Annotated in this window: 52 protein-coding genes, 2 tRNA genes and 1 pseudogene (2 of these 55 cut by a window edge); 28 read left to right on the top strand and 27 right to left on the bottom strand. The window is 61.4% G+C overall.

Annotation, left to right across the window (positions count from 1 at the left end):
* Positions 1-387, bottom strand: the 5' portion of a protein-coding gene (locus BLS27_RS05840) for a hypothetical protein (RefSeq protein ID WP_052352329.1). 315 nt of this gene lie to the left of the window's left edge; the window shows 387 of its 702 coding nt (coding positions 1-387); its start codon is at positions 385-387; the stop codon falls past the left edge of the window.
* Positions 388-1,141: 754 nt separating this feature from the next.
* Between BLS27_RS05840 and BLS27_RS05830 the strand changes: the two genes are divergently transcribed.
* A complete protein-coding gene (locus BLS27_RS05830) occupies positions 1,142-2,092 on the top strand; it encodes a type VI secretion system baseplate subunit TssF (RefSeq protein WP_090343643.1) in 951 nt (316 codons plus the stop codon).
* Positions 2,093-2,317: 225 nt separating this feature from the next.
* Here BLS27_RS05830 and BLS27_RS05825 read toward each other — a convergent pair whose 3' ends face one another.
* The 3 genes from BLS27_RS05825 to BLS27_RS05815 form a co-directional block, all read right to left on the bottom strand.
* Complete coding sequence (locus BLS27_RS05825) at positions 2,318-3,982, bottom strand: cation acetate symporter (protein WP_043206636.1); 1,665 nt, start codon at positions 3,980-3,982, stop codon at positions 2,318-2,320.
* Positions 3,979-4,290: a DUF485 domain-containing protein gene (locus tag BLS27_RS05820; protein ID WP_043206637.1), complete on the bottom strand. Its 312-nt coding sequence runs from the start codon at positions 4,288-4,290 to the stop codon at positions 3,979-3,981. Before BLS27_RS05820 ends, BLS27_RS05825 begins: the two co-directional genes overlap by 4 nt.
* A 212-nt stretch (positions 4,291-4,502) precedes the next feature.
* Entirely contained in the window at positions 4,503-5,363 is an 861-nt protein-coding gene (locus tag BLS27_RS05815; RefSeq protein ID WP_043206638.1) for a glycine betaine ABC transporter substrate-binding protein, read from the bottom strand.
* A gap of 217 nt (positions 5,364-5,580) precedes the next feature.
* Between BLS27_RS05815 and BLS27_RS05810 the strand changes: the two genes are divergently transcribed.
* Complete coding sequence (locus BLS27_RS05810) at positions 5,581-7,143, top strand: glycoside hydrolase family 17 protein (protein ID WP_090343641.1); 1,563 nt, start codon at positions 5,581-5,583, stop codon at positions 7,141-7,143.
* A 67-nt stretch (positions 7,144-7,210) separates the two neighbouring features.
* Here BLS27_RS05810 and BLS27_RS05805 read toward each other — a convergent pair whose 3' ends face one another.
* The gene (locus BLS27_RS05805; protein ID WP_043206640.1) at positions 7,211-7,576 is read right to left on the bottom strand and encodes a hypothetical protein; all 366 of its coding nucleotides are present in this window, start codon (positions 7,574-7,576) and stop codon (positions 7,211-7,213) included.
* Positions 7,577-7,800: 224 nt separating this feature from the next.
* Here BLS27_RS05805 and BLS27_RS05800 point away from each other — a divergent pair, with 224 nt between their 5' ends.
* Together BLS27_RS05800 and BLS27_RS05795 are read left to right on the top strand one after the other, a co-directional pair.
* Positions 7,801-9,099: an alpha/beta fold hydrolase family protein gene (locus tag BLS27_RS05800; protein WP_043206642.1), complete on the top strand. Its 1,299-nt coding sequence runs from the start codon at positions 7,801-7,803 to the stop codon at positions 9,097-9,099.
* 73 nt (positions 9,100-9,172) lie between these two features.
* Entirely contained in the window at positions 9,173-9,907 is a 735-nt protein-coding gene (locus BLS27_RS05795; RefSeq protein WP_371906668.1) for an MlaA family lipoprotein, read from the top strand.
* 70 nt (positions 9,908-9,977) lie between these two features.
* On the opposite strand, the gene BLS27_RS05790 is transcribed toward BLS27_RS05795, so the two are convergent.
* Together BLS27_RS05790 and BLS27_RS05785 are read right to left on the bottom strand one after the other, a co-directional pair.
* Positions 9,978-11,135: a patatin-like phospholipase family protein gene (locus BLS27_RS05790; protein ID WP_043206644.1), complete on the bottom strand. Its 1,158-nt coding sequence runs from the start codon at positions 11,133-11,135 to the stop codon at positions 9,978-9,980.
* 15 nt (positions 11,136-11,150) lie between these two features.
* Positions 11,151-12,086 carry a lipid A biosynthesis lauroyl acyltransferase gene (locus tag BLS27_RS05785; RefSeq protein ID WP_043206646.1) on the bottom strand — a complete coding sequence of 312 codons (936 nt, stop codon included), beginning with the start codon at positions 12,084-12,086 and terminating at the stop codon, positions 11,151-11,153.
* Positions 12,087-12,196: 110 nt separating this feature from the next.
* Here BLS27_RS05785 and minC point away from each other — a divergent pair, with 110 nt between their 5' ends.
* The 8 genes from minC (at position 12,197) to BLS27_RS23885 (ending at position 21,897) form a co-directional block, all read left to right on the top strand.
* Positions 12,197-12,958, top strand: coding sequence for a septum site-determining protein MinC (gene minC / locus BLS27_RS05780; protein WP_043206647.1), 762 nt, complete (start codon positions 12,197-12,199; stop codon positions 12,956-12,958).
* 96 nt (positions 12,959-13,054) lie between these two features.
* Complete coding sequence (gene minD, locus BLS27_RS05775) at positions 13,055-13,867, top strand: septum site-determining protein MinD (protein WP_043206649.1); 813 nt, start codon at positions 13,055-13,057, stop codon at positions 13,865-13,867.
* Between the two features lie 3 nt (positions 13,868-13,870).
* Positions 13,871-14,125: a cell division topological specificity factor MinE gene (gene minE, locus BLS27_RS05770; RefSeq protein WP_043206650.1), complete on the top strand. Its 255-nt coding sequence runs from the start codon at positions 13,871-13,873 to the stop codon at positions 14,123-14,125.
* A gap of 115 nt (positions 14,126-14,240) precedes the next feature.
* Positions 14,241-14,876 (top strand): RluA family pseudouridine synthase, encoded by a 636-nt coding sequence (locus BLS27_RS05765; RefSeq protein ID WP_043206651.1) that lies wholly within the window; start codon positions 14,241-14,243, stop codon positions 14,874-14,876.
* 123 nt (positions 14,877-14,999) lie between these two features.
* On the top strand, positions 15,000-16,289 hold the full coding sequence (locus BLS27_RS05760) for a M18 family aminopeptidase (RefSeq protein ID WP_090343637.1): 1,290 nt from the start codon (positions 15,000-15,002) through the stop codon (positions 16,287-16,289).
* A 156-nt stretch (positions 16,290-16,445) separates the two neighbouring features.
* Positions 16,446-16,610, top strand: coding sequence for a hypothetical protein (locus BLS27_RS23785; RefSeq protein WP_167358066.1), 165 nt, complete (start codon positions 16,446-16,448; stop codon positions 16,608-16,610).
* A gap of 44 nt (positions 16,611-16,654) precedes the next feature.
* Positions 16,655-18,793, top strand: coding sequence for a mechanosensitive ion channel family protein (locus tag BLS27_RS05755; protein ID WP_043206653.1), 2,139 nt, complete (start codon positions 16,655-16,657; stop codon positions 18,791-18,793).
* 161 nt (positions 18,794-18,954) lie between these two features.
* On the top strand, positions 18,955-21,897 hold the full coding sequence (locus BLS27_RS23885; protein WP_090343635.1) for an RHS repeat-associated core domain-containing protein: 2,943 nt from the start codon (positions 18,955-18,957) through the stop codon (positions 21,895-21,897).
* A 66-nt stretch (positions 21,898-21,963) separates the two neighbouring features.
* Here BLS27_RS23885 and BLS27_RS05745 read toward each other — a convergent pair whose 3' ends face one another.
* Entirely contained in the window at positions 21,964-22,677 is a 714-nt protein-coding gene (locus tag BLS27_RS05745) for a UTRA domain-containing protein (RefSeq protein WP_090343633.1), read from the bottom strand.
* Between the two features lie 323 nt (positions 22,678-23,000).
* On the opposite strand from BLS27_RS05745, the gene BLS27_RS05740 reads away from it, so the two are divergent.
* The 6 genes from BLS27_RS05740 (at position 23,001) to BLS27_RS05715 (ending at position 28,253) form a co-directional block, all read left to right on the top strand.
* Complete coding sequence (locus BLS27_RS05740; protein WP_090343631.1) at positions 23,001-24,065, top strand: ABC transporter substrate-binding protein; 1,065 nt, start codon at positions 23,001-23,003, stop codon at positions 24,063-24,065.
* 108 nt (positions 24,066-24,173) lie between these two features.
* Positions 24,174-24,980 carry an alkaline phosphatase family protein gene (locus tag BLS27_RS05735; RefSeq protein ID WP_043206656.1) on the top strand — a complete coding sequence of 269 codons (807 nt, stop codon included), beginning with the start codon at positions 24,174-24,176 and terminating at the stop codon, positions 24,978-24,980.
* Positions 24,977-25,816, top strand: coding sequence for an ABC transporter permease (locus BLS27_RS05730; protein WP_043206657.1), 840 nt, complete (start codon positions 24,977-24,979; stop codon positions 25,814-25,816). The genes BLS27_RS05735 and BLS27_RS05730 overlap by 4 nt, the downstream gene beginning before the upstream one ends.
* Positions 25,806-26,597 carry an ABC transporter permease gene (locus BLS27_RS05725; RefSeq protein ID WP_043206658.1) on the top strand — a complete coding sequence of 264 codons (792 nt, stop codon included), beginning with the start codon at positions 25,806-25,808 and terminating at the stop codon, positions 26,595-26,597. Before BLS27_RS05730 ends, BLS27_RS05725 begins: the two co-directional genes overlap by 11 nt.
* Before the next feature lies 1 nt (position 26,598).
* Positions 26,599-27,588: an ABC transporter ATP-binding protein gene (locus BLS27_RS05720; RefSeq protein WP_043206660.1), complete on the top strand. Its 990-nt coding sequence runs from the start codon at positions 26,599-26,601 to the stop codon at positions 27,586-27,588.
* A gap of 11 nt (positions 27,589-27,599) precedes the next feature.
* Positions 27,600-28,253: an HAD family hydrolase gene (locus BLS27_RS05715; RefSeq protein WP_043206661.1), complete on the top strand. Its 654-nt coding sequence runs from the start codon at positions 27,600-27,602 to the stop codon at positions 28,251-28,253.
* Positions 28,254-28,330: 77 nt separating this feature from the next.
* Here the strand turns inward: BLS27_RS05715 and BLS27_RS05710 are convergent, their stop codons facing one another.
* Positions 28,331-29,293 carry an NAD(P)H-quinone oxidoreductase gene (locus BLS27_RS05710; RefSeq protein ID WP_043206662.1) on the bottom strand — a complete coding sequence of 321 codons (963 nt, stop codon included), beginning with the start codon at positions 29,291-29,293 and terminating at the stop codon, positions 28,331-28,333.
* Positions 29,294-29,435: 142 nt separating this feature from the next.
* Here BLS27_RS05710 and BLS27_RS05705 point away from each other — a divergent pair, with 142 nt between their 5' ends.
* Both BLS27_RS05705 and BLS27_RS05700 read left to right on the top strand, forming a co-directional pair.
* Positions 29,436-31,517, top strand: coding sequence for a carboxy terminal-processing peptidase (locus tag BLS27_RS05705; protein ID WP_167358065.1), 2,082 nt, complete (start codon positions 29,436-29,438; stop codon positions 31,515-31,517).
* A gap of 111 nt (positions 31,518-31,628) precedes the next feature.
* Positions 31,629-32,783, top strand: a pseudogene (locus BLS27_RS05700) (EAL domain-containing protein); the annotation flags it as partial.
* 28 nt (positions 32,784-32,811) lie between these two features.
* On the opposite strand, the gene BLS27_RS05695 reads toward BLS27_RS05700, so the two are convergent.
* From BLS27_RS05695 to pcaQ, 5 genes are all read right to left on the bottom strand, one after another.
* Complete coding sequence (locus tag BLS27_RS05695) at positions 32,812-33,180, bottom strand: hypothetical protein (protein ID WP_043206664.1); 369 nt, start codon at positions 33,178-33,180, stop codon at positions 32,812-32,814.
* Positions 33,177-33,512 carry a helix-turn-helix domain-containing protein gene (locus BLS27_RS05690; protein ID WP_070573015.1) on the bottom strand — a complete coding sequence of 112 codons (336 nt, stop codon included), beginning with the start codon at positions 33,510-33,512 and terminating at the stop codon, positions 33,177-33,179. The genes BLS27_RS05695 and BLS27_RS05690 overlap by 4 nt, the downstream gene beginning before the upstream one ends.
* A gap of 150 nt (positions 33,513-33,662) precedes the next feature.
* Positions 33,663-34,103 (bottom strand): YkvA family protein, encoded by a 441-nt coding sequence (locus BLS27_RS05685; RefSeq protein WP_043206666.1) that lies wholly within the window; start codon positions 34,101-34,103, stop codon positions 33,663-33,665.
* A gap of 265 nt (positions 34,104-34,368) precedes the next feature.
* Complete coding sequence (gene bamJ / locus BLS27_RS05680) at positions 34,369-35,115, bottom strand: BamJ family beta-barrel-assembly machinery protein (RefSeq protein WP_043206667.1); 747 nt, start codon at positions 35,113-35,115, stop codon at positions 34,369-34,371.
* A gap of 205 nt (positions 35,116-35,320) precedes the next feature.
* The gene (pcaQ, locus tag BLS27_RS05675; protein WP_090344020.1) at positions 35,321-36,253 is read right to left on the bottom strand and encodes a pca operon transcription factor PcaQ; all 933 of its coding nucleotides are present in this window, start codon (positions 36,251-36,253) and stop codon (positions 35,321-35,323) included.
* Between the two features lie 129 nt (positions 36,254-36,382).
* Between pcaQ and map the strand changes: the two genes are divergently transcribed.
* Positions 36,383-37,174, top strand: a complete 792-nt coding sequence (gene map, locus BLS27_RS05670) for a type I methionyl aminopeptidase (RefSeq protein ID WP_090343625.1) — start codon at positions 36,383-36,385, stop codon at positions 37,172-37,174.
* 151 nt (positions 37,175-37,325) lie between these two features.
* On the opposite strand, the gene BLS27_RS05665 is transcribed toward map, so the two are convergent.
* Both BLS27_RS05665 and BLS27_RS05660 read right to left on the bottom strand, forming a co-directional pair.
* Positions 37,326-37,402: transfer RNA gene (locus tag BLS27_RS05665), tRNA-Asp, on the bottom strand.
* 16 nt (positions 37,403-37,418) lie between these two features.
* Positions 37,419-37,494: transfer RNA gene (locus BLS27_RS05660), tRNA-Val, on the bottom strand.
* 206 nt (positions 37,495-37,700) lie between these two features.
* Here BLS27_RS05660 and rdgC point away from each other — a divergent pair.
* Positions 37,701-38,621 carry a recombination-associated protein RdgC gene (rdgC, locus tag BLS27_RS05655; RefSeq protein WP_043215562.1) on the top strand — a complete coding sequence of 307 codons (921 nt, stop codon included), beginning with the start codon at positions 37,701-37,703 and terminating at the stop codon, positions 38,619-38,621.
* Between the two features lie 230 nt (positions 38,622-38,851).
* Positions 38,852-39,169, top strand: coding sequence for a quaternary ammonium compound efflux SMR transporter SugE (sugE, locus tag BLS27_RS05650; RefSeq protein WP_043215559.1), 318 nt, complete (start codon positions 38,852-38,854; stop codon positions 39,167-39,169).
* Positions 39,170-39,186: 17 nt separating this feature from the next.
* Here the strand turns inward: sugE and BLS27_RS05645 are convergent, their stop codons facing one another.
* A complete protein-coding gene (locus tag BLS27_RS05645; RefSeq protein ID WP_090343623.1) occupies positions 39,187-41,061 on the bottom strand; it encodes an MFS transporter in 1,875 nt (624 codons plus the stop codon).
* A gap of 206 nt (positions 41,062-41,267) precedes the next feature.
* Here BLS27_RS05645 and BLS27_RS05640 point away from each other — a divergent pair, with 206 nt between their 5' ends.
* Entirely contained in the window at positions 41,268-42,458 is a 1,191-nt protein-coding gene (locus tag BLS27_RS05640) for an MFS transporter (protein ID WP_090343621.1), read from the top strand.
* 167 nt (positions 42,459-42,625) lie between these two features.
* Positions 42,626-46,102: a hybrid sensor histidine kinase/response regulator gene (locus BLS27_RS05635; RefSeq protein WP_090343619.1), complete on the top strand. Its 3,477-nt coding sequence runs from the start codon at positions 42,626-42,628 to the stop codon at positions 46,100-46,102.
* On the opposite strand, the gene BLS27_RS05630 is transcribed toward BLS27_RS05635, so the two are convergent.
* Entirely contained in the window at positions 46,074-47,459 is a 1,386-nt protein-coding gene (locus BLS27_RS05630; RefSeq protein WP_167358073.1) for a DNA recombination protein RmuC, read from the bottom strand. The two genes, BLS27_RS05635 and BLS27_RS05630, sit on opposite strands and share 29 nt — an antisense overlap.
* Before the next feature lie 244 nt (positions 47,460-47,703).
* Positions 47,704-48,123, bottom strand: a complete 420-nt coding sequence (locus BLS27_RS05625) for a tetratricopeptide repeat protein (RefSeq protein WP_043215564.1) — start codon at positions 48,121-48,123, stop codon at positions 47,704-47,706.
* 952 nt (positions 48,124-49,075) lie between these two features.
* On the opposite strand from BLS27_RS05625, the gene BLS27_RS05620 reads away from it, so the two are divergent.
* From BLS27_RS05620 to BLS27_RS05610, 3 genes are all read left to right on the top strand, one after another.
* A complete protein-coding gene (locus BLS27_RS05620) occupies positions 49,076-49,300 on the top strand; it encodes a hypothetical protein (RefSeq protein WP_043215552.1) in 225 nt (74 codons plus the stop codon).
* 249 nt (positions 49,301-49,549) lie between these two features.
* Positions 49,550-50,032 carry a hypothetical protein gene (locus tag BLS27_RS05615; RefSeq protein ID WP_090343614.1) on the top strand — a complete coding sequence of 161 codons (483 nt, stop codon included), beginning with the start codon at positions 49,550-49,552 and terminating at the stop codon, positions 50,030-50,032.
* A 147-nt stretch (positions 50,033-50,179) separates the two neighbouring features.
* A complete protein-coding gene (locus BLS27_RS05610; protein WP_043215732.1) occupies positions 50,180-51,457 on the top strand; it encodes an OmpP1/FadL family transporter in 1,278 nt (425 codons plus the stop codon).
* Between the two features lie 105 nt (positions 51,458-51,562).
* On the opposite strand, the gene BLS27_RS05605 is transcribed toward BLS27_RS05610, so the two are convergent.
* The 8 genes from BLS27_RS05605 to cobT all read right to left on the bottom strand — a co-directional run.
* Positions 51,563-52,114, bottom strand: coding sequence for a glutathione peroxidase (locus BLS27_RS05605; RefSeq protein WP_043215731.1), 552 nt, complete (start codon positions 52,112-52,114; stop codon positions 51,563-51,565).
* Positions 52,115-52,162: 48 nt separating this feature from the next.
* On the bottom strand, positions 52,163-52,285 hold the full coding sequence (locus tag BLS27_RS24050) for a hypothetical protein (RefSeq protein ID WP_256664366.1): 123 nt from the start codon (positions 52,283-52,285) through the stop codon (positions 52,163-52,165).
* Entirely contained in the window at positions 52,282-53,484 is a 1,203-nt protein-coding gene (locus tag BLS27_RS05600) for an MFS transporter (RefSeq protein WP_090343611.1), read from the bottom strand. The genes BLS27_RS24050 and BLS27_RS05600 overlap by 4 nt, the downstream gene beginning before the upstream one ends.
* 64 nt (positions 53,485-53,548) lie before the next feature.
* Entirely contained in the window at positions 53,549-53,953 is a 405-nt protein-coding gene (locus BLS27_RS05595) for a MarR family winged helix-turn-helix transcriptional regulator (protein ID WP_043215729.1), read from the bottom strand.
* Positions 53,954-54,007: 54 nt separating this feature from the next.
* A complete protein-coding gene (locus tag BLS27_RS05590) occupies positions 54,008-55,186 on the bottom strand; it encodes a glycoside hydrolase family 5 protein (RefSeq protein WP_090343609.1) in 1,179 nt (392 codons plus the stop codon).
* A 144-nt stretch (positions 55,187-55,330) separates the two neighbouring features.
* On the bottom strand, positions 55,331-56,068 hold the full coding sequence (locus BLS27_RS05585; RefSeq protein WP_090343607.1) for an adenosylcobinamide-GDP ribazoletransferase: 738 nt from the start codon (positions 56,066-56,068) through the stop codon (positions 55,331-55,333).
* A 1-nt stretch (position 56,069) separates the two neighbouring features.
* Positions 56,070-56,639 carry an alpha-ribazole phosphatase family protein gene (cobC, locus tag BLS27_RS05580; RefSeq protein ID WP_090343605.1) on the bottom strand — a complete coding sequence of 190 codons (570 nt, stop codon included), beginning with the start codon at positions 56,637-56,639 and terminating at the stop codon, positions 56,070-56,072.
* Positions 56,636-57,671: the 3' portion of a nicotinate-nucleotide--dimethylbenzimidazole phosphoribosyltransferase gene (gene cobT / locus BLS27_RS05575; RefSeq protein WP_090343603.1), read on the bottom strand. The gene runs 20 nt beyond the window's last position; the window shows 1,036 of its 1,056 coding nt (coding positions 21-1,056); the start codon falls outside the window, past its right edge; its stop codon occupies positions 56,636-56,638. Before cobT ends, cobC begins: the two co-directional genes overlap by 4 nt.

The raw sequence follows: 57,671 nt of genomic DNA, 5'->3' as shown, positions 1-57,671 counted from the left end.
CGGCAGCCCGACAGGCCGAGTAAACGTCCCGAGAATATTTTGAGGATTTATGTCCAGAATCAGGCCAACCCCGCGAGTCCACGGTACCGAGGCAGGGTTGCCATACGAAGCCAATGAGGTGGAAAACACATCGCACTCCTCGATAACATCCTCCGCTGTTCGCCGACTCAGATCACTGCTCAAGAAACACTCCAGCGTCACGGGATGTGCCAAGAAAAGGTCGCGATCATCCAAGTCTTCCCACGTTGTCAATCGCTGTTCCAATTTGGGGTCGAGGGAATATTTTGGCGTGCATGCCTTGCCATGCATATTGACCTTGGTGTTGGCGGGTCGCCGCCGCAGCAAAGACGACGTAGCAGTTGCCAACTTGGACTTCAAATCAGTCATGAGTCTCTCACTTTCAGATTTTGTTCAAACAGATAATATTCGACCATTCGCCACTTCGATTGATCGGCGATTGATCACGTCTCGACAGTCTTAAACAACACTAAGCGGCAACGTCGGATTTAACTCACACAACCTTCGCAGCAACGCAACCCTTTCCCAAGGCAGGTCACGCAAAGACAACTCGCAATTCTGATGGTGGAGAATACCGACGACCTTGATGGGCTTGGTCATTGCGTAGTGCAACTTGAATCCCGGCCTGCCCACGACGAGAACTTCACTGTATATATAAATCTTCGACGCCACCCACTCAGGCGTCTCGATACGATTGTAGCCGCCTTTTATATAAACGCGTCGCCCCAACGGCTTGTCTTTATAGGCCGAACGCCCAGACAATACGGATCGGGCAAACTTATTCTTCTCACCCGTTTCATGGGTGGGAAAGTACACATCCCCCCTGAAAGTACCCAAGATATTTTCAGGCGGGACCTCCAATATCAATCCAATCGCGGCAAACGTTCCGAGTGGCGCCTGTTGCCTTCCAGCTTTACCGCTCGGACAGGCTATCAAGGAGGTCGAGAACACGTCCCACCGCTGGAATACCTCCTCAGCGGGCCTTCTCGTCAATTCACTCGAGAGGCCATGGTCAGTCCTGATCGCGTGCACCAGGCAAAGGCCCTCATGGGGCGCTTTTACACATTGAAGCCCGTTGCATGACTGATGCCTGGATGTAGGTTTCGTCTGACACGCCAAGCGGATGTTTCCTATTACGTTTGGGAGGTGTCCGACTAGACGAAGAGACTCTATGCGTAACTTGATGTCCTATTTCCGCCAGGAGCTGCAGTTGCTCGCGCAGCAGGGAAAGTATTTTTCCCGACGGTTTCCGGGTGTCGCCCAGGCATTGGGTATGTCAAAAGGCAATTTCGACGACCCGCATACCGCACGGCTGATGGAGTCGTTCGCGCTGTTGACCGCGCAACTGCACCAGCGGCTGGACGAGGATGTCCCTGAAATCGCCAACGGCGTGATGCAAAACCTTGCGCCACAACTGCTCAGATCCTTTCCCTCGTCGTGCATCGTGCAGTTTCAGCCGGATGTCCAGCAAGGGGGCATGACCCAGGTGCGGAACATCCCGGCAGGGTTCGAGCTGCAGAGCAATCCCATCGACGGGCAGACCTGTCGGTTCCTGACCCATTACCCCTTGCGGATCTGGCCGGCCCGAGTCGATGACGCGTGCCTTGCGCAGTCACACCTGGATGATACGTGGCAGTTGCGTTTGTCAGTGCAACCCTGGCCAGGGAGTGTCATCCGCGAAAACCATCTGCGCGTTTGGCTGGAGGGCAGCGAAGAACTGGTGCATACCCTGCTGGCCCAGTTGTGCGCGCATGTCCAGCACATCACGGTGCGTCACGCTGGCAAGCGCTTCGATTTGCCAGTGCAGCGCCTTCGACACGTGGGATTCGAGCAAGACGAGCTGTTGTTGCACAAGCAGGCGCGGACCGCGCCGACCCATAGCCTGATGCTGGACTTCGCGCAGTTCGCGCAACGCTTTCATTTCCTGGATCTGCCATTGCCGGAAGAGACAAGTCTTGCCGGGCCGGAGCCCTTTGAATGGGAAATCACGTTCCGGCGCAATTGGATGGCGCCTGCATTGGCTGCTATCGCACCTTTGGTGAGCCCGTCATCGACGCGCTGGGTACCCTGGTGAGTTGTCGGATCGCATCCGCCGGAATCGACCGCTTCATTCACGGGTATGTCAGCAGCGTCAATCAGTGCGAGTACGGGGTCGAAGCGGGAAGTGTGGGCAATCTGGCTTACCTTTTTAACGAGACTGGTCCCAATGAAACTGCGAAACGTCCTATGGGATTGCGAAATTTCTCATAGCCAATAAAAACGCCCCGACTGGCGGGGCGTCATTGGCAGAAGCAAGACCTTAGTGGGAAACCGCGCCACTGGCCCCCAGACCGGTCTGCGAACGGACGAACTGCGGGAAGAACAGCGCGCGCTCGTCTTCGGCAGCCTTGGACTTGTCGGTCACCGAGAAGAACCAAATACCGGCAAAGGCGATGAGCATGGAGAACAGCGCCGGGTACTCGTACGGGTAGATGGCTTTTTCATGGCCGAGGATTTGCACCCAGATGGTTGGGCCAAGGATCATCAAGCCGACCGCGCTGACCAGGCCCATCCAACCACCGATCATGGCGCCGCGGGTGGTCAGCTTCTTCCAGTACATCGAGAGCAGCAACACAGGGAAGTTGCAGCTGGCGGCGATGGAGAAGGCCAGGCCCACCATGAAGGCGATGTTCTGGTTCTCGAACAGGATGCCCAGGCCGATCGCCAGTACGCCCAGGGCGATGGTGGTGATCTTCGACACACGGATCTCGTCCTTGTCGTTGGCCTTGCCCTTGCGCCATACGCTGGCGTACAGGTCATGGGACACCGCCGAGGCGCCGGCCAAGGTCAGACCCGCCACTACCGCCAGGATGGTGGCGAAGGCCACTGCGGAGATGAAGCCCAGGAACACGCTGCCGCCCACGGCATTGGCCAGGTGCACCGCCGCCATGTTGTTGCCGCCGATCAGGGCGCCAGCAGCGTCCTTGAAGTCCGGGTTGGTGCTCACCAGCAGGATCGCGCCGAAGCCGATGATGAAGGTCAGGATGTAGAAGTAACCGATGAAACCGGTGGCGTAGAGCACGCTCTTGCGCGCTTCCTTGGCGTCGCTGACGGTGAAGAAGCGCATCAGGATGTGCGGCAGGCCGGCAGTGCCGAACATCAGCGCCAGACCCAGGGAGAACGCCGAAATCGGGTCCTTGACCAGGCCGCCCGGGCTCATGATCGCCTCGCCCTTGGCGTGGACCTTGATCGCCTCGGAGAACAGGGTATTGAAGTCAAAGCCTACGTGCTTCATCACCATCAGCGCCATGAAGCTTGCGCCGGAGAGCAGCAGCACGGCCTTGATGATCTGTACCCAGGTAGTGGCCAGCATGCCGCCGAACAGCACATACAGGCACATCAGGATACCCACCAGAATCACCGCGACGTGGTAGTCCAGGCCGAACAGTAGCTGGATCAGCTTACCGGCACCGACCATCTGGGCGATCAGGTAGAACGCCACGACCACCAGAGAACCGGAAGCCGACAGCGTGCGGATTTCCTTCTGCCCGAGGCGATAGGAAGCCACGTCGGCGAAGGTGTACTTGCCCAGGTTGCGTAGGCGTTCGGCAATCAGGAACAGGATGATCGGCCAGCCGACCAAAAAGCCGATCGAGTAGATCAGGCCGTCATAGCCGGAGGTGAACACCAGCGCGGAAATCCCCAGGAAGGAGGCTGCCGACATGTAGTCACCGGCAATCGCCAGGCCGTTCTGGAAGCCCGTGATGCGACCGCCCGCGGCATAGTAGTCCGAGGCCGACTTGTTGCGCTTGGAGGCCCAGTAGGTAATACCCAGGGTAAAGGCGACGAAGGCGACGAACATCGCGATCGCCGAGACGTTGAGCGGCTGCTTGTGCACCTCGCCGGTCAGGGCATCGGCGGCCCACACGGCGGGTGCGAAAGCGCCGCATGCCAGGACGGCCAGGGCTTTGGCTTGGCGGATCATTGTTGCGCCTCCTTGAGGATCTCTTTGTTCAGCTCATCGAATTCGCCATTGGCGCGACGCACGTAGATAGCGGTCAGGACAAATGCCGCAACGATCAGGCCGACGCCCAAGGGAATGCCCCAGGTGATCGACGAGTCAGGGCTGAGTTTGGAGCCCAGGATCTGCGGGCCATAGGCGATGAGGAGGATGAAGCCGCAGTAGAGACCGAGCATGATCGCCGAAAGAATCCAGGCGAAACGCTCGCGCTTGGTGACCAGTTCCTTGAAGCGCGGACTGTTCTGTATCGATTGGTAGATGCTGTCGTTCATTGTTTTTGTCCTAGCAGCAACGCAAATAAGGGAGAACCCGCCCTTACTTTATTCTGCCGATGGACACCAACCAGACGACCTTAGTCTTAGATGCAACGGTGTTTTACAGATTGCGTAACAAATTCGCGGGTAAACCCGCTCATACAGGCCTGTGCAATACCTGTAGGAGCGGGTTTACCCGCGAAAACAGCAGAGTCGACTACAGAGTCTGATTACTTGCCGGTCCACTCCTTCACGCGCTCTGGGTGCTTGGCAACCCAATCCTTGGCCGCGGCATCGGGCTTGGCACCTTCCTGGATGGCCAGCATGACCTCGCCGATCTCATCCTTGGACTGCCAGTGGAAGTTCTTCAGGAACTCGGCCACTTCTGGCGCCTTGGTCGCCAGTTCCTTGCTGCCGATGCTGTTGACGGTTTCGGCGGCACCGTACACACCTTTCGGATCTTCAAGGAACTTGAGTTTCCATTTGGCGAACATCCAGTGCGGCACCCAGCCGGTCACGGCAATGGATTGCTGCTTGGCGTAGGCGCGGCCCAGTTCGGCAGTCATCGCCGCGCCGGAGCTGGCCTGCAGTTTGTAACCGTCCAGGGCGTAGTCCTTGATGGCCTGGTCGGTCTTGAGCATCACGCCGGAACCGGCGTCGATGCCAACGATCTTGTGCTTGAAGCTTTCATCGGTCTTGAGGTCGGCAATGCTGGCAGCCTTGACGTACTCCGGCACGATCAGGCCGATCTTGGCATCCTTGAAATTAGGGCCGTAGTCGACCACCTTGTCCTTGTTCTTGCCCCAGTATTCCCCATGGGTGACCGGCAGCCAGGCCGACAGCATGGCGTCGAGCTTACCGGTGGCCACACCCTGCCACATGATGCCGGTGGCGACGGGCTTGAGGTCCACGTCATAACCGAGTTTCTGCTTGATCACTTCGGCGGCCACATAGGTGGTTGCCACACTGTCGGACCAACCATCCACGTAACCTATGCTTACTTCTTTGGCCATTGCCTGTGCAGCGCTCACGGCCAAAACCAGGGCTGTCCCCACACCCAGGAAACGTCGCATTTTTGTAAACGTAGCCATCAAAGCATCCCCTCGTCAGGTCTCGGAAGTTGCATCATCATCCTCACACCATAGCCGACCTGCTCTGAGCACGACCTTTACCGACCGATAAACGACAGCAAATCGCCATCAATCACTGAGCCATCATGCGCCCTGCGTGATCCTTGCATGGTGAATGCTTGATCTAGAGCGTTTGCGGCTATCATCTAGCCCTTTGCACCTGACGACGGACCGCCCGATGCCCAGCAGCACACGCCTTCTGCCCCTCTACCTGATCGCCTGCTTGTTCGCCCTGATCGGGCTCGGGTCGCTCTGGTACGGGCTTGGCAAGCCTGTGCACCTGCCCGATGCGGCCAGCCCTACGCACAAATTGCAGTGCGCCTCCTATACGCCGTTCGACAAGGACCAGTCGCCGTTCGACCAACCCTTCCGCTTGCGTCCGGCCCGCATGGACGCGGACCTTGCGCTGCTGGCCGAGCGATTTGAGTGCATCCGCACCTACTCGATGACCGGTCTCGAGGCGATTCCGGGCCTGGCGCGCAAACATGGGCTGAAGGTGATGCTTGGCGCCTGGGTCAATGCCAACCCGGTGGACACCGATAAGGAAGTCGACGCGCTGATTGCCTCGGCCAACGCCAATCCGGATGTGGTCAGCGCCGTGATCGTTGGTAACGAGGCATTACTGCGCAAGGAAGTGACCGGCGACCACCTGGCTGGCTTGATCGCTCGGGTCAAAAGCCAGGTGAAGGTACCGGTGACCTATGCCGACGTCTGGGAATTCTGGCTGCAGCATCCGCAGATAGCACCGGAGGTGGATTTTCTCACCATCCACCTGCTGCCCTACTGGGAGGACGACCCCCGCGGCATCGACGATGCCTTGGCCCATGTGGCCGATGTGCGCCGACAGTTCGGCGCACGCTTTGCCCCCAAGGACATTCTCATCGGCGAGACCGGCTGGCCCAGCGAAGGGCGCCAGCGTGAAACCGCCACACCAAGCCGAGCCAACGAAGCACGCTTCATCCGTGGTTTCGTTGCATTGGCCGAAGCCAACGGTTGGCGCTACAACCTGATCGAAGCCTTTGACCAGCCCTGGAAGCGCGCCAGCGAGGGAGCAGTTGGCGGTTACTGGGGGCTGTACGACGCCGACCGTCAGGATAAGGGCGTGCTCGAAGGACCGGTGAGCAACCTGCCGTACTGGCCGCAGTGGTGGCTGGCAGGTGTGCTGCTGTTTGCGGCCACCTTGCTGCTGGCTGGACGACCTGGCAATCGGCACGCGGCCACGCTGCTGCCGCTGCTGGCCGCGCTGGGCGCGGCAAGCCTGGGGTTGTGGGGCGAGCTGGTGCGCACGAACGCACGCTTCACCGGCGAGTGGGTGTGGGCAGGATGGCTGGCCGGGCTCAACCTGGTAGTGCTGGCCCATGGCGCGCTGGCACTGGCCGCTCGCGGCGGCTGGCGCGAGCGTCTGTTCGCCTGGCTGGAACGTCACGCCCGATGGTGGCTGCTGGCGGCGGGTTTCGCGGCGGCGGTGAGCATGCTGGCGATGGTGTTCGACCCGCGTTATCGCAGCTTCCCAACGGCGGCACTGGTGCTGCCGGCAGTGGTCTACCTGGCGCGCCCCGTGGCGGCGCCCAGGGCTGAGATCGCGTTGCTGGCGCTCATTGTAGGGGCCGGGATCGCACCGCAGTTGTTCATAGAAGGAGTGAACAATGTCCAGGCGTGGGGCTGGGCGGTTGTCAGCGCGGCGATGGTCGCAGCGTTGTGGCGCAGTCTGCGCAAAAACCAAGAGGTGCCTTCACGGTAAACCCGCTCCCGCAACGCCCGCGGTGATTCGTACGGGAGCGGGTTTACCCACGAACAAAATCCCGGGTCTAGTTCGCAGGCTGCCGAACCAACCGCAACCCCGCCAGCACCACCGCGAATACTGCAATGCTCGCGGTATACAACACCAAAGCAGGAATCCCGAACAACAGCCCCAGCACCGCCAGCCCCCACCCGCCCCGCCCCGGCACCCACTGCGCCAGCAGCGAAATACCCAGCGCGCCCCAGGCCAGCACCTGATGATGGATGCCCAATCCCAGCAACGAGCGGGCCTGGCATTGCCAGTACCCCTGCGCCGCGCTGCACAGCCCGACCCAGCGGGCATCCTCCATCAGCCCGTAACGCACTCCATAGCTGGCCGCCAGCCACGCCGACAGCAACAGCAGGAACAGGGCGATGGGCAACGAGCGGGCCATGGGAACTCCAAGGGGTTGAAAACAAACGCCAGCATAAACGCCCGTGCCTACCTTGCAAGGCAAAATCCGCGCATGACGGCTATGTTCCAAGGATGACCGTTTGCCGCGCCGTAGACTGTCGCGGCAACATCTGGCACGACAAAGAACACTGCGGCAGGCAACTTTGCCCTGCCTATCATGGTCCTAGGTAGCGATTTGCCTTACGTACTTTCTTGGGGGATCCCATGCTTCGACCCTTGTGCCTCGTCGCCTCGCTCTGCGGCCTGCTCCTGGCCACAGCCGCCTCGGCGCGGGATATCGACGCCGCGAGCTATGGCTATCCGCTGACCAATCCGTTCGAGGCCACCATCGCCACCACGCCGCCAGAGCAGCGCCCGACGCTGCCCAACGACGAGGACATCAGCCAATCCGACTACAGCCTCAACCTGCGACCGGAGCGAGCCTTCACGCTGCCGGACAACTTCTGGCCCGTGCGCAAGCTCAAGTACCGTCTGGCCCGCCAGGATCACGAAGCACCGCTGATCTTCCTCATCGCCGGCACCGGCGCGCCCTATTCCAGCAGCATCAACGAATACCTCAAAAAGCTCTTCTACCAGGCGGGCTTCCATGTGGTGCAACTGTCCTCGCCCACCAGTTGGGACTTCATGAGCGCTGCCTCGCGCTTTGCCACGCCGGGCGTGAGCAAGGACGATGCCGAGGATCTGTATCGCGTCATGCAGGCCGTGCGTGCCCAACACCCGCGCCTGCCGGTGAGCGAGTTCTACCTCACCGGGTACAGCCTCGGAGCCCTCGACGCAGCCTTCGTCAGCCACCTGGACGAGACCCGGCGCAGCTTCAACTTCAAGCGGGTGCTGCTGCTCAACCCCCCGGTCAACCTCTACACCTCGGTCAGCAACCTGGACAAGCTGGTGCAAACCCGGGTCAAAGGCATCGATCGCAGCACCACGTTCTATGAGCTGATGCTCGAAAAGCTCACCCTGTACTTCCAGCAGAAGGGCTACATCGACCTCAACGAGGCGCTACTCTACGACTTCCAGAAGTCGCGCCAACACTTGTCCAACGAGCAGATGGCCATGCTGATCGGCACCTCGTTCCGCTTCTCGGCGGCCGACATCGCCTTCACCTCCGACTTGGTCAACCGCCGTGGTCTGATCACTCCGCCGAAATTCCCGATCACCGAAGGCAGCAGCCTCACGCCGTTCTTCAAGCGTGCGCTGCAGTGCGATTTCGAGTGCTACATCACCGAGCAGGTGATCCCGATGTGGCGAGCCCGCACCGATGGCGGCAGCGTGCTGCAACTGATCGACCAGGTGAGCCTCTACGCACTGGCCGACTACCTGCGGGAGAGCCCCAAGATCGCCGTGATGCACAACGCCGACGACGTCATCCTCGGCCCTGGCGATATCGGCTTCCTGCGCAAGGTGTTCGGTGATCGCCTGACGCTCTACCCTCATGGCGGCCATTGCGGCAACCTCAACTACCGCGTCAACAGCGATGCGATGCTGGAGTTCTTCCGTGGTTAACAAATTGCTGCTCGTCACCGCCCTGCTCGTCGCCGGCAACGCCCTGGCAGCCGAGACAGCGCCCCGCACCAGCGTGGTGGAAGCCGACAAGGCCGACTCCCCGACCGTCGAGCCCGACGGCTTCCTCGACCCGCTGCGCGAACTGAAATTCAACCCAGGGCTCGACCAGCGCGAGTTCGAACGCTCCACCCTGACCGCGCTGAATGTCTATGACCCGCTGGAGTCGATGAACCGGCGCGTGTATCACTTCAACTACCGCTTCGACCAGTGGGTGATGCTGCCGGTGGTCGACGGCTATCGCTACGTCACTCCACGCTTCGTACGCACCGGGGTAAGCAACTTCTTCAACAACCTGGGCGATGTGCCCAACCTGTTCAACAGTCTGTTGCAACTCAAGGCCAAGCGCTCGGCCGAGATCACCGCACGTCTGATGTTCAACACCCTCATAGGCGTAGGTGGATTGTGGGATCCGGCGACCAAGATGGGCCTGCCGCGCCAGAGCGAAGACTTCGGCCAGACCCTTGGGTTCTATGGGGTGCCTGACGGGCCTTACATCATGCTGCCGATCCTGGGGCCGTCGAACCTGCGCGACACTGCCGGGCTGGCGGTGGACTATGTGGGTGAACGGGAGGCGAACTTCCTCAATGTTGCCGATGCCAGCAGCGATCACCCGGAAATCACTGTGCTGCGGGCAGTGGACAAGCGCTACACCACCAACTTCCGCTACGGGCAGCTGAACTCACCTTTCGAGTACGAGAAGGTGCGCTACGTATACACCCAGGCACGCAAGCTGCAGATCGCCGAGTAGATCCTTCACCCCTTCGCGGGCAAACCCGCGCCCACACGTAGGAAACTGGTGGGCGCGGCCCTCGTCGGCATCAAGGCGGATTCAACCCCAGGAATTGACACAGTTCCCGCCGCTTGGCCAAAGCATCCTTACGCCCAAGCTCGATCAGTTCACTGCAATAGCTGGCCTCGAACAACAAGTAGCTCAACACCCCCGCGCCACTGGTACGGGTCGCCCCCGGCCCACGCAGGAACAGACGCAGCGCCGCCGGCAGTTCGCGGCGATGGCGCGCTGCGATTTCGTCCAGCGGCTGACTGGGCGCTACCACCAACACATCGATCGGTGCCAGACCCAGGCGCCGGGCATTGAGGTGTGCCGGCAGCAGGTGGCTGAGGTGGTTCAGGCGTTGGAGCAGCTCGATATCATCCTCGAGGCTGTCGATGAACGTGCTGTTGAGCATGTGCGCGCCGATTTGCGCAAGGCTGGGCTGCTGGCCACTGAATACCCGCTGGTTTGGCATCGGTGCCGAAGGCCGCTGCGGGTTGCCACTGACCCCTACCACCAGCACCCGGCTGGCGCCAAGATGCAGCGCTGGGCTGATCGGCGCCGACTGGCGCACCGCGCCATCGCCGAAGTACTCCTCGTCGAGCTTGACCGGGGCGAACAGCAACGGAATCGCCGAGCTCGCCAACAGGTGCTCGATGGTCAGGGAAGTCGGGACGCCAATGCGCCGATGGCGCAACCAGGGCTCGATGGTGCCGCGCCCCTGATAGAACGTCACCGCCTGGCCGGACTCATAGCCGAAGGCAGTGATGGCCACTGCCCTGAGTTGCTCGGCAGCCAGGGAATGGCCGATTCCATCAAGATCCAGATGTGATTGCAGCAGGCCCCGCAAGGGGCTGCTGTCGAGCAGCGCCACCGGGACCTGACCGCCGACCCCCAACAAATTGTGGCTGACGAAGCGGCTGGCCTGGCGGATGACACCGGGCCAGTCGCTGCGCAGCACAAGGTGGCTGCGAAAGTTCTGCCAGAAGGTCGTCAGCCGCTGTACCGCCTCGGTGAAGCGCGTAGCCCCGCTGGCCAGGGTGACGGCGTTGATGGCGCCAGCCGAGGTCCCGACGATCACGGGGAACGGGTTGGCCGCGCCCGGCGGCAGCAACTCGGCGATACCAGCCAGCACCCCCACCTGGTAGGCAGCACGGGCGCCGCCGCCGGAGAGAATCAGGCCTGTGGTGGGGAGTGGCGCCATCGTTGTCACTCGCGATCAGCGCTTTTTCTTGTCATAAAGCCGCGGCTCTCCCGGCGGACGCGACTTGAAACGCCGGTGGGCCCACAGGTACTGCTCCGGACATTCCCGCAGCACACCTTCGACCCATTGGTTGATACGCAGGCAATCGGCCTCTTCGGTCTCGCCGGGGAAGTCCTCCAGTGGTGGGTGAACGACCAAACGATAGCCGCTGCCATCCTCCAGGCGCTTCTGGGTGAAAGGGATCACCCGGGCCTTGCCCAGGCGGGCGAACTTGGTGGTCGCCGTGACGGTTGCGGCCTGAATGCCGAACAACGGCACGAAGATGCTCTGCTTGGCGCCGTAGTCCTGGTCCGGCGCGTACCAGATGGCGCGGCCGCCGCGCAGCAGCTTGAGCATGCCGCGCACATCGTCGCGCTCCACCGCCAGCGAATCGAGGTTGTGGCGCTCGCGACCACGGCGCTGGATGTAGTCGAACAGCGGGTTACCGTGCTCTCGGTACATGCCATCGATGGTATGGGCCTGGCCCAGCAGGGCGGCGCCGATCTCCAAAGTGGTGAAATGCACAGCCATCAGGATGGCACCCTGCCCCTCCCGCTGGGCGGCCTGCAGGTGCTCAAGGCCCTCGATATGGGCCAGGCGTGCCAAACGCGGCTTGGGCCACCACCAGCTCATGGCCATCTCGAAGAAGGCGATGCCGGTCGAAGCGAAGTTTTCCTTGAGCAGATGTTGCCGTTCGTCGCGCGACAGCTCCGGAAAACACAGCTCCAGGTTGCGCGCGGCAATACGCCGGCGCTCACCGGCGACCCGGTACATCAGCGCGCCCAAGGCACGGCCCAAGGCCAACAGGGCACGGTATGGCAACTGGGCGACCAGCCACAGCAAGCCAAGGCCCAACCAAAGGCCCCAAAATCGTGGGTGAAGAAAATACGGACGAAAACGCGGGCGTTCCATTGAAGCTTCCGGCAAGACAAAGGTGGCCATTCTACATCGGTTCGGCTGCGGTTGCGGCCAACGGGTCTTATCGTTATAAGTCAGGGCACTTTTTTCGCAACAAGCCGTCTATGCAGACCATGAGCCTCAACCCGACCTCCGATACCGCACCCGTCTTCCAGCTCAAAGGCAGCATGCTTGCCATCACTGTGCTGGAACTGGCGCGCAACGACCTCGAAGCCCTCGACCGGCAACTGGCGGCGAAAGTGGCCCAGGCCCCCAATTTCTTCAGCAATACCCCCTTGGTACTGGCCCTGGACAAGCTGCCGGCCGACTGTGGGACGATCGACCTGCCCGGCTTGATGCGCGTCTGTCGCCACCATGGCCTGCGTACCCTGGCCGTGCGCGCCAGCCGGATCGAGGACATCGCCGCGGCGATCGCCATCGATCTGCCCGTGTTGCCGCCCTCCGGTGCGCGTGAGCGGCCATTGGAGCCGGAGCCCGAGGTGAAGAAACCCGAACCCGCACCAGCTCCGCCACCACCACCGGCCGAACCGGAAGTGCGCCCCACCCGCATCATCACGACGCCGGTACGCGGCGGCCAGCAGATCTACGCCCAAGGCGGCGACCTGATCGTCACTGCCTCGGTCAGCCCCGGCGCGGAACTTCTCGCCGATGGCAACATCCATGTGTACGGCGCCATGCGCGGTCGCGCGCTTGCTGGCATCAAGGGCAACACCCGGGCCCGTATCTTCTGCCAGCAGATGACGGCGGAGATGGTCTCCATCGCCGGTCAGTACAAGGTGTGCGAAGACCTGCGTCGCGACCCGCTGTGGGGGGCTGGCGTGCAGATCAGCCTGTCCGGCGATGTGTTGAACATCACCCGTCTTTAACGGATACTTGCCGGCATTTTTAGCGCAACTTTTTTCCCGTTGCCGTTTTTTGTATTTGCAGGGACACGCGTCCCGTTTATTTAGGGGTGAAACACCTTGGCCAAGATTCTCGTGGTTACTTCCGGCAAGGGGGGTGTGGGCAAGACCACCACCAGCGCCGCTATCGGTACCGGCCTCGCACTGCGTGGCTACAAGACTGTCATCGTCGACTTCGACGTGGGCCTGCGTAACCTCGACCTGATCATGGGCTGCGAGCGCCGCGTAGTGTATGACTTCGTCAACGTGGTCAACGGCGAAGCCAACCTGCAGCAAGCCCTGATCAAGGACAAGCGCCTGGAAAACCTGTTCGTGCTGGCTGCCAGCCAGACCCGCGACAAGGACGCCCTGACCCAGGAAGGCGTCGAGAAGGTCCTGATGGAGCTCAAGGAGTCCTTCGACTTCGTTATCTGCGACTCCCCAGCCGGCATCGAGAAGGGCGCTCACTTGGCGATGTACTTCGCCGACGAAGCCATCGTGGTGACCAACCCGGAAGTTTCCTCGGTTCGTGACTCCGACCGCATGCTGGGCATCCTGTCGAGCAAGTCGCGCCGCTCCGAGAACGGCGAAGAGCCGATCAAGGAACACCTTCTGATCACCCGTTACCATCCTGAGCGCGTCGAAAAGGGCGAAATGCTCAGCATCGCCGACGTCGAAGAGATCCTGGCGATCAAGCTCAAGGGTGTGATCCCTGAATCCCAAGCCGTGCTCAAGGCCTCCAACCAAGGTATTCCAGTGATCCTGGATGACCAGAGCGATGCCGGTCAGGCATACAGCGACACTGTCGACCGCCTGCTGGGCAAAGAGAAGCCACTGCGGTTCATCGATGTGCAGAAGCAAGGATTCTTCGCGCGCCTGTTTGGAGGCAAGTAAACCATGAACCTTTTTGACTTCTTTCGTGGCAGACAGAAACAAAGCAGCGCGTCGGTAGCGAAAGAGCGTCTACAGATCATCGTGGCGCACGAACGCGGCCAGCGTAGCGAGCCGGACTACCTCCCAGCCCTGCAGAAAGAACTGCTGGAAGTGATCCGCAAGTACGTGAACATCGGCAGCGACGACGTGCATATCGAGCTTGAGAACCAGGGTAGCTGCTCGATCCTGGAGCTGAACATCACCCTGCCCGATCGCTGATCCAGCTATTTCGGGTCGCCCCTGTGGGAGCGGCTTGTCCGATGATCGTGCCAGCCCAGGCTGACGCAACCATTGGACAAGCCGCTCCCACAGTGCTTTCCAAAGAGACTTTGCAATGCCGCTGTCGAACGTCCAGATCCTCCATGAAGACGCTGCCATCCTGGTGGTCAACAAGCCGACACTGTTGCTGTCGGTGCCAGGTCGCGCCGAGGACAACAAGGACTGCCTGATCACCCGCCTGCAGCACAACGGCTATCCTGATGCGCTGATCGTTCATCGACTGGACTGGGAAACTTCCGGGATCATCCTGCTGGCCCGCGATGCCGACAGCCACCGCGAGCTTTCGCGACAGTTCCATGACCGCGAGACCGAAAAGGCCTACACCGCGTTGTGCTGGGGTCAACCGGCGCTGGACAGCGGCAGCATCGATCTTCCCCTGCGCTACGACCCACCGACCAAACCCCGTCATGTGGTGGACCACGAACAGGGCAAGCATGCCCTGACCTTCTGGCGCATCCTCGAGCGTTGCGGCGATCACTGCCGGGTGGAGCTGACCCCAATCACCGGGCGCTCGCACCAATTGCGCGTGCACATGCTCTCGATCGGCCACCCACTGCTGGGCGACCGCCTGTACGCCAACCCCCAAGCCCTGGCCGCCCACGATCGACTGTGCCTGCATGCGAGCATGCTGAGCTTCACCCACCCGGTGACGGGCGAGCGGTTGAAGTTCGAGTGCCCGGCACCTTTTTGAGCTACAAGCTTCAAGCGACAAGTTGCAAGAAATAGCCAAAGCGGATGGCGTGGAACTTGCCCAAGCTGCCGCTCTTGCTTGAAGCTTGCAGCTTAAAGCTTGAAGCTCGAACCGGAGTGAGTTATGCGCGATTCCCTGAATGCTGGCCTGATCGATTTCCTCAAGGCCTCCCCAACGCCTTTTCATGCGACCGCGAGCCTCGCCCAACGCCTGGAGGCCTCCGGCTATCAGCGCCTGGACGAGCGCGACAGCTGGGCGACGGTGCCGGGTGGCCGCTATTACGTGACCCGCAACGACTCCTCGATCATCGCTATCAAGCTGGGCAAGCAATCGCCATTGCTCGGCGGTATCCGCATGGTCGGCGCCCATACCGACAGCCCGTGCCTGCGCGTCAAGCCGCAGCCTGAACTGCAGCGCCACGGTTTTCTGCAACTGGGCGTCGAGGTCTACGGCGGCGCGCTGCTCGCGCCTTGGTTCGACCGCGACCTGTCGTTGGCCGGCCGGGTCACCTTCCGTCGCGACGGCAAGGTCGAGAGCCAACTGGTGGACTTCAAGCTGCCGATCGCGGTGATCCCGAACCTGGCTATCCACCTCAACCGCACCGCCAACGAAGGCTGGGCGATCAACCCTCAGCTCGAACTGCCCCCCATCCTGGCCCAGGTGGCCGGTGACGAGCGCGTGGACTTCCGGGCCCTGCTCACCGAGCAATTGGCCCGCGAGCACGACCTCAATGCCGACGTGGTGCTGGATTACGAGCTGAGCTTCTACGACACACAGGATGCTGCGCTGATCGGCCTCAATGGCGACTTCATCGCTGCTGCCCGCCTGGACAACCTGCTTTCCTGCTATGCCGGTCTGCAGGCCCTGTTGGCGGCGGACAGCGACGAAACCTGCGTGCTGGTATGCAACGACCACGAGGAAGTCGGTTCCTGCTCAGCCTGCGGCGCCGACGGTCCAATGCTCGAACAGACCCTGCAGCGCCTGCTACCCGATGGCGACGACTATGTGCGAACCATCCAGCGCTCGCTGATGGTCTCGGCCGACAACGCCCACGGCGTGCACCCCAACTATGCCGACAAGCACGACGGCAACCATGGGCCGAAGCTCAACGCGGGCCCCGTCATCAAGGTCAACAACAACCAGCGCTACGCCACCAACAGCGAAACCGCAGGCTTCTTCCGCCACCTGTGCATGGCCGAGGAAGTGCCGGTGCAGAGCTTCGTGGTACGCAGCGACATGGGGTGTGGCTCGACCATCGGCCCGATCGCCGCCAGCCATCTGGGCGTGCGCACGGTGGACATCGGCCTGCCGACCTTCGCCATGCACTCGATCCGCGAGCTATGCGGCAGCCATGACCTGGCGCACCTGGTGAAGGTGCTCACCGCGTTCTACCGTAGCCGCGAACTGCCCTGAGTGGCCCAAGGGCCGCTTTGCGGCCCTTTTCCCGGCATCGCCAGCACCCACCGATGCCCTGTCGGCATGCTCGATGCCTGTCCTTGATCAATCTCGCCTGCGTCCCGAGCCGCTATGCTTAAAGCATGGCCCTATCTTTCAGAAGGATTCCTGTCCATGACGTTCCTGTCGCTGTTCCTGCCGGTCTTCCTGTTCCTGCTGCTGCTAACCATTGGTTTCAGCCTGCGCGAACGCAATATCGGCGTGCTGATGATGTGGATCGGAACCCTGGGTATCTTCGGCCTCACTTGCTGGAAGATCCTGGAGCAACTGCCCTCATAAACCTCTACACTCGGTCAATCGTTTGACCTGAGGTAGATTTCCCGGTGCCTGCACTCCTGCGTTGCCTGTTCCTGCTGTTGTTCCTGTTCATCACCCCGGTCCAGGCCGCGGGCCTGCCAAGTCTGCTCGGATCGAGCGCGCCAGCGCAGCCGGAGGCGACCGAGCCTTTGGGCAAGTCGCTCGATGAGGTGATCAAGAACCTGGAAAACGACCAGCAACGCGCCAAGCTGCTGGCCGACCTGAAAAAACTGCGCGATGCCACCAAACAGTCGCAACCGACCGTCGAACAGGGCGTGCTCGGGCTGATCGGCGGCGCGTTGCACGACCTGGAAAAGCAATTCAGCGGCGACGCCAGCCCATTCCGGCGCTGGTCCCTGGAAATCGACCAGGCCCAGCAGGAGCTGGCGGCCCTGATCGTTCCCGTGCATCAATGGCCGGCGATCCTGTTCGGCTTCGCGGCGATCATCGCGGTCTGGAGCCTGCTGGCGTATGCCTTCAACTGGATCGGCCATCGCGTGCGCCTGCGCTTCGGCCTGACCGAAGAACTGCCCCAACACCCGCGCACCTGGGACTTGGTCCGCTTTGCCTTGCGCAAGCTGGGGCCTTGGATGGTTGCACTGGTGTTCACGGTCTACCTGAGCTTCGCCCTGCCCTCTTCCCTGGGCAAATCACTGGCCATGGTCCTGGCCTACGCCTTGGTGGTCGGCACCCTGTTCTCGGCGATCTGCGTGATCGCCTTCTCACTGCTCGACGGCCCACACCGTCATCGCGCCCTGTACATCCTGCGCCATCAGGCGTTCCGCCCGCTGTGGCTGATCGGCAGCTTCGCTGCTTTCGGCGAGGCGATGAGCGACCCGCGCATGACGACCGCCCTGGGCAGCCACTTGGCCCATGCCCTGGCGACACTGGCCAATGTGGTGGCGGCGATGTGCACCGGCCTGTTCATCCTGCGCTTTCGCCGCCCCATCGCTCACTTGATTCGCAACCAGCCGTTGTCCCGACGCCTGACCCGGCGAACCCTGAGCGACACCATCGAGATCCTCGGCAGCTTCTGGTTCGTACCGGCGCTGCTCTTGGTAGCTGTCTCGTTGTTCGCCACGTTCGTCTCGGCCGGTGACACCAGCACGGCCCTGCGCCAGTCGCTGATGTGCACCGTGCTGGTGGTGGTGTGCATGGTGCTCAACGGCCTGGTGCGTCGTCACGCGGCCAACCCCAAGCGCGCCAACCGACGCCAGGAGGTATACGCCGAGCGCCTGCGCAACTTTGGCTACGCTCTGGTGCACCTGTTCATCTGGTTGGTGTTCATCGAACTGGGCCTGCGGGTCTGGGGGCTGTCGATGATCAATTTCGCCGAGGGCGATGGCCATGAAGTGAGCATGCGCCTGGTGGGTCTGGCAGGAACCATGATCGCAGCCTGGCTGGTGTGGATCCTGGCCGACACGGCGGTACACCACGCTCTGGTGCGCTCACGCCGGGGCCTGGCCAACGCTCGCGCACAAACCATGATGCCGCTGATCCGCAACGTGATGTTCGTGGCGATCTTCATCATCGCAGTGATCGTCGCCCTGGCGAACATGGGCATGAATGTCACTCCGCTGCTCGCCGGTGCCGGTGTCATCGGCCTGGCGATCGGTTTCGGCGCCCAGTCGCTGGTAGCCGATCTGATCACCGGCCTGTTCATCATCATCGAGGACTCCTTGGCCATCGATGACTATGTGGATGTCGGTGGTCACCTGGGCACGGTCGAAGGCCTGACCATACGCACCGTGCGGCTGCGAGACATTGACGGCATCGTGCATACGATTCCGTTCAGCGAGATCAAGAGCATCAAGAACTACTCGCGCGAATTCGGCTATGCGATCTTCAGGGTGGCCATTCCCCACAGCATGGCGATCGACCAAGCGATCACCTTGATTCGCGAGGTCGGGCAGAAGCTGCGCAACGACCCGCTGATGCGGCGCAACATCTGGTCCCCTCTGGAGCTGCAGGGGGTAGAGAGCTTCGAATCAGGGTCGGCCATCTTGCGGGCGCGGTTCAAGACGGCGCCTATCAAGCAATGGGAGGTGTCGCGGGCATTCAATCTGGCCTTGAAGCGCCAGCTCGATGAAGCCGGGCTGGATCTGGCGACGCCACGGTTGTCGGTGCAGGTGGTGACGGCGGGTGGAGGCACGACCGCCGATTGATTCTCATCTGAGTACGACGGGGATGCCGCCATGCCTGGCGGCTTTTCCGATACGTCAAACAGCGCTTTCCGACTAGCAGTCAGCCATACAGCCAAATCAAGCTGATTCTTCACTCCCCTCTGGGGGTGGCGAAAAATCAACATGATCAAGGTAACTGCAAGTTGGGACACATAGACTTTTCACTTCATAACGGAACGCCTACGGTCACCGTCCGAGACAACCGAGGATTAGGCATCCGCGATATCGCTTATCATCGCCATCCCGATACACCCGAACAACTCGACGAACGCATCACCCGCCACCGGTTCAACGCCCTTGCGCAGCTTGAGCAAAGCATCGATCCTCGCCTCCATGAACGCCAAGCCGTGGACGCGACGACCCAACCCAATTACAAATTTCATAATTCGCTGACGGGCGATGTCCTGCGTAGCGACAGTGCCGACGCGGGCGTCACGCTCTCGCTCAACGATGTTCACGGCCGCCAGTGCCTGAGCATTGGCGCCACAGGCGTGCTCCATCGCTGGCACTATGAAACCCCACCGCTTGCAGGGCGATTGCTACACGTGAGTGAGCATATCGCCGAAGCAAATCCGCGCATCACAGAACGCTTGGTCTGGGGCGACAACACCCAGACTGCGAAGGATCAGAATCTTGCAGGCCGATGCGTGCGCCACTATGACACGGCAGGTTGTTGGCAGATGGACAGCGCCGGCTTGGCCGCAAGCGTACTTTCCGCCACCCAAAAGTTGCTGGCGGAAGGCACCGAAGCCGATTGGCAGGGAGAAGACGCGGCAGTCTGGGACAAGCTACTAGCACCGGATGCGTTCACGACCTCATATCGTATCGACGCGACGGGAGCTTCCATCGAGCAACGCGATGCGCTCGGCCATACCCAATGCCAGGCCTATGACATAGCGGGCATGCTGCGTAGCACTCGGCTGATCATGAAAGGTGGAACGACGCGGGTTATCTTGAAGGCTGTGGAATACTCCGCGTTCGGACAAAAGCTGCGGGAAGAACAGGGCAACGGCGTCATTACCACCTACACCTACGAACAGCGGACTCAGCGCCTCCTAGGCAGCAAGATCGAACGACGTGCCGGGCGCAGCGAGGCGAAAGTCCTGCAAGACATACGGTACGAATATGACCCAGTCGGTAATATCCTGAGTGTGCACAATGATGCGGAGGCGACGCGGTTCTGGCGTAATCAGAAGATCGTACCGGTCAATCGCTATGCATATGACAGCCTCTATCAACTGATCTCAGCCAGCGGCCGTGAAATGGCCGATATGCCCCGCCAAGGCCCTAAGCCTCCCTCCCCCACCATTCCACTCCCGACCAACGACGGGGCCTACACCAACTACACACGTCGTTACCAATACGATCGCGCTGGCAACCTGACGCGTATCTCACACAGCGCACCCGCCTCCAACAACAGCTATACCCTGGACATGACAGTGTCCAACCGCAGCAATCGGGCGGTATTGCATACTCTCGCCGACGATCCTGCCAAGGTCGATGCCCTCTTCGATGCAGCGGGCAATCAGTTACAACTGCAACCTGGCCAATCCCTTCATTGGACACCGCGCGGGCAGCTCGGCAAGTTCGTGTCACAGGCAGGTGATGACAGCGCTGTTGACCAGGAAAGCTATCGCTACGGTGCAGACGGCCAACGGATCGCCAAATACAACTCCCAACAGGCAGGCGCCCAAACGGGATACGTACTTTATTTGCCAGGGTTGGAGGTGCGCGCCCGTTTCAGGGACGATGCGATAAAAGAACTGCTTCACGTGATCACCATCGGCGAAGCCGGTAATGCTCAAGTGCGATTACTGCACTGGGAAACCGGCACACCGCCAAGTGTCAGCAATGACTCGCTGCGCTACGGCTATTCCAATCTCATAGACAGCGTCGGGCTCGAACTCGATAGCGACGGTCAAATCATCAGCTATGAAGAGTACTACCCCTACGGCGGCTCTGCGGTATGGGCCGCTCGCAGCCAGACAGAAGCCGATTACAAGACCGTGCGTTATTCAGGGAAAGAACGCGATGGCACGGGGCTCTATTATTACGGTCACCGGTATTACCAACCCTGGGTCGGGCGCTGGCTCAGTGCAGACCCTGCCGGTACGGTCGATGGACTTAATCTTTATCGAATGGTACGAAACAACCCCATTGCCTTAAAAGACAACAACGGATTGAATGCGGAAGGGTATTACCATGAGTTCCAAGCGCTGAAGAGCGCACCCAGTATGATCCGTAACACCAGGCTTCAAATTCAAGATTATATGCGAAGCCAAACCGAAAGCCGGATTATTTACGTGTTGATGTCGATCGTTTTGGAAGCGCTCGCTACGACCATTGGCATGGCCGGCGGCCTCCTGGGCGGTGCGGCGGGAGGGGCTATAGGAGGCGCTGTAGGAGGGGTTATCGCCAACGTTCCAGGAGCCGCTGTAGGCGCAACCTGGGGGGCTAGCGTAGGAGGGCTCGTCGGGAAAACCGTTGTAAAGAAAGCGGCAGAGAAAATACTCCCGCAGGCTGAGTTGACGCCAGACCTCGACATGACAAAAAAAATAAACGAAACGGCCGAAGGCGGCCTTGGGCATAAAATCAAACATTTCCTAGAAAAAGAAATAACCATGGAAAAGCTCCGTGAAAAAATAACCGATGATCAAATGACCAACGATGCAAACAAAGTGGCGACAGGCGTGGGTTTACCACAATACCCTCTTACCCTTCCCGTATCAAAAGCGATAAAAGTCGCCACAGAAGTGGAAAAATCAATAACCGTTACCACAAAACATGCAGTAGCCGGGGCAATACCTGCTCAAGTAGAGAATGCAAAAGGTGCCCTTCATGCCATTTACTCAAAGATAGACGCGCAATTCGGTAAGCTCAGCAGCATGCGCAGCCGTAAAAGCCTGTTGAGGCCTTTCATACCCGATGGCCCACGAGAGCTTTCCATTACATTGAATAATGACCCGTTCAACCCTGATGCATGGGTGGGAAGATCGGAGGTCGAGAAGCCTTACCAGGCAGCCTTGGCCGAACTGGATAAACTTAACGAACTGTACGTTAAGTACGAAAAAAAATTTCGTACTTAAGCGATCTCAACAACCGGCCCCGCCGGTCTGCTGCATGCAAGACCGGCGGTACCCCAATGCCTGAACTCACCCCGCCTCAGCCCGAATCCGTATCGCATCATGACGCCAATATTCAAGGTCACAGTCGATCAGATGCCCATGCTGGTCGCTGTTGACCCGGGTGACATGCAACCCCGGACTACCCGCCGAGACCTTGAGGGATGCGGCAGCCGGAGCCGGCAACGCGGTCGGCAGGATCTCGAAGCATACCCGGCCATAAGCGATCCCATAGGCTCTGGCATAGATCTCGGTCAGCGACTGACCAAGATCCAACTCCAGGATCCCAGGAAAATACCTAGGGTTCAGGTAATGCTCGGCATACAGCACCGCGCGCCCGTCGATACGCCGCAAGCGGCAGATCTGCACCACGCTGGACAACGCCGGCAAGCGCAACCGCGCACAGATCGCCGCCGAGGCCGGTTGCAACCGAGCAGACAGCAGCTCGGTACTGGGCACCCTCCCCTGCTCTCGGACCATGGCATGGAAGTGGCTGCGCTCGATCAGGTCATAAGTCAGCCGCTCCGGCGCCACGAACCAACCCCGCCGCTCCTCGCGATAAATCAGCCCCTGTGCCTCAAGCTGCACCAAGGCCTCGCGCAGGGTGATACGTGTGGTGTCGAACACCTCACTGAGCTTGCGTTCGGCCGGCAGCTTGCCGCCCGGCGCCAGCAGACCGTGTTCGATCTGCTCTTGCAGGGCATGGCAGATGGCTGTTACCGCGCGCGGTGGCGTCGAGTGCATCAAGGTTACCTGTATGGACTAGTCCAGCCCCAATGTTGGGCAATTGGAGAATAGTGCAAGCCTAGGGAGGGCTGATGAACATCCTGTGACAAAGACTACCAGTGCTGGCCTAGGAAACGAGCAAGGCCTTGCGAATAAAGGCCTGCGATCTGGTCTACGCTGTAGTGCCAGGGCCTGCATCGCAGGGTTGCGGGCCTGCTCGTACATCAAACTGTCACGCAACCGGCCTACCTTGGCTCGAGGATTGCTGACCTAGACCAAAGGTTCGCAAACGAACGGTTTTCCTACAACAACACTGCAAGGCCCCACCAAAGGAGCTTCGGATGAAAAAGTTCTTCATGGCGTCACTGCTGGGCTCGGCCATCGCCCTGTGCACCTCGGCCATGGCCGCCGATACCGATCTCAAGGCCCTGGAAGAGGCCGCTCGCAAGGAAGGCACCGTCAATAGCGTGGGCATGCCCGATGCCTGGGCCAACTGGAAAGGCACCTGGGCGGACCTTGCCAGCAAATACGGGCTCAAGCACAGCGACACGGACATGAGCTCGGCCCAGGAGATCGCCAAGTTCGATGCCGAGAAGGACAATGCCAGTGCCGACATCGGTGACGTGGGCGCCGCCTTCGGCCCCATCGCCGCCACCAAAGGTGTGACCCAACCGTACAAACCCAGTACGTGGGATCAAGTTCCAGAATGGGCCAAAGACAAGGATGGCCACTGGGCCTTGGCCTATACCGGTACCATCGCGTTCATCATCAACAAGGACCTGGTCAAGGAAAGCGAACGCCCGAAAACCTGGCACGACCTGGAAAAAGGCAAGTACAAGGTCGCCATCGGCGACGTAGGCACCGCCGCCCAGGCCGCCAATGGCGTGCTCGCCGCAGCCATCGCCTACAAGGGCGACGAGAGCAACCTGCAACCCGGCCTGCAACTGTTCACCAAACTCGCCCAGCAAAAGCGCCTGTCACTGGCCAACCCGACCATCCAGACTCTGGAAAAAGGTGAAGTGGAAGTCGGCGTGGTATGGGACTTCAACGGTCTGAGCTACCGGGAGCAGATCGATCCCAAGCGTTTCGAGGTGCTGATCCCGTCCGATGGCTCAGTGATCTCCGGCTACACCACTATCATCAACAAGTACGCCAAGCACCCCAACGCGGCCAAGTTGACGCGTGAGTACATTTTCAGTGATGCCGGCCAGACCAACCTGGCCATCGGGCACGCCCGTCCGATTCGCGCCGAGCACCTGAAGCTGCCGGCCGAGGTGCAGGCCAAGCTGCTGCCGAACGAGCAGTACAGCGCCGCCCAACCGATCAAGAATGCCGAGGCCTGGGAGGCCACTTCCAAGAAGCTGCCGCAGATGTGGCAAGAGCAAGTGATCATCGAGATGGAATAAAAAGCTTCAAGTGCCAAGCTGCAAGCTTCAAGTCAAAGCAGGTGATCGACATGCCTGCTTCTTCTTGTCGCTTGTAGCTTGCAGCTTGCAGCTCCACTGGGAGCCACCATGCAACACAACGTCATCCTGGTCCTGCTCGACGGCCTCAACCATCAGGTGGCCCACCACGCCATGGGTCATCTGCATGCCTATGTCGAGGCCGACCGTGCCGCCCTGTACCGCGTAGAGTGCGAGCTGCCATCGCTGTCACGCCCGCTGTACGAATGCATTCTCACCGGTGTCCCGCCCATCGACAGCGGCATCGTGCACAACAACATCAATCGTCTGTCCACCCAGCGCAGTGTCTTCCACTATGCCCGAGAAGCGGGCCTAGGGACCGCGGCGGCGGCATATCACTGGTTTAGCGAGCTGTACAACCGCTCGCCCTTCGACCCGTTGCGCGACCGTCACACCCACGCGCCGAAGCTGCCGATCCAACACGGCCTGTTCTACTACGCCGACCACTACCCTGACTCGCATTTGCTGGCCGATGCCGAATACCTGCGTCGGCGCCATGCGCCGAACTTCCTGCTGGTCCATCCGATGAACATCGATGACGCCGGGCACCGCCATGGCCTGGACAGCAGCCAGTACCGCAATGCCGCTCGCAGCGCCGACATCCTGCTGGCCGACTACCTACCGCTGTGGCTGCAGGAGGGCTATCAGGTGCTGGTGACCGCCGACCATGGCATGAACAACGACCGCTCGCACAATGGTTTGCTGGCCGAGGAGCGCGAAGTGCCGTTGTTCGTGTTCGGCGAGGCATTCAGCCTGGACCCTGCGGCCACGCCCCTGCAGACCGAATTGTGCGGCACGATCTGCGAGCTGCTCGGCGCGCCACATGACAAGCCAGTCTGCCGGGAGCTGCTCAAGTGAATGCCAGCCAACGTGGCCGCTACCTGGCCCTGCTCTGCCTGCTCCCGTTTGCCGTGTTCTTCATTGTTTTCCAGATCGCGCCCTTGGCCTGGGTGGCCATCAACAGCCTGCAGAGTGAAAGCGGCTGGGGACTTGCCAATTTCAGCAAGGTCTTCGCCTCGAAGTTCTACTTGCAGGCGCTGCAACGCAGTCTGGAAATCAGCTTCTGGTCGAGCCTGTTCGGCATCGTCATCGCGACCCTCGGCGCCTACTCCCTGCGCCAGGTGGATTCACGCTTGCGTGATTTCGTCAGTGCCTTCGCCAACATGACCAGTAACTTCGCTGGCGTACCGCTGGCCTTCGCCTTCATCATCCTGCTCGGCTTCAACGGCGCCCTGACCCTGCTGCTCAAGCAGGTGGGCCTGCTCGAGGATTTCAGTATCTATTCCAAGAGCGGCCTGATCCTGGTGTACACCTACTTCCAGATTCCCCTCGGCGTGCTGCTGCTCTACCCGGCTTTCGACGCCCTGCGGGAAGACTGGCGCGAGTCGGCAGCCCTGCTGGGTGCCAGTCATTGGCAGTTCTGGCGGCACATCGGCCTGCCGGTGCTGGCTCCGGCGTTGCTGGGCACGTTCGTGATTCTGCTGGCCAACGCTCTGGGCGCCTACGCCACCGTCTACGCCCTGACCACCGGCAACTTCAACGTACTGCCGATCCGCATCGCCGCCCTGGTGGCCGGTGACATCACCCTGGATCCGAACCTGGCCAGCGCCCTGGCCATGGTGCTGGTGGGGCTGATGACACTGGTCACCGTGGTCCATCAATGGCTGCTCAAGAGGAGCTACCATGCGCGCTGAACCTCGAACCAGCCTCTATCACCGGGTCGTGGTGTACCTGTTGTTCATCATCCTGCTGTTGCCGCTGGCCGGCACCCTGCTCTACTCCTTGGCCACCAGTTGGTCGGCGAGCCTGCTGCCCAGCGGCCTGACCTTCAAGTGGTACCTGGCGTTGTGGAGCGAGCCGCGCTTTCTCGCGGCCTTCGGCCAGTCGCTGCTGGTGTGCGTAGGTGCGCTGGTGCTATCGGTGGTGCTGATCCTGCCTTTGCTGTTCGTGGTGCATTACCACTTTCCGCGGCTGGACGCGCTGATGAATATCCTCATCCTCCTGCCGTTCGCCGTGCCACCGGTGGTGTCTTCGGTGGGCCTGCTGCAGCTGTATGGCAGCGGCCCGATGGCCATGGTCGGTACGCCTTGGATCCTGATCGGCTGCTATTTCACCATCGCCCTGCCCTTCATGTACCGGGCGATCACCAACAACTTGCAGGCGATCAACCTGCGCGACCTGATGGACGCCGCCCAACTGCTCGGTGCCAGCACCTGGCAGGCAGCGTTCCTGGTGGTGCTGCCGAACTTGCGCAAGGGCCTGATGGTGGCACTGCTGCTGTCGTTCTCCTTCCTGTTCGGCGAGTTCGTCTTCGCCAACCTGCTGGTGGGTACACGCTACGAGACCTTGCAGGTGTACCTGAACAACATGCGCAACAGCAGCGGCCATTTCAACAGTGCACTGGTAATCTCCTACTTCGCCTTCGTGCTGGTGCTGACCTGGGTCGCCAATCGCCTGAACAAGGACAAATCCTGACATGAGCTTCGTCAGCGTACAGAAACTGCACAAAAGCTATGCCGGCAGCCCGGTGTTCCACGACATCGACTGTCAGATCGAACGCGGCGAGTTCGTCACACTGCTGGGTCCATCCGGCTGCGGCAAGTCGACCCTGCTGCGTTGCATCGCCGGCCTCACCCCCGTGGACAGTGGCCGGATCCTGCTCGATGGCCAAGACCTGGTGCCCGTCAGCCCGCAGAAGCGCGGCATCGGCATGGTCTTCCAGAGCTACGCGCTGTTCCCCAACATGACCGTGGAGCAGAATGTCGCCTTCGGCCTGCGCATGCAGAAGACCAAGGCCGACGAGAGCAAGGCCCGGGTTCTCGAGGCTTTGGAGCTGGTGGAGCTGGGCAGTTTTGCCGGGCGCTATCCGCACCAGCTCTCCGGTGGTCAATGCCAGCGCGTGGCCCTGGCCCGATCGCTGGTGACCCGCCCTCGTCTGCTGTTGCTCGACGAACCACTGTCGGCCCTGGACGCGCGTATCCGCAAGCACCTGCGCGAGCAGATCCGCGCGATCCAGCGCGAGCTGGGGCTGACCACCATTTTCGTCACCCACGACCAGGAAGAAGCGCTGACGATGTCCGATCGAATCTTCCTGATGAACCAAGGACGCATTGTCCAGAGCGGCGATGCCGAAACCCTCTATACAGCACCCGTGGACCTGTTCGCCGCAGGTTTCATCGGCAACTACAACCTGCTCGACCCGGACGCCGCCAGCCGCCTGTTGCAACGCCCGGTGGCCGCCCGCCTGGCGATCCGCCCGGAAGCCATCAGCCTGCACCTGGACGGCGAGCTCGAAGGCCAGGTTCGCAGCCACAGCCTGCTGGGCAACGTCATCCGCTACCGGGTGCAGGTGCGTGGCGTGGAACTGGTGGTGGACGTACTCAACCGCTCATCGGCCGACCTGCATGCCGATGGCCAGCGGGTGTCCCTGTCGATCGACCCCACGGCGCTACGAGAAGTGGCCTAAGGAGAACAACAATGGCATTGGCAATATTCGATCTGGACGAAACCCTGATCCACGGTGACTGCGCCTCGCTGTGGAGCAAGCAGATGGCTCAGTTGGGCTGGGTCGACGGCAAGGAATTCCTGCGACGCGACCAGGAATTGATGGAAGCCTATGGCAAAGGCCACCTGCAGATGGAGGAGTACATGGCCTTCAGCCTGGAGCCGATAGCAGGACGTACCCTCGAGGAGGTCGAACACCTGATCGAGCCCTGGGTCGAAGACGTGATCGAACCGATCATCTTTGGCGACGCCTGCCGCTGCATCGCCGAACACCGCAAGCGTGGCGACCGCATCTTGATCATCTCCGCCTCGGGAACTCACCTGGTGGGACCGATCGCGGCGCGTCTGGGCGTGGACGAATACCTGGCCATCGAGCTGGAAGCGGTGAATGGCGTGTACACCGGCAAGACCCACGGCGTGCTGACCTACCGTGAAGGCAAGATCACCCGCCTGCTGGAGTGGCTGGACCAAGAGCAGGAGAACCTCGAAGGCGCCAGCTTCTATTCGGACTCGCGCAATGACCTGCCGCTGCTGCTGAAAGTCGACTACCCGCATGTGGTCAACCCGGACCCGGTGTTGCGTGAGCATGCGCAGATCAATGGGTGGCCGATCCTCAGCTGGAGCTGATTTTCAGCCTGTTCGCGGGTAAAAACGCTCCCACAACACCAGTGGGAGCGGCTTACCTGCGAACAGGCCAGCCCGGCTTACACCAAGGCAGGATCGATCACCAGCACCAGCTTGCCCGACACCTGGTTGCTCGCCAGCTCCGCAAATGCCGCCTCGGCAAAGGCCACCGGGTAGGTGTCCACCAGTTGCGGTGAAAGCCGACCTTCGCTGAACAGCGGCCACACCTGCTGGCCCAGGTCTCGCAGCAGTTCAGCCTTGAAGGTATCGTCACGGTTGCGCAGCGTGGAGCCTGTGACTTGCACCCGTTTGGCCAGCAGTTGCGCCAGGTCCAGCTCGGCCTTGCGCCCGCCCATCAGGCCGATGATCACCCAACGCCCGTCCCGGGCCAGTAGCTTGAGGTTGAGTGGCCCGTAGCTGGCCCCCACCGGATCGAGGATCGCATCGAACGGGCCGAAACCTTCCAGTGTTTCCAGATTCTCGTTGCGCACCACGCCACCGGCCGCCCCCAGCGCCTGGCAGTAGGCCAGACGATCCTGCGAGCCGACACTGACCCACACGGGGTTGCCGAACGCCTTGCACAGCTGGATCGCCGCCGAGCCCACTCCGCTGGCCCCGGCATGCACCAAGACCTTTTCACCGGCCCGCAGGCCCGCCAGCTGGAACAGGTTCAGCCATGCCGTGGCATACACCTCGGGGATCGCCGCCGCCTCGTGCAGGCTCAGGCCTTCGGGGACCGGCAGGACATGGCGGGCATCGACCACCACTTCTTCGGCCATGCCGCCACCTGCGAGCAATGCGCAAACCCGGTCGCCAACACGCCAGTCGGCGCCCGGGCCGACCTCCGCGATCACTCCCGCGCATTCCAGGCCAAGGTACGGGCTGGCACCGGGGGGCGGCGGGTACAAGCCTGCGCGCTGGAGCAGGTCGGCACGGTTGAGTCCCGCTGCAGCCACACGGATCCGGACCTGACCCGCATCACAGGCCGGGCGCTCGGCTTCTACCCAGGCCACATGTCCGTCAACGCCTTGCAATGCCTTCACAGTGCCTCCATAGTTGAGTCATGACTGAGCCCGGGATCGCCATGTCCCGGGCTTTTTGCAGTATGCGTCCGGCTCTCCTGGAGCCGGCGAACGGAAAAGACGGCCTACTATGCGTGATCAATTGCCTTTACGTCGAATCAGCATGAAGCATTTCCTGCCCAGCACAGCCCTCGCCCTCATGATCGGCCTCGGCAGTCTCACGCTCGGCGGCAATGCATCGGCCGCCAACAAGTGGGACAGCCTGCAACCTGACCGCGACGAGATCGTCGCCAGTCTCAACGTAGTGGAACTGCTCAAGCGCCACCACTACAGCAAGCCGCCACTGGACGACGCCCGTTCGATCATCATCTACGACAGCTACATCAAGCTGCTCGATCCTTCGCGCAGCTACTTCACCGCCGCCGACATCGCCCAGTTCGACAAGTGGAAGACCCAGTTCGACGACTTCCTCAAAAGCGGCAACCTGGAGCCTGGCTTCACCATCTACAAGCGCTACCTGGACCGCGTGAAATCGCGCCTGGACTTCGCGCTCGCGGAGCTGGACAAGGGCGTCGACAAAATGGACTTCACCACCCGCGAAACCTTGCTGGTCGACCGCAAGGATGCCCCGTGGATGAAGAACGAGGCCGAGCTCGACGACCTGTGGCGCAAGCGCGTCAAAGATGAAGTCTTGCGTCAGAAGATCGCAGGCAAAGATCCCAAGCAGATCCAGGAAACCCTGACCAAGCGCTACAAGAACCAACTTTCGCGCCTGGACCAGACCCGTGCCGAGGATATCTTCCAGGCCTACATCAATACCTTCGCCCAGTCGTACGATCCGCACACCAACTACCTGTCGCCAGATAACGCCGAAAACTTCGATATCAACATGAGCCTGTCGCTCGAAGGCATCGGCGCCGTGCTGCAAAGCGACAACGACCAGGTCAAGATCGTGCGCCTGGTACCAGCAGGCCCGGCAGCCAAGACCAAGCAGGTGGCACCTGCCGACAAGATCATCGGCGTGGCCCAAGGCAACAAGGAAATGGTCGACGTGGTCGGCTGGCGCCTTGACGAAGTGGTCAAGCTGATCCGCGGCCCGAAAGGCTCGGTGGTGCGCCTGGAGATCATCCCGGCCAGCAACGCGCCCAACGACCAGACCAGCAAGATCGTGTCGATCACCCGCGAGGCGGTGAAGCTCGAGGAGCAGGCCGCCAAGAAGTCGGTGCTCAAACTCAAGCAGGATGGGCGCGAGTACAAGCTGGGCATCATCGAGATTCCGGCCTTCTATCTGGACTTCAAGGCCTATCGCGCAGGCGATCCGGACTACAAGAGCACGACCCGCGACGTGAAGAAGCTGCTCACTGAGCTGCAGAAAGAAAAAGTCGACGGTGTGGTCATCGACCTTCGCAACAACGGTGGCGGCTCCCTGCAGGAAGCCACCGAGCTGACCAGCCTGTTCATCGAGAAAGGCCCGACGGTGCTGGTGCGCAACAGCGACGGCCGTGTCGACGTGCTCGAGGACGAAAATCCCGGCGCCTTCTACAAAGGCCCGCTGGCCCTGCTGGTCAACCGTCTCTCGGCGTCGGCCTCGGAAATCTTCGCCGGTGCCATGCAGGACTACCATCGCGCCTTGATCATCGGCGGCCAGACCTTCGGCAAAGGCACCGTACAGACCATCCAGCCGCTCAATCATGGCGAGCTGAAACTGACCTTGGCCAAGTTCTACCGGGTTTCCGGGCAGAGCACTCAACACCAAGGAGTGCTGCCGGACATCGACTACCCGTCGATCATCGACACCAAGGAAATCGGCGAAAGCGCCCTGCCCGAAGCCATGCCGTGGGATACCATCCGCCCTGTCGTGCGCCCGGCCGTGGACCCGTTCAAGCCGTTCCTGGCCGAGCTCAAGGCACGTCACGATGCGCGTAGCGCCAAGGATCCAGAGTTCGCCTATATCCGCGATCGCCTGGCCCTGACCCAGAAGCTGATGAACGAAAAGACCGTCAGCCTCAACGAGCAGGAGCGCCGCGCCCGCCACGACGAGATCGAAGCCAAGCAACTGGCACTGGAGAACATCCGTCGCAAAGCCAAGGGCGAAGAGCCACTCAAAGAGCTCAAGAAGGAAGACGAGGACGCCTTGCCCACCGAGGACGAGGACACCAAGCCGGAGGACGATGCCTACCTGTCCGAGACAGGGCGCATCCTGCTCGACTACCTGAGCCTCAATTCGCAGGTGGCCAAGCACTGAGAGCGTGATGGCAGAATAATGCGACCTGTCATCAAATAGTCATTCGGCTGTCGTGAAATAGAAGGGCCGGACGCGCAAGCGCCCGGCCCTTTTTCTTTCAGGAAGCAGTCCATGACCGTCGCCGAACAGCTCAGCGCATTGAGCGCCATCCTGGCTCAACGCAGCATCCACAGCCTGTTCCAGCCGATCATCTGTCTTTCCGAACGCCGCGTCCTTGGTTACGAGGCACTCAGTCGCGGCCCCTCCAACAGCCCGTTGCACGCGCCCCTGAACCTGTTCGCCATCGCCCATCAGGCCGGTCGCCTCACTGAACTGGAAGAAGCCTGCCGCGACAGTGCCTGCCGGCAGTTCTGCGACCAGGCACTGGAGGGCAAGCTGTTTCTCAACGTCTCACCCGAGTCGCTGCTCGAACCCAACTACCCCTCCGGTCGCACCCTCAAGCTATTGGAGCAAGTCGGGTTGCCGCCGAGCCGAGTGGTCATCGAGCTGACCGAACACACCCCGACCGACGATTTCCAGTTGTTGTCCAACGCTTTGCACCACTACCGCGACATGGGCTTCTCCATCGCCTTGGACGATTTGGGCGCAGGCTATTCCAGCCTGCGGCTGTGGTCGGAGCTGCGACCGGACTATGTGAAGATCGATCGGCATTTCATCGACGGTATCCACCTGGACTCGCTCAAGCGCGAATTCGTTGGTTCCATCCTGCAGATCGCCCGCGCCTCAAAGGCCCAAGTGATCGCCGAAGGCATCGAGCTGGCCGAAGAACTGACGGTACTTGGGGAAATGGGCGTGGATCTGGTTCAGGGCTATCTGCTCGGCCGCCCACAGGAGTATCCGCTACGCGAAGACTTCCAGCCGCTGTTGCAGAAGGACAGCGAGGCGCCTGCCGCCAGGGCCAGGCCTAACGATTTGCGCGCGTTGCTGATCGAGCAGCGGGCAGTGAAGGTTGATAGCGAGATTGAAGAGGTGCTCGATGCCTTCAAGGCCTGCGCCGGGGTCAATTCCCTGGCTGTGCTGGATGATCATGGCAGACCCTGCGGCCTTATCCATCGCCAGGACTTGTTGATCACTCCGGGCAAGGCGGTTGCGCAACTGATGAGCGTAGAGTTTCTGGCCATGGAGCGTCTGCACTCACTACGCCAGGCCAGCCGCCTGATCACCAGCCGGGTTCGCCAACGCCTCGATGAGGACTTCGTCATCACCCACAACGGCCGTTATCAGGGCATAGGACGCGTACTGGACCTGCTGAGGTTGATCACCGAGCAGACCGCAGCCTGAATGTGCTGCTGCGTCAGGCGTGTTCCGGATAGCTGTACTCGAACACCCGTACCACTTCGGAGGCATGCCAAGACGCCGCTTCCAGACCATCGACTGGCCCGGAGAAACGCCCCAGGCGCTCGACACACTCGAAAAAGCCGGTACGCGGTAGGCGGCTAGCACCTTGGCTGATCACCAACGAGCTGCGCAATGGCTGATCGGCACGGGCATCGAGGACAGCGAGGTACTCCAGGGCAGCGGTCAAGGTCTGCATGGCCGGGCTGGGAAGCTGCAGGCGTTCGATCAAGGCACGGTACGTGAGCAGGTGACGTTGACGCCGGGCCACATCCAGTTCGCCCAGCAGGCTCTCCCAATGCTGTCGGCTGATCCTGACCTGGCTCATGATGGCTCGCTCCAGCCCGCGATACCCAGATGCCAGGCCAGGCTGCGCAGGATCGCAGCGTCTGGTTGGCGCTCGCCGGACTCGATCATGCCCAGATAGGCCGGGCTGATACCGACATTGCGTGCCAGTTGTTCCGGCGCCAGCCCCTTGGCCTCACGCAATCGCGTCAAATCGCTCAACGATGCCAGGCTCGGCGCCTGGGCATCCACAGTGGCTTTTGGTTCAACGCTGGCAGGCGCCTGCCCGGCCGCCTTGAGCAACGCCTGATATTGCTCCCAGGGAACTACGGCGTACTCGGGTTGACCGTCCCGGCTGATGACCTGAATACCCATTACAACCCCCTTTACGTAGGATTACAGCATGTAATCCGTAGGCATAATCCTTATGCCAATTATATGTCCAAGCGCGGGCGTCTGTGCAGGTCGGGCAGATCAGCGTTTTGCATGACGAAATAGGTTCAGGCAAGGAATCCGGTGCCATCCTCAGGGGGCGCGACGCTCCAGGCGCAGGCTTTCAGGGGAATCCGGCAGCCGTTCCACCACCCTCAGCCGCTCGGGCGCCTGGCTGTCGCGCCAGGCCTTGAAGCGGTTCAACTCATCGGCCACGGTCTTGAGCACCCAGCCGAGCACGGCGATGTCATCAAGAAAACCAACGCCCACCAGCCAATCGGGAATGGCGTCCAGCGGGCTTACGAAATACAGCAGGCCAGCCACCACCGTGACCAGCGCCTTGGGGCTGATGGCCCGGTACTCACCACGCCACCACGCCAGGCACAGGGCCTGCAGCAGACGCACATCCTCACGCAATTGGCCCAGCTTCGGCCCCTTGCGCGCGACGGCGAACAACAAGGCTGGCAGACGGCCACGGCTGAGCAGACGCTCCGCCAAGGGCAGGAAGCGGGCAAAATTCCAGGGTGCGCTCATGAGGCCTCCATATCGGCAGGGAAGGTTATCCACATTTATTGTGGATAACCTTGTGAACAGGGTGCAGTTTCCGACGCGAGGCGCCCACTGGACAAGGGTCTCGCTCAGATCGGGCGTTTTTTACACAGTCGTTTCATAACCGCAAACGTTTTGCTACGAGGCTGCCCTACTCCTGCTACGACCGTACAGCCGCGCCGAGGTTCGCCTTCGTCAAACCCCAGAAACGACAACGCCCCGTCGAGACGGGGCGTTGTGAACAGCGCGATTACTTGGCAGGTGCTTCAGCTTCCGGAGCCTCGGCCTCGCCTTCTGCCTTGGACGGATCCTTGATACCGATCAGTTCCAGGTCGAACACCAGGACCGAGTTGGCCGGGATCAGCGGGCTCGGGCTCTGGGCGCCGTAAGCCAGGTCAGCCGGGATGTACAACTTGTACTTCTCGCCGACGTGCATCAGTTGCAGGCCTTCTACCCAGCCTGGGATCACACCGCTGACAGGCAGGTCGATCGGGCTGCCGCGCTCGACGGAGCTGTCGAAGACCTTGCCATCGATCAGCTTGCCTTCATAGTGGACAGTCACCACGTCGGTAGGCTTGGGCTGCGGGCCGTCGGCTTTCTTGACCACTTCATACTGCAGGCCCGACGCAGTGGTGACCACGCCTGGCTTCTTGGCGTTTTCTTCGAGGAATTTCTTGCCGGCGCTAGCCGCTTCCTCGCTGGCCTTGGCCAGGCGTTCTTCGGCGCGCTTCTGCAGCGCGGTGAACGCCTCGACCAACTCTTCGTCCTTGATGCGTTGCTCTTTCTTGGCAACCGCATCCTCGATACCGAGAGCTACTGCTTTGGAATCAAGGTCTTCCATGCCTTCCTGAGCCAGACTCTTGCCCATGTTCAGGCCGATACCGTAGGAGGCTTTCTGTGCCGGAGTCTTCAGCTCGACGCTGCTGGTCTGAGCGTCGCAGCCCGCCAGGACCAGGCCAACCAGGGCAACCGCAGCCGCCAAACGATGCTGTTTCATGCTAGTTCCTTGTTCATGCGCCATAAGGGCAATCAGGTAAAGCCGCGAGCTTAGCAGGCGGCCGTGACCAATGGCTACCGGCATGAGAGCAGGGAATGTCCGATAAGTTCACGGATATTTCCGATCAATTGAAGGTGTCATTGTCCCTACGTACGTCAGATTCGAGCTGCCCGTGCACCTCCGGCATGGCCAAAGGCCTGCACGCTCACGGATACAGGCCATCCCGGTACTGCCCTGCGACTTCACGCATCACCTCGCATACCCATTGTCCAGGCACACCCTGGGGCAACGCGGCATTACGACAGATACCCACCGAACCACCAGGCTCGCGTACACCGAGATCGAGCTCGACCAGCTCGCCACGCCCCAGGTCGATCAAGACCGCGTCACGCGGCGCCACCCAGACCGCATCGCTGCCGAGCAGGTAACGACGGCTCAAGGCCAAGGACAAGGTCTCCAGGCGCTGGGCTGGCATCTGGATCGCGCACTGCACGAACAAGCTGTCGGCGTGCTGGCGGATGGTCGTGCCCTGGGGCGGCAGGACCAGCGGGTAGTCGCCAACCCGCGCGCGTTCGACGGGGTGGCGCGCCAGCAAAGGATGGCCGGGCCGTACCACCAAACTCATCGACTCGCTGTATAAATGTTCGAAGGACAACCCCTGAATCTGGGGGCTGTCGGTCATACGCCCTACGACCAGCTCCAGCTCACCCAGACGCAACTGCCCAAGCAGCTGAGCACTGGCACCAGTCACCACTTCGATCACCAATGCCGAATGCCGCTGGTGTAGCCGGCAAAGCACCTCCGGCATGAGCAGGCTCTCGACCGTCGATAACACACCGATGCGCACCTGCGACGGCGCCCGCGCCTCGCCGCGCACACTTCCCACGCCTTCGCGTAGAGCGTGGACGCTGGGCCCGGCGTAACGCATGAACAAGGTGCCAGCTGCGGTCAGTTCGACGCCTTGCCGGGTGCGCTCGAACAGGCGGGTTTCGAGCAGCTCTTCGAGCTCGCGCAACGTCTTGGATATCGCCGGCTGGCTGATCGCCAATACATCGGCAGCCCTGGCCAGGCTACCCTGGCGGGCAATCTCCAGAAAACACAACAGATGGCGGTACTTGATGCGGGTATCGAGGTTCATGCCCGGCAGCTTGCAGCTTCGGGCCTCGCGCTTCAAGCACCTGTTCGCCCTCCCTAGCAAGCGGTGGCGCATGTATCGTCCGTAGGGCTATTCTGGCGACTCTTTGCCATTGTGATCCTAGCCTTGCCCATGTCCCAAGTGATCTTCAAGACCCCGGCCCAACTCGACCTCATGCGCCGGGCAGGTCAACTGCTGGCCCAGGTGTTCGCTGACCTGGACAGCTTCATTCGCCCTGGCGTGACCACCCTGCAGATCAACGACCGCGCCGAGGCCTTCATCGTCCAGACGCTCAAAGCGCGGCCGGCGAGCAAGGGGCAGTACGGCTTTCCCTATGCGCTGAACACCTCCGTGGACCATGTGGTGTGCCATGGCATGCCAAAGGCCGATGAAGTGCTTAGGGTGGGGTCGATCATCAACGTCGACATCACACTGGAACAGGGCGGCTATATTGCCGACTCATCGAAAATGTACTGTCTCGGCCAGATCAGCGATGACGCCCGGCGCCTGGTGGATACCACCTATGCGGCGCTCTGGAAAGGCATCGCCCAGGTACGCCCCGGCGCAACCCTCGGCGATATCGGCCATGCCATCCAGGTTCATGCCGAGGCGGCAGGCTACAGCGTGGTCCGGGAGTACTGCGGCCATGGTATCGGCCAGCAAATGCACGAAGGCCCTGAAGTGCTGCACTTCGGCCAGCCGGGCATGGGCATGAAACTCAAGCCTGGCATGGTCTTTACCATCGAACCGATGATCAACCAGGGTGGGCGTGGTACGCGTACATTGCGCGATGGCTGGACCGTGATTACCCGCGATCATTCGCTGTCGGCCCAGTGGGAACATACCGTGGCCGTGACAGAGACTGGCGTGGAAGTGCTGACGCTGCGCGAGGAAGAAAAGGCCTGGGCAACCGCGATGGCTTGACCGGGAAGGGGCGTAAGGGGCGCCCCCAATCACGATGCCGAGCGCCAACGCTCGCGAAGCCTGGATGAGAAGAGCAGAAACAAAAAAAGCGACCCTAAGGTCGCTTTTTTTGTGGCTTCCGGGTGTTCAGTGGGCCCTGGAAGCTGGAATATGGCGCAGCGGACGGGACTCGAACCCGCGACCCCCGGCGTGACAGGCCGGTATTCTAACCGACTGAACTACCGCTGCGCTAAACATCGAGAAGTGGTGGGTGATGACGGGATCGAACCGCCGACCCTCTGCTTGTAAGGCAGATGCTCTCCCGGCTGAGCTAATCACCCAACGTCTCGGTGTGGCGCGCATTCTACGGAGGACCTGCCACCCTGGCAAGCACTTTTTTAAAAAAATTTTTCAGATCTTTCAAAGACCTAGCACAACCAGGCTTTTCCTTATGAATAAGTGTCTGGTGGCCCTCTGACAGGGTTGGCCTGTGACCGCCCCTCGGAGAATAATGCCCGCCTTATGCATTAAGGAGAGATTCCCCCTCATGTGGTTCAAGAACCTGCTGACCTACCGCCTGACCCAGGACATCCCGTTCGAACCCGAGGCGCTGGAAGCCGCCTTGGCCAGCAAGCCGGCCCGCCCTTGTGCCAGCCAGGAGCTGACCACCTACGGTTTCGTCGCCCCATTCGGCAAGGGCGAGGATGCTCCTCTGGTGCACGTCAGCGGTGACTTCCTGCTGATCGCCGCGCGCAAGGAAGAGCGCATCCTGCCAAGCAGCGTGGTCAACGATGCGGTCAAGGAAAAGATCGAGGAGATCGAGACCGAACAGATGCGCAAGGTCTACAAGAAGGAGCGCGACCAGATCAAGGACGACATCATCCAATCGTTCCTGCCCCGTGCCTTCATCCGCCGTTCGATGATCTTCGCCGCCATCGCCCCGCGCCTAGGCCTGATCCTGGTCAATTCGGCCAGCGCCAAGCGCGCTGAAGACCTGCTGTCGACCCTGCGTGAAGTCATGGGTTCGCTGCCGGTGCGTCCGGTCACCGTGAAGATCGCCCCGAGCGCGACAATGACCGACTGGGTCAAGTCTCAAGCACCTGCACCAGACTTCTTCGTCCTGGACGAGTGCGAGCTGCGCGATACCCACGAGGACGGCGGCATCGTTCGTTGCAAGCGTCAGGATCTGGCCAGCGAAGAGATCCAGCTCCATCTGGGCACCGGCAAGGTAGTCACCCAGTTGGCCTTGGCCTGGCAGGACAAGCTGTCGTTCGTGCTCGACGACAAGACCGTGATCAAGCGCCTGAAATTCGAGGAGTTGCTGCAAGAGCAAGCCGAGCAGGATGGAGGGGAAGAAGCTCAGCAACAGTTCGATGCCAGCTTCACCCTGATGATGATGACCTTCACCGAGTTCTTGCCAGCGCTGTTCGAAGCCCTGGGTGGCGAGGAGATCCCGCAGGGGGTCTAAGAGCGGTCACAAGCTGCAAGAAGAAAGTCAAAAGCGACAGCGCGGTGCGGCCAGCACCGTGCTGCTTCACTTAAGGCTTGGAGCTTGAAGCTGCGACACCGTGAGTCCGTCGGACTTGCCCTGTTTTCTGGAAATGGGCAGTATAGTGCGCACTGTGAGGACGACCTCACGACGCTCTGCGTGATCATTCAGGGGGACGGCCCCATCCTTAACAACGATGGAGACCCACCATGTCCTGGATCATCCTGTTCTTCGCTGGCCTGTTCGAAGTCGGCTGGGCCGTAGGCCTGAAGTACACCGACGGTTTCACCCGTCCACTCCCCACCGCACTGACTGTTGCCGCCATGGCCGTGAGCTTGGGCCTGCTGGGTCTGGCCATGAAGGAGCTGCCGCTGGGCACGGCGTATGCCGTATGGACCGGCGTCGGCGCCGTCGGCACCGTCATCGCTGGCATCATCCTGTTCGGCGAATCCATGGCGATCATGCGCCTAATCAGTGTTGCACTGATCATCGCTGGCCTGATCGGCCTGAAGGTCAGCACTAGCTGACCTTGCGCCCTCATCACTCAACGCACATCGCCACGCAGGGCACTGACCTTCTCGCGTAGTGCATTGGGCTGCGCCGCCTCCACAGGGATGGCGGCGCCAGCCACCAACGTCACCCTCGACCAAAGACGCTTGAAAAAGCCCTTGTTCGGATCGCGGCTGAAGAAGCTGCCCCAGAGCCCTTGCAAGGCCAGCGGAATCACCGGCACGGGTGTTTCCTGCAGGATGCGGCTCACCCCTCCCTTGAATACATCTATCTCGCCATCGGCGCTCAGCTTTCCTTCAGGGAAGATGCAGACCAGTTCGCCATCGGCCAGGTACTCGGCAATTCGCGCAAAGGCGCGCTCATAGGTGGCCTCGTCTTCGCTGCGTCCGGCGATGGGGATGGCCCCGGCGGTGCGGAACACGAAATTGAGCACCGGGAGATTATAGATCTTGTAGTACATGACAAAGCGTATCGGCCTGCGAATGGCGCCGCCGATGAGCAGTGCATCGACGAAAGACACATGGTTGCACACCAGCAACGCCGGGCCTTCATCGGGGATGCACTGCAGGTCCCGATGTTCGACGCGGTACATGGAGTGGCTGAGCAGCCAGATCAGGAAACGCATGGTGAATTCGGGCACGATGCGGAAGATATAGGCGTTGACCGCGACGTTGAGCAACGACACCACCAGAAACAGCTGAGGGATACTCAGTTTTGCCACGCTCAACAGCACGATGGTGATGATCGCCGAGACCACCATGAACAGCGCATTTAGGATGTTGTTGGCAGCGATCACCCGGGCCCGCTGGTCTTCGGGCGTACGCGCCTGGATCAAGGCGTACAGCGGCACGATATAGAAGCCACCGAACACCCCCAGGCCCACGATCGAAAGCAGGATCCACCAAGCCTGGCCCATGCCAAGCAGCGCCAGCCAGTCATGGGGCACCTCCCCTGCCGGCACATCGCCCGAGTGCCACCACCACAGCAGGCCGAACAGGGTCAGGCCGAAGGAGCCGAACGGCACCAGGCCGATCTCCACCTTGCGCCCGCTCAACCGCTCACAGAGCAGCGACCCCAAGGCGATACCCACCGAGAACAACGTCAGCACCAGCGTCACCACGGTCTCATCGCCGTGCAACCAATCCTTCGCATAGGCCGGGATCTGGGTCAGGTAAATGGCGCCGACGAACCAGAACCAGGAGTTGCCGACGATCGAGCGCGACACCGCTGGCGTTTGCCCCAGCCCCAGGCGCAAGGTGGCCCAGGATTGCTTGAAGATGTTCCAGTCCAGCTTCATCTGCGGGGCAGCGGCGGCCGCCCGAGGGATCCAGCGGCTGGCCAGGTAGCCGAGCACCGCGGTGCCGACCACTCCCCCTGCGACCACCGCAGCATAACTGCCAGAGGACATCATCACCCCAGCCCCGATGGTTCCGGCCAGGATCGCCAGGAAGGTGCCCATTTCCACCAGGCCATTTCCGCCGACCAGTTCCTCTTCACGCAAAGCCTGGGGCAGGATCGAGTACTTCACCGGGCCGAACAGCGCCGAATGGGTGCCCATCGCGAACAACGCCAGCAACATCAGGTGCAGGTGTCCGGTGACAAATCCGGTCGCGCCAATGGCCATGATGACGATCTCTGCCAACTTGATCGCGCGGATCAACGCATCCTTGGCGAACTTCTCGCCGAACTGCCCGGCCAGTGCCGAGAACAGAAAGAACGGCAGGATGAACAGCAGCGCGCAGAGATTGACCCAAATCGAGCGATCGCCCTCCAGGCTGAGCTTGTACAAGATCGCCAGGATCAGCGACTGTTTGAACAGATTGTCGTTGAAGGCACCCAACGACTGGGTAATGAAGAACGGCAGAAAACGCCGCTTGCCGAGCAGGGTGAATTGCGAGGGGTGACTCATCGTCCGTGTACCTGATTGGGCTTTTTCATTGGAGGCACGCACAGCGCGAGAAGCCACAAATCTGCATGGGAATGGGGCTCGCTGGCAACCGGAAGAATGCGTGCGGCTATTTGCGACCGCCACGCCCTCCTCCACCGGACACACGACAAACCGTGTGCCTGTCCTTATGCTTGGCCACTGGCACTACTCGACAACAAGGATGTCCGATGCTCGCCGCCCTCCATCGCTACCCCACCCCTGTGCGCCTACTGCTTGCGATCACGTTCGCACTGACCTTGGCCCGGGCGATCACCCTGCCTTACCTGGTGGTTTACCTGGCGGACAACTTCCAGTTGCCGGTCAGCCACATCGGGCTGCTGATCGGCGGCGCGCTGATCCTGGCGTCATTGCTGAGCCTGTATGGCGGACATCTGGTCGACACCCTGAGCAACTATGCCCTGCTGATCGGCGCCATGCTGACGTTCGCCCTGGCCTTCGTCGGCGCCATCGCCAGCCGCTGGGCCGCATTGTTCTTCCTGTGCCTGGTGCTGATCAACCTGGCCCTGGCGGTGGTCGACATCGCCGCCAAGGCAGGCTTTTGCACATTACTGCCAGTGTCCGAGCGGGCCGAGGTATTCGCCATAAAGTACACCTTGAGCAACATCGCCTATGCAGCAGGCCCTCTGCTCGGGGTGGCCCTGCTCGAGCTGAATGATCACCTGCCTTTTGTAATGTCCGCAGCGATCGGCTTGGGCATGGCCCTTTTGTACCAGCGCCTGGGCGAGCGACAACTGAAGATAAGCGAGCCACGCCAGCCCGGCGCCGGCTTTGCCCAGGTCGGTCTGCAACTGGCGCGGGACCGTCGGCTGGTGTGTTTCACCCTAGGCGGCGTGCTCAGTGCCGTGGTGTTCGGGCAGTTCACCGCCTACCTCTCCCAATACCTGGTGGTCACCGCCAGCGCCAGCGAGGCAGCGAGGTTGGTGGGGTACCTTGTGACCACCAACGCCACCACGGTGATCGCACTGCAGTACCTGGTGGGCCGCCGCATCGACCGCCAGCGCCTGATGCCTTGGCTGATGGCCGGCATGACACTGTTCGTTCTCGGTCTGCTGGGCTTTTCCCTGGCAGGCTCGGTCATGGCCTGGTGCCTGGCGATGCTGGTGTTCACCTTGGGCGAGATCATCGTGATTCCGGCCGAATACATGTTCATCGACCTGATCGCGCCGGAGCACCTGCGCGGGGTCTATTATGGCGCGCAGAACCTCTCCAACCTCGGCGCGGCCCTGGGACCTGTGCTCGTCGGATTCGCCCTGGGGCTGATGGTGCCGGTGGCGATCTTCTACCTGCTGGTGTTGTCGGTGATACTGGCGGCAGGGTTCTATTACCTGGGGACAAGGGGTGCGATGGAGCGGCCATGACGCCTTAATACGCCCCCTGCTGCGCCAAGCCGGCGCCGACAGGGTCGTGACAAAGCCCAGGCCTGCGGCGTCCTGCCACTGCGACCATCGTCTGCGCTGACGAACCCCAGACTGCGTGCCAGACTGATTGATCGGGACCGCGTTTCCTTTTTTGCTCCGGAGTTTGCATGTCGTTGTCCAGTGGGCTGATCGCCGTGGTCGCCCTGGCCTATATGGCCATCATGTTCGCCATCGCCTTCTATGGCGACCGTCGCAGCACGCCATTGCCGCCACGCCTGCGCGCCTGGGTGTACAGCCTGTCGCTGGCGGTGTACTGCACAAGCTGGACCTTCTTCGGCGCGGTCGGCCAGGCTGCCGAACAGCTCTGGGCGTTCCTGCCCATCTATCTGGGGCCTGTGCTGCTGCTGGTCTTCGCGCCCTGGGTGGTGCAGAAGATGGTGCTGATCAGCAAGCAAGAGAACATTACCTCGATTGCCGACTTCATCGCTGCACGTTACGGCAAGTCGCAGTCGCTGGCGGTGGTGGTGGCGCTGATCTGCCTGGTCGGCGTGCTGCCTTACATCGCCTTGCAGCTCAAGGGCATCGTGCTCGGTGTCAATCTGCTGATCGGTGCCAACGCTGACGCCACTGGCCCCCGAGTGCAGGACACCGCACTGGTGATTTCGCTAGTGCTGGCATTGTTCGCCATCGTCTTCGGCACGCGCAGCCTTGACGTCACCGAACACCACCGGGGGATGGTCCTGGCGATTGCCTTCGAATCTCTGGTCAAGCTGCTGGCCTTCCTCGCCGTTGGCGCGTTCGTCGTGTTCAATCTGTACGACGGCTTCGATGATCTGTTCACTCAGGCGCGACAGTCGGTGCATCTGGAAACCTACTGGCAGGAAACCGTCAACTGGCCTTCGATGGTGGTGCAGACTGCCGTGGCGATGATGGCCATCATCTGCCTACCCCGCCAGTTCCATGTCACTGTGGTGGAAAACATCGAGCCCCAGGACATGCGCATGGCCCGCTGGGTGTTCCCCCTGTACCTGGCCCTGGCCGCGCTGTTCGTGGTACCGATCGCCCTGGCCGGGCAGATGTTGCTGCCAGGCACGGTGATCTCCGACTCCTTCGTCATCAGCCTGCCCTTGGCCGAGGCCCACCCGAGCCTGGCATTGCTGGCGTTCATCGGCGGTGCATCGGCCGCCACCGGCATGGTCATCGTCGAGGCGGTGGCCTTGTCGACCATGGTATCCAACGACATGCTGTTGCCGTGGCTGCTGCGTCGCAAGAACGCCGAACGGCCGTTCGAGGCGTTCCGCCACTGGATGCTCTCGGTGCGCCGAGTGACCATCGTCGCCATTCTCCTGCTGGCCTATGTCAGCTACCGTCTGCTGGGTTCCACCGCGAGCCTGGCGACCATCGGCCAGATCGCCTTCGCCGCCGTAACCCAATTGACGCCAGCCATGCTGGGGGCGCTGTATTGGAAGCAGGCCAACCGCCGCGGCGTATTCGCAGGCCTCGCGGCCGGGATATTCCTATGGTTCTACACCCTGGTGCTGCCGATCGCCGCCCACAGCCTGGGATGGTCGCTGCAACTGTTCCCCGGCCTTGCCTGGCTGCACGGCAACCCGCTGAACCTGCCGATCACCCCACTGACCCAGGGTGTGGTGCTGTCCCTGGCGGGTAATTTCATCCTGTTCGCCTGGGTCTCGATCCTGTCGCGCACACGCGTCTCGGAGCACTGGCAGGCAGGCCGCTTCATCGGTCAACAGAGCAGCGCCAGGCCCAGCAACCGGTCGCTGCTGGCGGTACAGATCGACGATCTGCTCAAGCTGGCTGCGCGCTTTGTGGGCGAAGAGCGGGCGCGACAGAGCTTCATTCGTTTCGCCTATCGCCAGGGCAAGGGCTTCAACCCCAACCAGAACGCCGACGGCGACTGGATCGAGCACACCGAGCGGCTGTTGGCGGGTGTGCTTGGCACCTCTTCGACCCGCGCAGTGGTCAAGGCGGCCATCGAAGGCCGAGAGATGCAGCTTGAAGACGTGGTGCGCATCGCCGACGAAGCCAGCGAGGTGCTGCAGTTCAACCGCGCCCTGCTGCAAGGCGCCATCGAGAACATCAACCAGGGCATCAGCGTGGTAGACCAGAACCTGCACTTGGTGGCCTGGAACCGCCGCTACCTGGAGTTGTTCAACTACCCCGACGGGCTGATCAGCGTGGGTCGGCCGATCGCCGACATCATCCGCTACAACGCCGAACGCGGCCTGTGCGGCCCTGGCGAGGCGCAGGTGCATGTCGCACGCCGTCTGCACTGGATGCGCCAGGGCCGAGCACACACCTCCGAGCGGTTGTTCCCCAATGGCCGGGTCATCGAGTTGATCGGCAACCCCATGCCAGGCGGGGGCTTTGTCATGAGCTTCACCGACATCACGCCCTTCCGCGAAGCCGAACAGGCGCTCAAGGATGCCAACGAAAGCCTGGAGCAACGGGTAGCCGAACGGACCCAAGAACTCTCCCAGCTCAACCAGGCGTTAACGGAAGCCAAGAGCCGTGCCGAAGCGGTCAGTCAGTCCAAGACCCGCTTCCTGGCCGCGGTCAGCCATGACCTGATGCAGCCGCTCAATGCTGCGCGGCTGTTCTCCGCCGCCCTGTCGCAACAGACTGAAGGCATGAACGAAGAGGCCCGGCAACTGGTGCAGCACATGGACAGCTCTCTGCGCTCGGCGGAGGAACTGATCAGCGACCTGCTGGACATCTCACGGCTGGAAAACGGCAAGATCACGCCCGATCCCAAGCCGTTCGCCCTCAACGAACTGTTCGATACCCTGGGTACCGAATTCAAGGTGCTGGCGGCGGAGAAGGGGTTGGAGTTCCGCCTGCGGGGCAGCCGGCTGCGGGTCGAGAGCGACATGAAACTACTGCGACGGGTCTTGCAGAACTTCCTGACCAACGCCCTACGATACGGCAAGAGTCCGCTGCTGCTCGGCGTGCGCCGCCAGGGCGAGCGCCTGTGGCTGGAGGTCTGGGATCGAGGCCCGGGTATCGCCGACGACAAGTTGCAGGTGATCTTTCAAGAATTCAAGCGCCTGGACAGCCACCAGACCCGCGCTGAAAAAGGCCTGGGCCTGGGCCTGGCGATCGCCGATGGCCTGTGCCGGGTGCTGGGGCATCCACTGCAAGTGCGCTCCTGGCCAGGCAAGGGCAGTGTCTTCAGGGTCAGCGTGCCGATCGCCCGGGCCCCGGCGCCCGAGACCCGCGCGCCCGTGGAACAGGTCAGCCAGCCCCTGGCCGGCTTGCAGGTGCTGTGCGTGGACAACGAAGACAGCATTCTCCTGGGCATGAACAGCCTGCTCAGCCGCTGGGGCTGCCAGGTCTGGACAGCGCGCAACCGCGAGGAATGCGAAGCGTTGCTGGCCCAAGGCATGCGCCCGCACCTGGCGCTGGTGGATTTCCACTTGGACGATGGCGAGACCGGTACCGAGCTGATGGCCTGGCTACGCACCCGCCTGGGCGAGCCGGTGCCTGGCGTGGTGATCAGCGCGGACGGGCGCAACGAAACCATCGCCATGGTGCACGCCGCCGGCCTCGATTACCTGGCCAAACCAGTCAAGCCGGCGGCCTTGCGCGCCTTGCTCAATCGCCATCTGAGCCTTGTTCAGTAAGCGCTTCGCCAGCCGGCACGCCCTCGGCAAGCGCCCGCTCGAGCAATTCGCCCGGCAGACTTTTGCTGGCCCGGGCGCCAAGCAGCTTGAGTTGCTCGCTGCGGCTGACCAGGTTGCCGCGACCTTCGCACAGTTTGTTGCGCGCAGCGGCATAGGCCTTGTCCACCTGCTGCAGGCGACTGCCCAGCTCGTCCAGGTCCTGGATGAACAAGACGAACTTGTCGTATAGCCACCCGGCTCGCTCGGCGATTTCCCGCGCATTCTGGCTCTGGCGCTCCTGCTTCCACAGGCTGTCTATGACCCGCAAAGTCGCCAGCAAGGTGGTCGGGCTGACAATCACGATCTGCCGATCGAAGGCTTCCTGGAACAGGTTGGGCTCGGCCTGCAAGGCTGCCGAGAACGCCGCTTCTATGGGCACGAACAGCAGGACGAAATCCAGGCTGTGCAAACCGTCCAAACGATTGTAATCCTTGCTCGATAGCCCTTTGACATGACTGCGCAGGGATTGAACGTGCTGCTTGAGGGCAGCCTGGGCGCGTTCGGCATCGGTGTCAGCCACAAACTGTTGGTAGGCCGTGAGGCTGACCTTGGCATCGACCACGACCTGTTTGTTGCCTGGCAGCATGATCAGCACATCGGGCTGGTAACGCTCCCCGTCGGCACTCTTGAGGCTGACCTGGGTTTGGTACTCCCGCCCCTTCTCCAGCCCCGCATGCTCCAGCACCCGCTCGAGAATCAGCTCCCCCCAGTTGCCCTGGGTCTTCTGGCCCTTCAAGGCCTGAGTCAGGTTCGTGGCTTCATCCGACAGGCGCAAGTTGAGCTGCTGTAGGCGCTCGAGCTCCTTGCCCAGGGAAAAGCGCTCGCGCGCCTCTTGCTGGTAGCTTTCCTCAACGCGCTTCTCAAACGCCTGGATGCGTTCCTTGAGTGGGTCGAGCAACTGGCCCAGGTGCTGCTGGCTGGTCTGGGTGAAACGTTGTTCACGCTCATCGAAGATCTTGGTAGCCATCTCGGCGAACTGGGCACGCAAGGTATCGCGCGCCTCCTGCAGGTCTTCGAGACGCTGTTGGTGACTTTCCTGCTGTTCCCGAAGCTCTGCCTCCAGGCGTGCGGCCTGGGCCTCCAGGCGACGCTGCTCGGCTTCCCGATTGGCCCGCTCGAGCTGCCAGGCGTGGGCGGCATCACGGGCGTTGTCGCGATCGATCTGCAATAACTCGAGTTCTCGGGCCTGGGCCGCCAAAGTGGTCTGCTTGACCACGTTCGCCTCGCTCAGGTCGCTGATCTCATCACGGCAAGCCTCCAGTTGCGCTTGCAGACCTTCGTGGGCAAGTTGGGCGCTGGATAGGCGCTCTTGCACCAACGCCAGCTCCGATTGCCTGGCCGACAGTTGTCGCTGCAACTGCAATGCCCAACCCAGGCAAGGGACGGCTGCGGCGACGAGGCCCAGCAGGATACTGGCAAGATCCACTGCCATAGCGACTCCAATCGATGTTCGACAATGCCGTGAGCTTACCAGTTGATGCTTTGGGTGGCTTTACCGCTCCTGCCACAAGGGTAAAGCCTGCTCCATCGCGGGCGTAGCAGGACTCTCCTGCGATAGGCACTCAAACCGGAAGCAGCTGTCGGAGCAACCGCCGCGCCTCTTGCGACCCCTGCCCTGCCGCCAACTCCAACCAATAACGGGCCTGCTCCGGCTCGCTGGCCTGACACAGGCGACCATATTCGAGTTGCGCACGACGATCGCCCGCGCGCGCAGCCTGGCGCAACAGGTCATGACCGATGCGCCGGTCGCGGGCATTGCCGCACTCCCGGCAAAGCATCTGCCCCAGGCGGCTCTGGGCCACTACCACACCCTGGCGCGCGGGTTGCTTTAACAGGCGGCCGGCCAGGTGCTTGACGTGCGTCTTGTCCCCCAGGCGTGGACTGTCGAGCAGCCACAGGGCGACTTTCAAGGAAAAGCGCTTGGAATAAGGCTCTGACGAAGAGACAGGGGGACTGGCGAGGTGTTTACCGCGAAACTTCATGACCAACAGCGAAGGCAACTCGAGAGGCGCGCCACTGTACTCTTTTTTTATTCGGATGACCCGGTGCTTTTGGGGCGAAGTAAAAAAAATTTCTACGATCTTTTCTTGACGTTTTTTGAAGCCATGGTATCGCTTCTGGGCTGCCTCATGATTGTCGGACAATTCGAAAAACAGCTGGCACGCCCGTCCTAGAGCAAGCGCTCGGGACAATCCACAGAAGCTGTGGATAACTCGGTGGACAACCCCCCCGACGTGGCCGCAAAGCCCCATGAAATGGGGCTTTTGGTCAAACTGTCGATTTTTTCACCAGCAAAAATTAGTGTTTTTTTTCATTGACTTAAGCGCACAGTCAAGTCATTGGCGAGGCTCCCGTAGGCTGTTGCCAAGTTGTTACAAGTCGTTGTCAGTGTGTGCACAAGTGAGCGATTTACAGCCATTTGGATGCCACCGGTGTAGGCATCGTCCCCACGGCCGGTCTGCGCCCCACTTCACAGTCAGTCAATTAAACGCCATACTGCTCGGCTCGCCTGGTAAAACACGAAATCGCTTGCCAGGTACAGATGTTTAGGGTAGGGTGCTCACCGTTAGTACCCAGCTGAAAGTCAATTCTGGCCAACAGTGTCCTTGCAGTGCCTCGCTCGACCCAACGAGTAGCCATTGCTGAAACCAGGACCGGCCCTTTCGATGATTCCCAGACAGCCCCGCTGCTCCATCACGAATCACGTAACAGATTGATCGGGATTTTTCACCCAGAGGCCTCGAACCTTGGCCCTGGCGTGCCTTGCCCGCCTTCTGATGTACCTACCAGTCAGCCCAGCGCCCACATTTGCTTGCGCCTCCTCTGGCTGCCCTGTTCCAGTCAGGTTCTTCGTCCCTTAATAAAGGCGTCACTGGAACGTTTCTAAGATGCACGGATCGAACCCCGTGTTAAATGCAGGAACATCCAAACAATATGAATACTCATCATCAGATCCAATCCGCCATCGGCACCCTGTCCCAGGCCTTCGCACCCTTGAAGTGCCTCATCGTCGCACCTCGCAAGGGCAGCTTCAGTTTCACTCTGGTCGACGAGCATGGCGTCGCATGCCATACCGAACGCCTGTACCCTGAGCAGTACAACCGCAGCGCGCCGCTGCAGGCCATCATCGAGCGCACTCGCCAGTCGTTGGCCGCGTGAACGACATATACCCATGTATTCACACGCTCGGTAACCCCTTCGCTTGCCAGCCTGATCGTTCTTGGCGTAATTGCTACAAGGCATATACGCCGGGGCGTCCGGCAGCAATCGATTTAAAAACAGCCCTTTACACCACGATTATCACACTACACTTCAACTCGAGCGGTGCGAGCCGCTTCCGGCGGGCCTGATCAATTCACCAGCTGCCAAGCTCCAGCGCCCGTCGGCCCTTAACTGATCGAGGGCATCATGGGCATCGCAGCGAAAGAGTTGTGTCAGTATGTGATCCGACCGACCCTGATCTACCTGAATCGTCATTGCGAAAGCGCCGAAGCCTTGCTGCTGGGCGTGGCCGCTAGCCAGTCGGCACTCGGCTCGGCATTGCACGACAGGCGTGGTCACGGCCTCTACCGAATCGGCGAAACTCGCCATCAGGCCCTCTGGGACGACTACCTGGCACGCGATCCGGATCTGGCGAGCCTGGTCCGCGGCCTGGCCAGCCAGCATGCATTCCTTCGCGGTCCTCACCTAGAACTTGCAGTCAACCTGCGTTATTCCACCGCGATCGCCTGGATGCTCATCGAAGAGCAGGCCCCTCGATTGCCAGCTGCCGATGACCTGTTGGGACTGGCGCGCGTCTGGCGCCAAATCTTCCACCCCCAAGGGCGCCTGCGCGATTTCACCCACGCTTGGCATCTTTGTGTGAACCCCATTCTTTCGGAAGCATCTTAAGAGGTGCCTTACAAATTAACCGGAAAAAAGGGAATTTTGGTCGGATTGTCCTACAAAACTACACGAACTGCTGCGATTGAGCCTATAGCGCAGCACGTAAATTGTTGGTAGCTTTTCGCCCCGGAGAACCCAAGGAGTTTCACAATAATGAAAAAAGCAATGCTCAAAACCTCCCTCGGTGTAGCTGTCGCCCTCGCATCCAGCCAACTGTTCGCAGCAGGTTTCGCCCTCAACGAACAAAGCGTCAGCGGTATGGGGACAGGTTTCGCAGGGCGTTCGTCTTCTGCCGAAGATGCCAGCACTGTCTATGGCAACCCTGCCGGCATGTCGCGCCTGAAGCGTGAACAAGTTACCGTCGGCGGTGCTGCCGTCATCGCCAAGACCGATATCTCGGGTCGCGGAAGTAACTACGGGGGTGAGACTGACGGTGACATGGTGCCAACCGTCGGCGTACCAATGGGTTACTACGTCAAGCCGATCGATGACCACTGGAGCGTAGGCTTCGGTGTGTATGTACCCTTCGGCCTGATCACCGACTACGGTGGAGATGATGCCGCACGTTACTGGGGCAAGAAGAGCAAAGTCGAGGTCGTAACATTCCAGCCGACCGTCAGCTATGCATTCAACGACAAGGTGTCGATTGGCTTTGGCCCGACCATCAACCGCATCAAGGGTGAACTGGGTTCGAACCTCAGCAGCCAGGCCTTTGCTGGCCCGGGCTCTCGCGATGGCGAAGTCAAGATCAAGGGCGACGATACCGCCGTGGGCTACAACATCGGTGTACTGGTACAGGCCACTGATCGCACCCGCCTGGGCCTGACCTACCATTCGATGGTCGACTACAAGCTCGAAGGCAACACCCGCGTTTCATACCCTCTGCCCATCGGCCTGAGCGGCAAGTTCGACGCCAGTCTGAAGATCAAGACCCCTGAGTCGGTAGATTTCTCGATTACTCACGAACTGGATGACAACTGGACGCTGTATGCCGGTAGCACCTGGACTCGTTGGAGCCGTCTGGAAAACATTACCGTCGAGAACGAGGCTCCCGCAGGCTATCCGCTCAAGACCATCACCGAAGAGCAGAACTGGCACGACACCTGGGCCCACGCCATTGGCGCAGCCTACAAGGTGAACAAGGAGTGGACCCTGCGCGCAGGCTTCTCCGTCGACCAGTCGCCAACCAACAACCACGACCGTTCGCCACGTATCCCGACTGGCGATCGCAAGGCGGTCAGCTTCGGTGCTGGCTGGAGCCCGAACGACGACATGACCATCGACGTGGCTTACTCCTACCTGTGGGAAGAAGACACCAAGGTCAACAATCGTCCGGACTCCCTGCAGGAAGGCGCTTTGAAGGGCAGCTACCAGGCCAAGTACGAAAACAGCGCTCACGGCATCGGTGCATCCCTCACCTACCGCTTCTGAGTTGCACCCGCTACATGAAGAGACCGCCCTCGTGGCGGTTTTTTCATGCCTGTACCAACCAAGGCTCGGCCAACGTGGGATCAACGACCCCACGCGCACTGAACATCATGGCTGGGAAGCGATGGCTTTTTCGATCGCTGCCTGGAAGGCGGGGTCGTCAGGCTTGGTCAGGCTGGAGAAATTGGCGATCACCTTGCCCTGGCGATCGATCACGTATTTGTAGAAATTCCATTTCGGCGCACTGCTCTGACGCGCCAACTCAACGAACAAGGGCACCGCATCCTTGCCACGCACAGCCTGGGCCTTGGTCATGGTGAAGGTCACGCCATAGTTGGCGTAGCACACCTTGGCGGTCTTCTCACTGTCGGCATCTTCCTGCTTGAAGTCGTTCGAAGGCACGCCGAGCATTTCCAGGCCCTTTTCGTGATAAGCCTTGTAGGTCGATTCCAAGCCCTCGAACTGCGGGGCAAAACCGCAATAGCTGGCGGTATTGACCACCACCAGCGGTTTGCCGGCAAAGCGCTCGCACAAATCGATCTGCTCCTTGCCACGCAGTTCGGGCAGGCTACCTTGCAGCAAGGCGGGGCAATCGGCCGCCCAACTGGACGAAGCGGCGGCAAGAACCAGTAACGAAAGGGTAAACCTGCGTAAAGACATCGTACGGCACTCCTGCAAGATGAAAATCCGTTACCTGCAGGGTAGCGCCTAACAAACACCCATGCCCAACTGCATCAATGCCAGACCACCCTCATGCCAGCCCCACCACGCCAGCGCCAGCAGCACGAGCGCGCCCGCTGCCAGCAACCCACGCGTCAGGGAGCGGTTCATGCCGGCTGGGCCTGCAGGCGTGCCACAGGACGCTCGCGCACGGGCCAGTTCAAGGCAGCAGCCAACACGCTCAACAGAATCGAGATCTGCCAGACCAGCTCGTAGCTGCCGGTACGGTCGTACACCACGCCGCCCAGCCAACCACCGAGGAAGGCGCCCAACTGATGGAACAGGAAGACGATGCCACCGAGCATGGACAGGTTACGTACACCGAACACTGTGGCCACGGTGCCATTGGTCAGCGGGACCGTGGACAACCACAAAAGCCCCATGGCGATGCCAAACAGATAAGCACTGACCTGAGTCACCGGCGCCCACAGGAACAACACGATCACCACCGCCCGCAACAGGTACAAGCCCGTGAGCAAACGCGGTTTGGACATGCGCCCGCCCAACCAACCGGCGGTGTAGGTACCGACGATATTGAACAGCCCGACCAACGCCAGCACGGTGGTGCCGGTGGTCGCCGGCAGATGCTGGTCCACCAGGTAGGCCGGCAGATGTACGCCGATGAACACCACTTGGAAACCGCAGACGAAAAAGCCCAGCGCCAGCAACCAGAACCCTGAATGCGAACACGCCTCGCGCAGCGCCTGGCCGAGTGTCTGCTCGGTACCGTGATTCGGAAGTGGTCGATCACGCAACAGGCCCACGAACGGCACGATCAAGGCCACCAGCAAGCCCAGTACCAGCAAGGCCGCCGACCAACCCAACCACTGGATCAGGCCGAGCGTCCCCGGCAGCATGGCAAATTGGCCGAATGAGCCGGCGGCACTGGCGATACCCATGGCCAAGCTGCGTTTTTCCGCCGGGACTGCGCGTCCCACAACACCGAGAATGACCGAGAAGGATGTGCCAGACAGCCCAATGCCGATCAGCAGACCGGCGCTGAGCGAGAGCGACCAAGCCGAGTCGGCCATGCCCATCAATACCAGCCCAACGGTGTAGAGAATCCCGCCGATGATCACGACCCGCGCGGCGCCCAAGCGGTCAGCCAAGGCTCCGGCAAACGGCTGGGCCAGACCCCAGATAAGGTTCTGCAGGGCGATGGCAAAGGCGAACACTTCCCTCCCCCAGCCGAACTCGGCACTCATGGGCGCCAGGAACAGGCCAAAGCCATGCCGCACCCCCAGGGACAACGCCAGAATCAGCGCCGCCCCCAACAATACCCACCCGCTGGTTCGCCATACCGAGGTCATCGTCGTTCTCTCCAGCACATCGCAAGGTTCATGCGGGTATATACCCACTTTTAGTTGTAAAACATCAGGCCAGGCGTTCCAGCAGCCCAATCAGCACGTCCCGCTGCCCTTCGCCCAATCGCTCGATCAATTTCCGCTGAGCCTGTTCCCATGCGGGATGCGCAGCGCGCAATAACGCTTCGCCCGCCGCACTCAGGAGCACCAGGCGATTGCGCTGGTCGTCGCCATCGGACAGTTTCACCAGCCCTTCGGCCTCCAGCACGCGCAAGTTGCGCCCTAGGGTGCTGCGATCCAGGCCCATGGCTTCGGCCAAGGTGGTGATGCTTGGCCGATCGAGCCGCTGCAGGTGACGTAGCAGGGAAAACTGCGCGACATTGACGCCGAAGCCGGCAAGGGCTTCGTCGTAGTGTCGGCTCACCCCACGGGCGGCTCGGCGAAGATGGGTACAGATGCATTCACTGGTCAGCATGAATGCGTGTATATACCCGCAACCGAAATGTTGCAATAAATTTCAAATCTGATGTTATGGCGCCAACCGCCGGCGAATCGGCTCGAACTCAGCCGTAGCCTGGCGCGCCAGCGGATCAGGCTCACCCTTTTCGATCGCCTGCCAGTAGCGCCAGGGCACCTTGGCCGCGCCCAGTTCGTAGTCCATGCCGTCCCAGTTGTCTTCCCGGAAGCTGTAGAAGGCCCAGTGCAGTTGCTGCTTGTCCAAGACAGTGAGGACATCCTCGAGGTATTGCTTGCACCCGGCCAGTCGTCGCATGCAGCCGAACTCCCCCACCACCAGACGAGAGCGGGGAACCCCCACCGCATCCGCCCATTCCAGCGGCTTTTGAAGATAAGCCGCTACCCGTTCACCATCCCATCGTTCACGCTTGCCGCCGAAGGGTGCCGGCCCCGGATAGGGAATCGGCTGCTTGCGCGCCATATTCGGCGCACTGGTAGCCGAATAGGGCTCGTACATATGCACGCTGTAGAGCACTCGCCGATCTGGCAACGCCGTCGGCCAATAACCGAAGGCATCGGCTGCTGCGTACCAGCCGGCATCGACCATGATCGGGGTGGTCGCATCCACCTCACGAATTGCCGCGACCAGCTCGCGATACAAGGCCGGCAAATCACGCGGGCCGCCCTGCTCACCGGCGTACCACTGCTGCATACGTTGCAGCTCGGCATGCTCGGCCAGGCCGCCATGGCGCTCTGGCGCCGGCTCGTTGATCAAGTTGTAGGCCGCCACGGCGGGGTGATCTTTCAGTTCTTGGGCAAGGTCATGCCAAAAGGTTGCCGCCTGGGTCCAGTAGCGTTTGTCCCGCCAGAGCCGGTCGTCGAACTGGCCTTGGTTGTTTTGTGACCAGCGCATGCCCGGCAACGAAAGCGGGGCGATCACAACCTTCAGTCCCGCGGCGTGGGCGTTGTCCAGCACGGTCTTCAACTGCGCCAGGTCTTGGGGCGAAAGCCCCTTGTAGGCGTCAGCATCGCCGAGCAGGAAATCACGCCCCTGAGGCTTCCACTTGTCGTAAGACAACCGTACCCAGGTGGCGCCGTAGCCACTCAATGCCTGGAAGTAGGATCGATCGGGAGGCAAACGGTTGAAACTGTTGCCGCCATGGCGGGGGCTGTTCCAGAAATCGATGAGGTCTGCAGCGTTGGCCGGCAGGCTTGCCAGCGCCAAGAGGCTGGCGAACATCCAGTGGCGCATGCGAGGGCTCCCTGATGCATGGGTCGGCCCGTGAGCATACGCCCGCCTCGCCAGGGAAACCGTTCAGCAACATTGCGGGAAGTTGCATGGTGTCGTTGTGTCAGGCCTTTGCACGCGAAAAGTCCAGCTTTGACAACAGAGACCTCAATGCCCAGACAACGCCAGCCCCAATACCACCGTCAGCTCCAATAGCTCCAACAGGGCTCCGGCGGTGTCCCCTGTTGTCCCGCCCAGGCGCCGGCACACCAGGTGACGAATCCAGAAAAAGACCACGACCGACACCAGCAGCACCCAAAGTACCGTCAAGCCACCGAGCAGCACGCAGACCAGCGCACTGCCAACCAGCGTCCAACCAGCCGCCTGTCTGGGCAGGTGATCGGCCAGCGCTTGTCCAAGCCCTCCCGGGCGCACATAAGGGGTGCCCATGAACAGCCCCAGCAAGGCAGCGCGCCCGACCACAGGGCCCAATACCAGCCAGGCACCTGCGTCGCGCTCCACCAGCACCCAGAGAGCGCAGAACTTGAGCAACAGCACCAACACCACAGTAACGACAGCAATCGGTCCGCTGCGTGGGTCCTTCATGATCTGCAAGGTGCGCTCGCGATCACCAAAGCCCCCCAGCCACGCGTCGGCGGTGTCGGCCAGGCCATCCAGGTGCAGCGCACCACTGAGCAGCACCCACAGTGTGAGCAGCAAGGCCGCGTGCAAGGGCGCGGCGACACCTGCGAGCCACTGACTGGCCAACCACAGCAGCAGGCCGAACAGCAGACCGATCACCGGGTAAAACAATAACGAACGGCCCATCTGCCGAGGCTCCGGCATCCCCGGCAAGCGCACCGGCAAACTGCTGAGAAACTGCAGGGCGATCCAGAACGGCAGCACTTCAGCCCTCCTCTCGCAGTTGGCCATCGCTCGCCAGGTGCAGGCGCCGCAACGCCCCGTGCCCGACCTCGACTTGAAGCAGCTGTTCACGCGGCAGGCCGCGGGCACGTGCCAGCAGCAGCCGCATCACGCCGCCATGGGTGATCAGCAGTACGCGCTTGCCCTGATGCTGCCTGGCCAAGTCGTCGACGGCCGCGAGCACCCGCTCGGCAAATGCACTCACTGGCTCGCCATTGGGCGGCGTGTAGCCATACGGGTCGGCCCAGAAGCGCCCCAGGTCATCCGCTTGTTCCTGCATGATCTGCGCGGCACTGCGCCCTTCCCAATCCCCAAAGTGCAGCTCACGCACGCCAGCTTCGCGTTGCACCGGCAGCGCCAGTCGCGTGCCGAGCTCATCGGCAAACTGTGCGCAGCGACGCAGGGGGGAACTGACCAGCACGTCCCAGGGCCCCGCCTCGGCTACCGCTTCGCGCATCTGTGCCCAACCGCGCTCGGTCAAGGCGTCGTCCAGGCTACCGCGCAGGCCACCGCCCAATTCGGTTTCGCCGTGGCGCAGCAGGTCGAGCCTCATACCGAGCGATCCGCCACGGCGGCTTCGGCGAAGGTCGCCATCTGCCCGTGCAAGGCGCAGGCCAGACGCATCAGCGGCACGGCCAATGCCGCACCGCTGCCCTCGCCCAGCCGCAAGCCGAGGGCGAGCAAGGGGGTCGCTTGCAGCGCTTCGAGCAAGGCCCGATGTCCCGGTTCCGCGCCCTGGTGAGCGAACAGCAGCCAAGGTCGGCAGTCAGGGTTCAGGCGCACCGCCACCAGGGCAGCGACACTGCAGATGAAGCCGTCCACCAACACCGCCACCCCCTGCTGGGCACAGGCCAGATAAGCACCGACCAGCGCGGCGATTTCAAAACCACCGACAAAGGCCAGGGCCTGCAGCGGGTCGTCGGCACGCAAGCCGTGCAGCGCCAGGGCACGCTCGATCACCTGCGCCTTGTGCCGCACGCCGACAGCATCCAGACCGGTACCTGGACCGCTCAGGGCCTGCGCCGAGCACTCCAACAGGACACTGGCCAACGCAGCTGCGGCGGTGGTGTTGCCGATGCCCATTTCGCCACCGATGAACAACGTGGCGCCCTGTTCGGCGGCACGCAACGCACTGTCGCGCCCGGCAGCGAGCGCCGCCTGCCATTGCGCCTCGGTCATCGCCGGTTGGCGGGCGAAGTTGGCCGTGCCGGCGCCCAGGCGCAGATGGCGTACCCCAGGCAAGGCAAGCTCAAGGTCGATGGTGCCCAGATCGACCACGTCCAAAGTGGCCTGAAGTTGGCGCGCCAGTACGCTGATCGCAGCGCCCCCCCCGACGAAATTGCGCAGCATCTGGCCGGTCACCGCTTGTGGATACGCGGAGATGCCCTCCTCCACCACCCCGTGGTCACCTGCGAAGATCGTGATGGCCACCCGTTCCAGGGTCGGTCGTTCACAGCCTTGCAGGCCCGCCAGTTGCACAGCCAGGCCTTCCAGTTGACCGAGCGAGCCGGCCGGCTTGGTCAGTTGCTTCTGACGGGCACGGGCCTGCTCCATGGCGGCGCTGTCGAGGGGTTGGCAGGCGTCA

The organism is Pseudomonas guariconensis (assembly GCF_900102675.1).
Classification (GTDB): Bacteria; Pseudomonadota; Gammaproteobacteria; order Pseudomonadales; family Pseudomonadaceae; genus Aquipseudomonas; species Aquipseudomonas guariconensis.
This window is presented reverse-complemented; position numbering and strand designations above follow the sequence as displayed.

Coding starts and splice junctions, on each gene's coding strand:
- BLS27_RS05705 (WP_167358065.1), top strand. CDS start 29,436: ATGAAGCATTTCCTGCCCAGCACAGCCCTCGCCCTCATGATCGGCCTC.
- BLS27_RS05595 (WP_043215729.1), bottom strand. CDS start 53,953: ATGCTGACCAGTGAATGCATCTGTACCCATCTTCGCCGAGCCGCCCGT.
- BLS27_RS05690 (WP_070573015.1), bottom strand. CDS start 33,512: ATGGGTATTCAGGTCATCAGCCGGGACGGTCAACCCGAGTACGCCGTA.
- BLS27_RS05765 (WP_043206651.1), top strand. CDS start 14,241: ATGCCGCTGTCGAACGTCCAGATCCTCCATGAAGACGCTGCCATCCTG.
- BLS27_RS05820 (WP_043206637.1), bottom strand. CDS start 4,290: ATGAACGACAGCATCTACCAATCGATACAGAACAGTCCGCGCTTCAAG.
- sugE (WP_043215559.1), top strand. CDS start 38,852: ATGTCCTGGATCATCCTGTTCTTCGCTGGCCTGTTCGAAGTCGGCTGG.
- rdgC (WP_043215562.1), top strand. CDS start 37,701: ATGTGGTTCAAGAACCTGCTGACCTACCGCCTGACCCAGGACATCCCG.
- BLS27_RS05615 (WP_090343614.1), top strand. CDS start 49,550: ATGGGCATCGCAGCGAAAGAGTTGTGTCAGTATGTGATCCGACCGACC.
- BLS27_RS05600 (WP_090343611.1), bottom strand. CDS start 53,484: ATGACCTCGGTATGGCGAACCAGCGGGTGGGTATTGTTGGGGGCGGCG.
- BLS27_RS05620 (WP_043215552.1), top strand. CDS start 49,076: ATGAATACTCATCATCAGATCCAATCCGCCATCGGCACCCTGTCCCAG.
- pcaQ (WP_090344020.1), bottom strand. CDS start 36,253: ATGAACCTCGATACCCGCATCAAGTACCGCCATCTGTTGTGTTTTCTG.
- BLS27_RS05635 (WP_090343619.1), top strand. CDS start 42,626: ATGTCGTTGTCCAGTGGGCTGATCGCCGTGGTCGCCCTGGCCTATATG.
- BLS27_RS05590 (WP_090343609.1), bottom strand. CDS start 55,186: ATGCGCCACTGGATGTTCGCCAGCCTCTTGGCGCTGGCAAGCCTGCCG.
- BLS27_RS05825 (WP_043206636.1), bottom strand. CDS start 3,982: ATGATCCGCCAAGCCAAAGCCCTGGCCGTCCTGGCATGCGGCGCTTTC.
- BLS27_RS24050 (WP_256664366.1), bottom strand. CDS start 52,285: ATGAACCGCTCCCTGACGCGTGGGTTGCTGGCAGCGGGCGCGCTCGTG.
- BLS27_RS23785 (WP_167358066.1), top strand. CDS start 16,446: ATGACGTTCCTGTCGCTGTTCCTGCCGGTCTTCCTGTTCCTGCTGCTG.
- minE (WP_043206650.1), top strand. CDS start 13,871: ATGAACCTTTTTGACTTCTTTCGTGGCAGACAGAAACAAAGCAGCGCG.
- BLS27_RS05815 (WP_043206638.1), bottom strand. CDS start 5,363: ATGGCTACGTTTACAAAAATGCGACGTTTCCTGGGTGTGGGGACAGCC.
- BLS27_RS05640 (WP_090343621.1), top strand. CDS start 41,268: ATGCTCGCCGCCCTCCATCGCTACCCCACCCCTGTGCGCCTACTGCTT.
- BLS27_RS05785 (WP_043206646.1), bottom strand. CDS start 12,086: ATGGAACGCCCGCGTTTTCGTCCGTATTTTCTTCACCCACGATTTTGG.
- map (WP_090343625.1), top strand. CDS start 36,383: ATGTCCCAAGTGATCTTCAAGACCCCGGCCCAACTCGACCTCATGCGC.
- BLS27_RS05625 (WP_043215564.1), bottom strand. CDS start 48,123: ATGAAGTTTCGCGGTAAACACCTCGCCAGTCCCCCTGTCTCTTCGTCA.
- BLS27_RS05805 (WP_043206640.1), bottom strand. CDS start 7,576: ATGGCCCGCTCGTTGCCCATCGCCCTGTTCCTGCTGTTGCTGTCGGCG.
- BLS27_RS05720 (WP_043206660.1), top strand. CDS start 26,599: ATGAGCTTCGTCAGCGTACAGAAACTGCACAAAAGCTATGCCGGCAGC.
- BLS27_RS05695 (WP_043206664.1), bottom strand. CDS start 33,180: ATGAGCCAGGTCAGGATCAGCCGACAGCATTGGGAGAGCCTGCTGGGC.
- BLS27_RS05810 (WP_090343641.1), top strand. CDS start 5,581: ATGCCCAGCAGCACACGCCTTCTGCCCCTCTACCTGATCGCCTGCTTG.
- minC (WP_043206647.1), top strand. CDS start 12,197: ATGCAGACCATGAGCCTCAACCCGACCTCCGATACCGCACCCGTCTTC.
- BLS27_RS05715 (WP_043206661.1), top strand. CDS start 27,600: ATGGCATTGGCAATATTCGATCTGGACGAAACCCTGATCCACGGTGAC.
- cobC (WP_090343605.1), bottom strand. CDS start 56,639: ATGAGGCTCGACCTGCTGCGCCACGGCGAAACCGAATTGGGCGGTGGC.
- BLS27_RS05800 (WP_043206642.1), top strand. CDS start 7,801: ATGCTTCGACCCTTGTGCCTCGTCGCCTCGCTCTGCGGCCTGCTCCTG.
- bamJ (WP_043206667.1), bottom strand. CDS start 35,115: ATGAAACAGCATCGTTTGGCGGCTGCGGTTGCCCTGGTTGGCCTGGTC.
- BLS27_RS05610 (WP_043215732.1), top strand. CDS start 50,180: ATGAAAAAAGCAATGCTCAAAACCTCCCTCGGTGTAGCTGTCGCCCTC.
- BLS27_RS05830 (WP_090343643.1), top strand. CDS start 1,142: ATGTTTCCTATTACGTTTGGGAGGTGTCCGACTAGACGAAGAGACTCT.
- BLS27_RS05760 (WP_090343637.1), top strand. CDS start 15,000: ATGCGCGATTCCCTGAATGCTGGCCTGATCGATTTCCTCAAGGCCTCC.
- BLS27_RS05790 (WP_043206644.1), bottom strand. CDS start 11,135: ATGGCGCCACTCCCCACCACAGGCCTGATTCTCTCCGGCGGCGGCGCC.
- BLS27_RS05740 (WP_090343631.1), top strand. CDS start 23,001: ATGAAAAAGTTCTTCATGGCGTCACTGCTGGGCTCGGCCATCGCCCTG.
- BLS27_RS05605 (WP_043215731.1), bottom strand. CDS start 52,114: ATGTCTTTACGCAGGTTTACCCTTTCGTTACTGGTTCTTGCCGCCGCT.
- BLS27_RS05735 (WP_043206656.1), top strand. CDS start 24,174: ATGCAACACAACGTCATCCTGGTCCTGCTCGACGGCCTCAACCATCAG.
- BLS27_RS05745 (WP_090343633.1), bottom strand. CDS start 22,677: ATGCACTCGACGCCACCGCGCGCGGTAACAGCCATCTGCCATGCCCTG.
- BLS27_RS05645 (WP_090343623.1), bottom strand. CDS start 41,061: ATGAGTCACCCCTCGCAATTCACCCTGCTCGGCAAGCGGCGTTTTCTG.
- BLS27_RS05725 (WP_043206658.1), top strand. CDS start 25,806: ATGCGCGCTGAACCTCGAACCAGCCTCTATCACCGGGTCGTGGTGTAC.
- BLS27_RS05685 (WP_043206666.1), bottom strand. CDS start 34,103: ATGAGCGCACCCTGGAATTTTGCCCGCTTCCTGCCCTTGGCGGAGCGT.